We start from the raw sequence: 56,506 nt of genomic DNA, 5'->3' as shown, positions 1-56,506 counted from the left end.
CCCTGGCATTAGGGTCGGTGTTTGTATCCTGCGACTGCGCTTTACCCAGTAAATAGCTACCCATGAAGGGGTCGCCGCCAAAGGAGGGATTTATTGGTGTATAAATCAGTTCTCCTGCGTTTGCGTTTAGGGGTAGCGTAGTTGCCAAGATGATGGTTGCCAGAGCACTGCCAGCTGTTATTTTGAGTATATTTTTCATTAACGTAGCTCCTCTTTTCCCAGGTCTTTGTCAGAGGTAAGCGCAGAGGCTAGCTGTTGGCGTAGCAGCGCTTCTTCGACGGTTTGCACGGCTTCCCCAGCGGCACGATCTGCTTCATTGATCTTTGGGGAGAGCTGTGTACGGAAATACATACGATTGCCTTCCATCACCCATATTTGGCTACCCCAGCGTGCGTCAGGACGCTCATTAATAGTGATAGTGGCGTTACCGATAATCAGGTTATCCATCGCCCGCTGGCTAAAGGCGCGATAGAAGGTTTTACCGGCCATGGTGATTGTTCTATCTACCATGACGCCGGTTAGCTCACTTCCGCCGTTAGCGTTGCCCCGCACTTCAGGCCCATCAGGGCTAGAGAGCTGATTAATAGCGTCAACGGCTTCTTGTTCGTTGGCGGGTAATGCCTCGGCAGGATCAGCCGGTTCGTTGGCCAATGCTGAAGATGACATAACCCATACAACCACGATTAAAAAGCCAATACTTAAACGGTTTATTGATGACATAGCAGTTACCTTTACCCTTAAGGGTTACCGGTGTCGCTGAAGGCTGCGTGCGGTTTCTATATTGGGCAAAATTGGTCCCAAGTTCTGATGAATCCAGTTGAGCGCTTGAATGCGGTTATGAACGTTAATTTTGCGAAAAATGTTGTAAAGGTGAGACTTAACGGTGTGCTCACTAACAAACAGCTTTTCGGCAATTTGTTGATTGGATGAGCCTGCGCTAAGCAGCGAAATAATCTCCATTTCCCGGTTAGTGAGTCCGCAGGCTGGGCGGAAGGCATTACTTTGGTATTTGCGATAGAACAGGATCAAACGCGCCATTAAGTCGCGCGACATCCAGAGCTCTCCTTCCAGCAGCGCGTGAATGCCTTTGCAGATGACCTCAAGACTTTCATTACGATAAAACACGCCTTTTAGCTGAGCGCACGAGAGCGCTTCCAGGGCGTGATCCATATCATGAATGTTGAAGGCGGCTAGAGGTGTTTTAGTGAGAGCATCGGGTAACTTATCTTGCCATTCTGGTAACGCATCAATCCCTATATGATCACTGTCGATAAGAATCAACAGGTTACTCGTGGCGGAAATAGGTAACGCCGAGTGGGGAGAGTGAATACTTATTTGACATCCGGTGTGCTTGTTCAAGTACTCAGCGAACAGCTGTACTTGGGGACTTTTTTCGGTAACCACATACACCGTTCCGGTAGACGTTTCCTGCGACATTGGGGAGCCCTCGTGGAAAGAAAGAGTGAGCAGGTAGCCTCTGAAGTGTTGACCATAAGATACATTTCGTAAAGTTTTGTTATTAAAAATGTGGTAAAAATAATCGATCGTGAGCGTCTTTGTTTTCATACAGGTGTTTTTATTTCTTTGAAAACAAGGATTAATTGTTTTATTAGTAAAATATGGAGTGAGATTTTTCAGATACGTTAAGTAACATTCTGGTGGCTTTTGATACGGTGAATGAGCGCGTAAACTGACTCTCTACTGTTAGGAGTACACATATGGCCGCCGTCAATACCCTTGTTCTTGCCAGTGGCAATTCAGGAAAGTTAAGAGAATTCAATCAATTACTTTCACCTTTGGGCTTCGATGTTCGCCCCCAGGCAGACTTTGGTGTTACCGAGGTGGAAGAAACGGGTCTAACCTTCGTCGAAAATGCTCTGTTAAAAGCGCGCGAAGCGAGCCTCGTTAGTGGGTTACCGGCATTAGCAGACGATTCTGGGCTGGAAGTTGACGCACTGAACGGCGCACCCGGTATTTATTCCGCCAGGTATGGCGGTGAGCCCAGGAGTGATGAGAAAAATAATCAAACGTTGTTAACCGCGTTAAGTGATTATGCGGAAGGGCAGAGGAGCGGCCGTTACTGGTGCGTTCTCGTTTATTTGCGTCACCCGAAAGATCCAGTGCCGATCATTGTGCAGCGCAGTTGGAAAGGTGAGATTCTTGCTCATCCCCGAGGTAAGGATGGGTTCGGCTATGACCCGCTTTTTTGGTTACCTGATCAGGGTATGAGTGTTGCCGAGCTGCCCAGCGACACTAAGAATCGCCTTAGTCATCGTGGTCGTGCGCTGCAAGGCTTGGTGGAGTTATTGAAGGTGGCGCATGGCTGATAAGCTGCCGCCACTCTCGCTGTATATCCACACACCCTGGTGTGTCCGTAAATGCCCGTACTGTGATTTCAACTCTCATGAGCCGGGGACGCATGGTTTTACACCTCGGGATTTACCTGAAGCCGCGTATCTTGATGCATTGCTACAAGACCTGGATAACGATCTAGTCCTCGCGGCTGGCCGGGAAATTCAGACTATCTTTATCGGCGGTGGGACTCCCAGCCTGCTGTCGCCCGCCTTTTATGAACAATTATTAAAAGCGATTAACGCGCGTTTACCTTTCGCCAATGATATAGAGATTACCTTAGAGGCAAATCCAGGTACCACTGAGCAAGAGCGTTTCATTGGTTACCGGAAAGCAGGTATTAATCGCCTCTCGCTGGGTATTCAAAGTTTTCAGCCCGATCAATTGCATGCTCTGGGGCGTATTCATAGCGGTGATGAAGCGATCACTGCGGTTGCACAGGCGCGCCAGGCGGGCTTTACCAACATTAATATCGACCTGATGCACGGTTTACCCGACCAAACGCCCCAATTGGCGATGGATGATATTGTGCAAGCGCTGGCATTGGCACCTGAGCATCTCTCTTGGTATCAATTGACCCTTGAGCCAAATACGGCCTTTCACTCTCAGCCGCCGGTGCTTCCCGAGGAAGAGGCGCTTTGGGATATTCAGGACAAGGGCCATCAGCTTCTGGAACAGGCGGGTTTCAAACGTTACGAGATTTCGGCATACGCTAGCGCCAATCATCAAAGCCGTCATAACCTCAACTATTGGCAGTTTGGTGACTACCTGGGGATTGGCGCGGGTGCCCATGGCAAGCTTAGTCATATTGACGAAAATGGGCAGTGGCGCATAGAGCGGCGCTGGAAAACCCGCCAGCCGGACGCATATTTAAAGCGTACAGATGATCTGCGTGGCTTTATAGCGGGTAAGCAGCTTATCAACGCGGATGAGCTGCCGTTGGAGTTTGCCATGAATGCGCTACGGCTTACTGACGGGGTTGCATTGGATACATGGAGAGCCAACACTGGGCAGGCTCCTGCAATGTTACTTACGCGTTTACAATCTGCCGAGAAAAAAGGACTTTTGATGCAAATGCCTGAAAAACTGCGTGCATCTCCTCAAGGTCTATTATTCTTGAATGAGTTGCTAACCATGATCAGTGATGATTGATTAGCGATGATTAAAAAAGGTGTTTCGAACATAAACAAGGAGTGAGCAATGCGTATTTCTCGACTACTGACACCGCTGGCAGCCGCGATTCTACTGGCTGGTTGTGCCACATCGGATCCTTATGGTGGCCAAACGCAGCGCTCTAGTACCGCGATGGGCACCGGGATTGGTGCCGCCGTAGGTGCAGCTGCTGGCGCCCTTTCTGGCGATGGTAGTACTAGCCGACGCGACCGTGCATTGATCGGCGCCGCCGTAGGTGCTGCAGCTGGTGCTGGCATTGGTGTCTATATGGATCGCCAAGAGCAACAGCTGCGTGAAAACCTGGAAGGTTCGCGCATTGAGATCGATCGCCGTGGTGACGATATCGTGCTTAATATGCCTAGCGGCGTAACCTTTGGCTTTGATTCTGCCGACCTTACCAGTGAAGCACGCAGTTCTCTTAATGAAGTCGCTAATGTTCTCACTCAATATCAGGACACCCGCGTCAATATTGCAGGTCATACCGATAGCACCGGTGATGCGAGCTATAACCAGCGGTTGTCTGAGCGTCGCGCTCAATCCGTGGGTAACTACTTAACCCAAAACGGCGTTTCATCTACGCGTCTTAACACTACTGGGTATGGCGCCACCCAGCCAGTTGCCAGCAATGACAATGAGCAGGGCCGCGCTCAGAATCGCCGGGTAGAAATTACCCTAACACCCACCGGTGATGGCCAGCGCTAATACTCTTAACCTGGCTATTACCCTCCCAAGCCCGCTATGCTCACATAGCGGGCTTTTTTTCATTCACTTGCCGATGAGTCTCCATGCTCTCTTATCAACATGCCTACCATGCCGGTAATTTTGCGGATGTACATAAACATCTAACGCTTTATGCGGTAATTGATTATTTATTACGTAAAAGATCTGCCATTACATATGTCGATACTCACGCGGGTCGAGGACTCTATCCTCTCAATGCCCAAGAGACGCAACGTTTGCAGGAGTACCGTGAGGGCATATGGCCGGTGTGGCAAGCCCATGCTGGGTGCCGTGATGAGCTACTTAACGCGTGGCGAGCAGCGCTAGCAAGCGCTCAACCCATGCCAGAGGCACTGACTCACTATCCAGGCTCTCCTTGGTGGCTGGGTCATTCTCTACGCGAGCAGGATCAGTTGCGGCTGTTTGAGCTGCATCCCGGCGAGCATGAGCAGCTAAGCGCCCAGGGGTTAACGCCACACGCACAACGTGTGTTTGGTGACGGTTTGGCGGGTCTAACAGCGATGCTGCCTGTCACATCACCACGCTTGTGTGTGCTTATTGATCCTAGCTACGAGCGTAAAGTGGAGTATCAGGAAGTTGCCGAAACAGTGGCTTATACGCTGGATAAAGCGCGTCATGGGGTGGTATTGATTTGGTATCCGCTGCTACCAGCAGGGCATCATCACACGCTTTTAAGCAGCCTCAAAGAGAGCGGCATACGCAAGATATGGCGCAGCGAGCTGCTGCTGCGCGAACCTGGCGAGCAGGCTCACGGCATGTTCGGTAGCGGTATGCTGGTGATTAATCCGCCCTGGGGGCTAGATGAACGCCTGGCAGCGGCGATGGCGGAAATTACCCCGCTGCTCGGTGCGAATAGCCGCTATCAGGCGGATTGGTGGGTGGGGGAGTAGTTGTTGTAACGAGACCCTATTTGCCGATACAAAAACTGCCGAAAATCTCCCCTAATAGATCATCGGCGCTGAACTCGCCGGTGATCTCGCCCAAGGCTTGTTGGGCGTCACGCAAATCTTCCGCCAGTAGTTCTCCCGCGCCATAGCCATTCAGTTGAGCCTGCCCGGTCGTAAGGGCTGTCATTGCCCGGTCGAGGGCATCCAGATGTCGCCGTCGTGCTGAGAAGCGACCTTCCGTCGTCGCGGTATAGCCCATCACATCTTTTAAATGCGCTTTTAAGTTATCCACACCCTCGCCGGTTTTAGCCGATAAGCGCACGGTAGGTGGCGTTGTGGATATATCTAATCCAGCTGGTTCTGCACTGGTATCAATCTTATTGCGCACTAGCGTCAAGCGCTGCTGATCAGGGAGGCGAGCGACGAACTCGGGCCAGATGGCCATAGGGTCGGTGGAAGCTGTGGTGCTGGCATCAACGAGTAGTAGTACCCGGTCAGCTTTCTCTATCTCGGCCCAGGCACGAGCGACACCAATTTTCTCAACCGCATCGGGCGTATCGCGCAGCCCAGCGGTGTCGATGATATGTAGCGGCATACCGTCGATATGAATATGCTCACGGAGTACATCCCGGGTAGTACCTGCGATATCCGTTACAATGGCGGTATCTTGCTCAGTTAGCGCATTAAGCAGGCTCGACTTACCCGCATTGGGTCTTCCTGCGATGACCACGCTCATTCCTTCACGGAGCAGTGCGCCTTGGCCTGCTGCCTGACGTACGTCGCTCAGTGCTTGCTGGACACTGCTTAAATGCTGGGCAACATGGCCGTCAGCTAGAAAGTCGATCTCCTCTTCGGGGAAGTCAATCGCCGCTTCAACGTAGACGCGCAGCTCTATCAATCGCTCCACCAGTGTGGAGACGCGCTTTGAGAACTCGCCTTGTAGTGAGCGTACGGCGTTTTCTGCCGCTGAACGTGAAGTGGCATCAATGAGGTCTGCGATGGCTTCTGCCTGGGCCAGGTCAAGCTTATCGTTTAAAAACGCCCGTTCTGAAAACTCTCCCGGCCGGGCCAGGCGAGCTCCCAATGCCACACAGCGCTCCAGCAACATATCCATAATAATCGGGCCGCCGTGCCCCTGGAGCTCCAGTACGTCTTCGCCGGTAAACGAGAGGGGGCCATTAAAGAACAGGGCGATGCCCTCATCAATACTGCCTTCCGCGCCCTGAAAGGGGCCGTAGTGAGCGTATCGCGGGGCAGGGCAATGCCCAACCATGGCCTGAGCGATTTTGCGGCAGGCAGGCCCAGAGACGCGGATAATGCCCACGCCACCGCGACCAGGGGGGGTTGCCAGCGCCGCAATGGTGTCAGGTGTATAGAGGCGTTCGGCCATGGTGAATCTCTTTTTAAATTGGCAGGTAACGAAATTGATCGGCCTAGTGTGAATTTTTCAGTCTTAAAACGCCAGACCCCCGCTCGAGGCGGGGGTCTGAAGGTGCTAATTAAACGGCGGGCTATTTGGTTTTCATGCCCTTGCCGATACTCGGGTCATTTTCGATTTTACGCGTAATGTAGTACTGCTGCGCCACCGAAATGATGTTGTTAACCACCCAGTAGATGACCAGACCGGCCGGGAACCACAGGAAGAAGAAGGTAAAGATGATGGGGAGCATCTTCATTATCTTCGCCTGCATTGGATCTGGCGGTGTGGGGTTCAGCATCTGCTGCACGAACATCGAAATGCCCATCAGAATCGGCAGAATGAAGTACGGATCCTTCACCGATAGATCCTGAATCCAGAAGATAAACGGCGCATGGCGCAATTCAACCGACTCCAGCAGCATCCAGTAGAGTGCGATGAAGACAGGCATCTGGATCACAATAGGTAGACAGCCCCCCAGCGGATTGATCTTCTCCTTCTGGTAGAACTTCATCATCTCTTGCGACATTTTCTGCCGGTCGTCGCCATACATCTCTTTCAGACGCTGCATTTCCGGGCCGAGTTTACGCATCCTGCCCATGGATTTGTAAGCTTTGGCAGAGAGCGGGAACAGTACCGTTTTAACCAGTACGGTTAACAGAACAATCGACCAACCCCAGTTACCGACAATGTCGTGGATGTGATCCAATAGCCAAAACAGCGGGTTAGCAATAAACCACAGCCAGCCATAATCCACGGTTAGTTGCAGGTTGGGAGCGACTTGCTCCAGGTAATCCTGCACCTTAGGGCCCATGTAAAGTGTGGCACCCAGCGTCGCTTCACTATCGGCGGCAATAGAGCTAGTGGGGCCGGCAAAGGCCACAACGTTACGGTTGCTGGAGTCAGTGGTGACGTAATAAAGGTTCTGCTGATCCTGCTGAGGTGCCCATGCGGATACAAAGTAGTGCTGGATAATGGCTATCCAACCGCCCTGTGCTTCGCGGTTCTCAAATTTATGGCTTTGAATATCGTCGAAGTCGATCTTCTCGTAGCGCGCATCCGGCGTTGAGTAGGCCGCTCCCAAATAGGAGTTCATACCCATTGAGACACCGCTTGACGGGTCTGGGCTATTGTCGCGTGCCAGCTGGCCAATGAAGCGCGCACTCACCGGTGCGTCGGTGTTATTGGCCAGGTAGTAATTGACGTTGACCGCATAGCTACCGCGCTCAAAGGTGAGGCGTTTCATTACTTCAACGCCGTTAACGTCGGCGGTTAGGTCAACGCTGAGTTCGTCCTCGTTATCGCCTAAACGATACTCTGAGTTTTCAGGTGTGAATGCGATACGGCTAGCTTGGCCATCGAGCTGAAGGCCTGAGCGAGCCACGTAGCTACGGCTGCTGTTATCCGATAACAGCACGTAGTTACGGTCTGAATCGAGGGAGAGCTTGTGCTGCGGTAACGCGGCATAAACTATGTCGCCACCGTGTGGATCGATACGCACATCGAGGACGTCAGTCGTCACGGCAATGAAGTCGCGGCTGGATGTTTCGCTTTCGGTATCAGGAATACCTTCACCTACCGCACTCTGCTGTGAAGACGTACTCGGCACCGCTAAGCCGCCCTCTCCATCTTCAGTATTGCTAGGCGATGTGGAATTGCTGCGTTGCGTCGTTTCAGGCACTGAATCGTAATTCGGCTGCCCGTAATCCTGATTCCACTGGACGACTAGCAAGTAGGCGAGTACGGCTAGTGGAATCAGTAATAAAAGTCGTTTTACGTCCATGAGGGTTCTGCCCGCTGGGTGGTGAACATGCTAATGGCGCAGTGTCATTTACTCGACTCTTGACACACGAAAGCCTGCCAGTTGGCAGGCCGAGGTCGAGCGGCGAGGGGTGCACCAAAGGTCACGTGTCACGCTTAGGCGTTGGTACTGCTGACACCGCCTGTGCGTCACGCTGAAGTCGCTTCCACATGCCATGTAACTGGCGATGCAAGGTGTCGTTATCGATATCCTGAACGCCGCGTCGTGCTAGCACCACTATATCCACAGAGGGTAGCTGATCTTGACGAAGACGAACGGATTCTCTAACCAGACGCTTGAAACGGTTGCGATCTACGGCGCGTTTAACATTTTTTTTGCTGACCACTAGTCCAAGGCGGGGATGTCCCCGAGTACTCAAGCGGACTAACGCCATCATACCTTTGCCATGCACTTTCAGGTCGGCTTGCTCAAACACGTGACTAAAATCCCCAGCATTTAGTAACCGTAATTGCCGGGGAAAGCCTTGCTGCGGCACACGCAATCCGAGATCAGGCGCTCAGACGCTTGCGGCCCTTGGCACGACGACGTGCGAGGATGGCGCGACCGTTTTTGGTTGCCATACGAGCACGGAAGCCATGCGCGCGCTTGCGCTTGAGAACGCTAGGTTGAAAAGTGCGTTTCATAACTCGTTATTCCCACGTGGTTTAGGACGGAAAGTGAATTCCAAAAAGCCCGGTCCAGTGAGGAACTAGCCGGGGAGATTCAATTCAAGACCGGAAATTGTAGAGACTTCCTCTGCTGGGTGCAATTTTTCCTTGCATAAAAGTGTTATCACACCTCAGCCAGCGTGATTGATGCAGTGAGAGTAGCAATTAATGAGGACACTACTATTACTAATAGGTAGTTCTAAACCTGTTGTTATTAATAGTGGGGATACTATTTGTGGATAAGCATTTTTTATTATTATTTTTCAATAGCCTATGATAATAAAAAATCTGTGTGTAAGTCCCGTATAAGCCGTCCACAAGGTGTTGGATAGATGTGGTTAACCATTGCATAAGGCGCATTTTTAACGATTGTCCCCCACCGATCCACAAGGTTTTCCCATAGGCTCATTGCAAGTTGTCCACAGGTCAATATTGAAGGCTAAACCCGTGTGGATAACCGAGGCTTTGGGCGCTACAATGGTCGGCCGTTTTCAACCGATGGTGAGATGAGTGTCACTGACGCTTTGGCAACAGTGCCTGGACAACCTGCAGGATGAGCTGAATTCACAGCAGTTCAATACCTGGATACGCCCGCTGCAGGCAGAAGAAGGAGAGTCCAACGAGCTGCGCTTATTGGCGCCGAATCGCTTCGTGCGCGATTGGGTGAGCGATAAGTATGCCAAGCGGATTAGTGAGCTGATGCGGGAGCTCGCACCGGCCAAACCGCCTAAGGTGAGCCTGACGGTAGGCAGTCGCCGCTTGGCAACCCAAGCCCCTCAGCATCGTGATTTAGGTAATCCTGTATCGGCTTCATCTTCGCGTCCGGCATCGCCAGCGGTACACACGCCGCCACGAGGCGATATTGCCGATGAGCGCGAAATCGATAGGCTGCGTGATGAAGCGCCGAGTCGGCGTAATAATGAACGTCAGGTACAGGTAGAGGGGAGCCTGAAGCATGGCAGTGGGCTCAATCCAAATTTTACTTTCGATACGTTTGTAGAAGGTAAGTCGAACCAATTAGCACGCGCGGCCTCTCGGCAGGTGTCTGAAAATCCTGGCGGCGCTTATAACCCCTTGTTTTTATACGGCGGTGTTGGCCTGGGTAAAACCCACTTGATGCATGCGGTGGGGAACGCTTTGGCAACTCGGCGTGAAAACGCCCGGGTGGTGTACCTGCACTCAGAGCGGTTTGTCGCCGATATGGTCAAGGCGCTACAGCTTAATGCGATTAACGATTTCAAGCGCTTTTACCGTAGTGTCGACGCGTTACTTATTGATGATATTCAATTTTTTGCGGGAAAAGAGCGTTCGCAAGAAGAGTTCTTTCATACCTTCAACGCACTTTTGGAGGGGGGGCAGCAGATGATCCTCACCTCAGACCGTTATCCGAAAGAGATCAGTGGGGTAGAGGAGCGCCTTAAGTCACGCTTTGGTTGGGGTCTTACCGTTGCCATTGAACCGCCGGAGCTTGAAACCCGCGTGGCCATCTTGATGAAAAAGGCCGACCAAGCTAAGGTCGATTTGCCTCACGATGCGGCTTTCTTTATTGCCCAGAAAATTCGTTCCAACGTGCGCGAATTGGAAGGTGCGTTGAAAAAAGTCATTGCTGATTCGCACTTCATGGGTAAAACGATTACCCAGGACTTTATTCGAGAATCTCTGAAAGACCTGTTAGCCCTTCAGGATAAGCAGGTTGGGGTTGATAATATTCAGCGTACGGTTGCCGAATATTACAAGATTAAGGTGGCGGATCTACTTTCCAAGCGTCGTTCACGCTCAGTTGCTCGCCCTCGTCAGGTGGCGATGGCGCTTGCAAAGGAGCTAACCAATCACAGCTTGCCTGAGATTGGCGATGCCTTTGGTGGGCGTGACCATACAACGGTGTTGCACGCTTGCCGAAAAGTGAAATCATTGCAGGAAGAGAGCGCGGATATTCGTGAGGATTACAAGAATTTACTGCGCCTGTTGACCAGTTAATCATTCCATGGGACGGGCCTGTTACGCGCAGGTCTTTCAGGATATAGAACCGGAGTATTGATGAAATTTTCGATTTCCCGAGAGGCGCTGCTACGTCCGCTGACTCTGGTCGCTGGTGTTGTTGAGCGTCGACAAACGCTGCCAGTACTGTCTAATGTGCTGATTCAAGTTGAGGGTGACCAGGTATCGCTCACCGGCACTGATTTAGAAGTCGAGCTCGTTGGTCGCACGGTGGCAAGCCAGGTCGATCAGACAGGTTCTGCGACAGTGCCCGCGCGTAAGCTGATGGATATTTGTAAATCACTACCCGATCAGTCTGACATTCAGCTGGGTGTTGAAGAGGGGCGTGCGGTACTTCGCAGTGGGCGTTCGCGTTTTACTCTTTCGACTCTCCCTGTGGCTGAATTTCCCAATATTGAAGATGCGGACGGTAGCCAGGAGATTAGCGTACCCCGTGGTACTTTAAAGCACCTGATTGAAGCCACCTCGTTTGCCATGGCGCAGCAGGATGTGCGTTATTACCTCAACGGTATGCTACTGGAAATTCAAAGCAATTTACTGCGCACGGTAGCCACTGACGGGCACCGTCTGGCGATGTGCTCGCGCCCAATTGAAGTCTCTGTTAGTCAGTCTCAAAAGCTGATTGTGCCGCGCAAGGGGATTTTAGAGTTATCACGTCTGTTAGATGATAGCGATGAGCCTGTCAGTTTAACGCTTGGCTCCAGCCATGTGCGTGCCCATACGGGAGACTTTACCTTCACCTCCAAATTAATCGACGGTAAATTTCCTGACTACGAGCGCGTAGTTCCTCGCAATGGCGATAAGGTATTGATTGCAGAGCGTGCCGAGCTGCGTCAGGTGCTTTCACGTACTGCCATTCTCTCTAATGAGAAGTACCGCGGTGTGCGTCTTTACCTTGAGGAGAATAACCTTAAAGTGATGGCCAACAACCCGGAGCAGGAAGAGGCCGAGGAGAATATCGCCGTTGAGTACAACGGTGGGGCGATGGAAGTTGGTTTTAACGTTGGCTATTTGGTTGATGTGTTGACCGTGCTTAATGAAGATCGCGTACAAATTACCCTGGCTGATCCCAATAGCAGTGCTTTGTTGGAAGAACCCGGCGGTGGCGATGCGCTTTATGTCGTTATGCCTATGCGCCTGTAAACGGCTTTGTTTTGAGGCATGACAATAAATAAACAGGCAGGTCACGTTAGCGGCGCTTCTGGTAGCAGAAGCGCCGCTAACGCGTTGGAATACTCGCTTTCGAGGACTTTTAAGTGGTGATAATAGGATGAGCCTGACACTGCTTAATTTTCACGCTGTGCGCAACCTGCAGCCTGTTGAGATGAAGCCCTCTTCGCGTATCAATGTTATTAGTGGTGCCAATGGCAGTGGAAAAACCAGCCTATTGGAAGGTATTCATATTCTAGGAATGGGGCGCTCTTTTCGCACGCGCCAGTTAAGACACGTGATCCAAATGGATCAGCCGTATATGACGCTGTACGGGCGTTTAAGTGGTGAGCCTGAGGTTACCCTTGGCGTACGCCGGTTACGTGCGCAGAGGGAGCTGGAACTGCGTTTGAAAGGCGATAAAAACGCTCGATTAGCAGAGCTGGTAGAGGCGATGCCGCTGCAGTTAATTAACCCGGATGCGTTTCGATTACTTGAAGGTTCACCCGCCGGTCGTCGTGAGTTTCTCGACTGGGGTGTGTTTCACGTGAAACACGATTTTCTAGCAATTTGGAAGCACACACGTCGTGCGTTGAAACATCGGAATGCACTGCTCAGGCGTGGTAGAATACATCCTCAGGAAATGGCGGTGTGGGAGCATGAGCTGGCCATTTGGGGCGAGCAGATGGATACGCTACGTCGAGATTGGTTCAGTAACTTTTTGCCAGTCTTTGAAGAGACCCTAAAAGTGCTGCTTCCCTTGCCGGGGTTGTCGCTCCATTACGCCAGAGGTTGGGACAAAGAGAGATCTCTAGCGGCGGTGTTGCAGGATAGTCGACCAACCGATCAGCAGATGGGGTTTACTCAGCAAGGCCCACAGCGCGCCGACTTACGCATCAGGATAAATAAACAGCCTGCTGTTGAAGTGCTTTCCAGAGGCCAGCAAAAGTTAGTGGTGAGTGCGTTAAAGCTCGCCCAGGGGCGGTTTCTGGAAAGAACAGCACAGCGGCACTGTATTTATCTTATCGATGATTTGCCAGCAGAGCTTGACGAGCAGAATCGGCAACAGTTTTGTGGGCTACTCGAAGATATGCAGTGCCAAGCATTTATTACCAGTGTCGAACCTTCTGCATTAAAAAATGCCTGGCGCGCTGGAACCCCCGTAGAAATGTTTCACGTGAAACATGGCAAAGAGGGTCTCAGTGATTTATTAAGCGATAGCTAGTGCAGACCAGTAAAAAGTGTGGTCAAGCAAGCTACCGGGGTAATGCTAGCGCAGGAAGGGTAGGCGATACGGGATGAGGCAGACTTCACGACGGAGTGGTCAATGAGCGAGCAGGCTTACGATTCATCAAGCATTAAGGTGCTCAAGGGACTGGACGCGGTGCGTAAGCGGCCAGGTATGTATATTGGTGACACCGACGACGGTACCGGGCTGCACCACATGGTCTTCGAATTGGTGGATAACTCCATCGACGAGGCGCTGGCTGGGCATTGCAGCGAAATTCGCGTTGTCATTCACCCGGATGAGTCGGTCACCGTTAGTGATAACGGCCGTGGCGTACCTACCGAACTGCATGAAGGGGAGGGGGTTTCCGCTGCTGAAGTTATCATGACGGTACTGCACGCAGGCGGTAAGTTCGACGATAATTCCTATAAGGTTTCCGGTGGGCTACACGGTGTAGGTGTTTCCGTTGTCAATGCGCTTTCCGCTGAGTTGCGTTTGACGATTTGGCGCCAAGGTGAAGTGTTTGAACAAATGTACCATCATGGTGTACCTCAAGCACCATTAGCTGTTGTGGGAAAAACCGAAAAAAGCGGTACGCGTGTTCATTTCCGCCCATCTCCAGAAACCTTTGGCAATATCGAGTTTCATTTTGATATTTTAGCTAAACGGCTTCGTGAACTCTCCTTCTTGAATTCTGGCGTTGCCATTCGGTTGATGGATGAGCGCAGCGGAAAAGAGGAACTGTTCCACTATGAAGGCGGTTTGCGCGCCTTTGTTGACCACCTGAATACGAACAAGAGTGTGATTAACCCGGTATTTCACTTTAACGCTGTTCGTGATGATGGCGTTGAGGTTGAGGTGGCCATGCAGTGGAGCGAAGCCTTCACTGAAAATATTTTCTGCTACACCAATAATATTCCACAGCGAGACGGTGGCGCGCACTTGGCGGGTTTCCGGGCTGGCCTTACCCGTACGCTCAATAACTATATTGAAGCGGAAAACCTGCTCAAAAAAGCCAAGGTCAATACCACCGGAGACGACGCGCGCGAGGGCTTGACCGCGATTATTTCGGTCAAAGTACCGGATCCTAAGTTCTCGTCTCAAACGAAAGACAAGCTGGTTTCCAGTGAAGTGAAAACAGCGGTTGAACAGGAAATGAGCCGGCTATTTTCCGAGTATCTTGTTGAAAAGCCAAACGAAGCCAAGGCAATCGTTAATAAGATGCTGGACGCGGCACGTGCCCGTGAAGCGGCCCGCAAAGCGCGCGATATGACCCGCCGCAAAGGCGCGCTGGATATTGCCGGGTTACCTGGCAAGTTGGCGGATTGTCAGGAAAAAGATCCTAGCCAGTCGGAGCTATACCTGGTGGAGGGTGATTCGGCAGGTGGTAGTGCCAAACAGGGTCGCGACCGTCGTACACAGGCTATTTTGCCGCTCAAAGGTAAAATTCTGAACGTGGAGAAAGCGCGTTTCGACAAAATGCTCTCCTCTGCAGAAGTGGGTACGCTAATCACGGCGCTGGGTTGTGGTATTGGGCGTGAAGAATTTAATCCTGACAAGTTACGCTACCATTCGGTTATTATCATGACCGATGCTGACGTAGACGGCTCCCACATCCGTACTCTTCTTTTGACGTTCTTCTTCCGCCAGATGCCGGAATTGATTGAGCGTGGTCATATCTTCATCGCTCAACCACCGCTGTATAAAATTAAGCGCGGTAAGCAAGAGCTCTATTTGAAAGATGAGCAGGCGATGGTGGATTACTTAACTACGACGGCGCTAGACGGCGCGGGCCTGCATGTTAACCCCAATGCGCCAGGCATTTCGGGGTCTCATCTCGAAGCACTGGTGAACCAATACCGCAACGTGATGAAGCGTATTGATCGGCTGTCACGGGTTTATCCCAATGAAGTGCTTAAGCAAATTATCCATGTTTCGGCACTGAAAGGTGAAGAGAGCCTGAAAGATCGCGTGACCATGCAAAACTGGATTGATGAACTCCAGAAAGTTATGGACGATATGGTGGCCTATGAAGGCGGCCCCCGCTATCACTTCCATCTTCAAGAGGATTCTGAGCGTGGGCTCTTCTTACCTACTGTGTCGCTGGTTGCTCACGGTGTGACCACAGAGTATATGTGGGGGCTCGACTTCTTTGAAAGTGCCGACTACCGGGGCATCGCCGAACTTGGTGAAACCCTGGATGGTTTCCTGGAAGAGGGTGCTTTTATTGCCCGTGGCGAGCGTCAGAAGCCTGTATCGCACTTCTCGGAAGTACTTGCCTGGCTTATGCAAGAGGGCCAGCGCGGGCTATCCGTCCAGCGCTACAAAGGGCTGGGTGAAATGAACCCGGATCAGCTCTGGGATACCACCATGGATCCCGATAGTCGTCGCATGCTGCGTGTGACGATCGAAGATGCCGTGGGTGCTGATATGATGTTCAATACCTTGATGGGTGACGACGTTGAACCGCGCCGTGACTTTATTGAGACCAATGCTCTGGTGGCGAATCTGGACGTGTAAGTTAGGCTTATTACGTTAAGATGTTTCACGTGAAACACTACTTTAACGAGCTTTAGCCTCAACAGGTGCATGTCACCATAAAAAGCGCCGCGATGGGATCCCGTCGCGGCGCTTTTTTTAATCTAGCACTAGTATGCTCAAACGAAACGGTTAGGTAAGGAAAAAGCCCTAGGCTATGTACGAAAACTGCCTGCGCTCGGCCATGCTGCGTTAAAAAACGGCTCGCGCGCGAGTCCGATCAAAATGCTCATTTACACCCTGTAAACTCCGCTTTTTCGCCGTTTTTTGCCTTGCCTGACCTTCGCTCGTCGACTTTTCGTACAATGCTAGTCTCTTCGCTTGGTGCTACTTAGTTATTCAATAAGCCACTTAACAAAATGGGCCAAGTCATCAAAGATCTTGGTCTTATCAAGGCCAGCACCTTTTTGCACCGTTTTAATTCCCTTTCCCGTTCTCACCAGCGCTGTTTTGCAACCGACCGCTTCGCCCGCCTGGATATCCCTCAGACTATCACCAACCATCCAACTCCCAGTTAAGCTTTTTAGCCCCAGGTGCTTCTGAATTTGTAGCAGTAACCCTGGTAGCGGTTTACGGCACTGACATTTATCATCTGGTTCATGGGGGCAGTAAGCGATATGAGCAATACGCCCGCCTTCTGCTTCTACTAACGCTGTTAACTGGTCGTGCATCGCACGCAGGGTGACCTCGCTATAATAGCCACGGGCAATGCCCGATTGATTCGTAGCAACGGCAACGGAGTACCCCGCGCGGGTGAGGCGGGCAATGGCAGTGATTGAAGAAGGGTAGGGGATCCACTCGTCGATAGATTTGATGTAGTTATCGGAGTCATGGTTGATGACACCGTCTCGATCGAGGATGACAAGTTTCTCGGCATTTAGCATAGAGATCCTATTGTGACGGTATTAGCCGATGGTACGACTCGCTTGCTTGCTGACTATTTTAGCTCGATCTCGTAAAAGTGTTTCACGTGGAACACTTAGGTTCCAGGTGAAAAAAACCCAGCCGTACAAGAGGCTGGGCTTGGGCTAAGACTCATTAGCCGATGATTACTGAGGTAGCAGCGAGATATCGGCGACTTCTAAAAACAGGGCCTGAAGGCTAGCAAGAAGCGCTAACCGATTGCGCTGAATAGCCTGGTCGTCCGCCATCACCATTACCTGGTCGAAGAAGGCATCCACTGGATCGCGTAATGTGGCAAGTTCGTCGAGAGCTTGCTGATAGTCACCCGCAGCAAATAGCGGTGCAACCTGCACTTGGCTACCCGTCACAGCATCGTATAGCGCTCGCTCAGCGTCTTCCTGTAATAAGCTTTGATCGACTGGTGTGCTGCCGTCATGGGCCTGTTTGCTTAGAATATTCGAAACCCGCTTGTTAGCAGCGGCCAGTGCTGCAGCTTCGTCACGCTGGGCAAAGGCCTTCACTGCGCGCAGGCGGCGAGCGAAGTCGAGCGGGTTGGTAACCGGTCGGGCACGCACGGCCAGGTACATTTCAGCGCTGATGCCTTCTTCCTGGCCCCAGGCACGGAAGCGATCCAACATATAAGTCAGCACATCTTCAACTAAACCGTCCGCCTTAGGTAGATCCTGGTGCTGCTCTGCGGCAGCGGTGAGCAGCTCACGCAGATCGAGGTTGAGCTCACCTTTGACCAGAATGTTAAGCACACCAATAGACGCACGACGTAGAGCGAAAGGATCTTTTGCACCGGTAGGGCGCTGACCAATCCCGAAGATACCTACCAGGGTATCCAAGCGATCAGCCAGGGCCAACACTTTGCCGGTGGTACTCTGGGGGATAGTATCGGTAGCAAAACGCGGCAGGTACTGCTCCTCAAGCGCTTGGGCAACCTCCGCGGGTTCGCCATCCTGCTCAGCGTAGTAGCGCCCCATAATGCCCTGAAGCTCGGGGAATTCGAGCACCATCTCGGTGACCAGGTCACACTTGGCAAGCGCTACAGCGCGCTGGGCGTAAGCGACATCGCCATTGATACGCTGGGCGATAAAGGTCGCGATAACCGTACTGCGGCGGGCTTTATCCGCCAGTGTGCCCAGCTGCTGCTGGAAGACCACGCTCTCCAACTGGGGAATGCGCGAAGCTAGGGTACGCTTTCTATCGGTGTCGTAGAAAAACGCCGCATCGGCTAAGCGCGGGCGAATAACTTTCTCGTTACCGGCAATCACCTGATCGGGGTCTGTGCTGTCGATATTGGCAATGGTGATAAATAACGGCTTCAGCTTGCCAGCGTCGTCCAATAGGTGGAAATATTTTTGGTTAGCCTTCATTGAGGAGATCAAGCACTCGGCGGGCACTTCCAGAAAGCGCTCATCGAAGCTACCCGTGAGGGCGACCGGCCACTCTACCAAGCCGCTTACTTCTACTAGCAGATCTTCGTCGATAACCGCATTGGCTTCTTGAACCTCCGCTTCTGCCAATACCTGCTCGCGGATACGCTCGCGGCGCTGTTCCCGATCCACCAGTACATAGGCGTTTTCCAGCGCAGCGACGTACTCGTCGGCGTGGGCCAGCTGGATAGCATCAGGGGCGTGGAAGCGGTGGCCGTAGGTGGTGCAGCTCGCCTCTAGGCCGAGCGCCTCAGCGGCCACTACATCGCTACCATAAAGAGCTACCAGCCAGTGAGCGGGACGGGAAAACTCAACCCGTGAAGCACCCCAGCGCATGTTTTTAGGCACCGGGAGAGCACTGATGGACTTGCGGATAATTTCGGGCAGCAGCGCTTGAATAGTTTCCCCTTGCTGCTGCTCGCGGAAACCTAGCCAGGTGCCTTTGTCGGTTTCCAGGTGAATCAGTTCGTCGACGCTGACGCCACAGGAGCGGGCGAAGCCTTCCGCAGCTTTGGTAGCAACGCCATCCTTAAAGGCAGCCGCCAGCGCTGGTCCGCGGCGCTCAACGTCGCGGTCAGGCTGCTTATCAGCCAGCTCGCGCACTTGTACCGCTAAACGTCGTGGCGTTGCAAAAGCGGTAACAGTGGCGAAGGGAACATCGGCTTCTTGCAGGCCTTTCTCTATTCCTGCGGCAAACGCATCAGAGAGCGCGTTCAGGGCCGTGGGAGGAAGCTCTTCTGCACCGAGTTCTAGTAAAAGGGTATTTACAGCCATTAGTCGTCTCCCTGATCGGCGAGTAGCTCTTGTAACAGTTCTCGGCGAAGATTTTCTGGCGCCATGGGGAAACCTTCGGCCTTACGCGACTCAAAGTAAGCAGTGGCGACATCCCGGGCCATAGTGCGTACGCGGAGGATAAAGCGCTGACGCTCGGTGACCGAGATAGCGTGACGGGCGTCCAACAGGTTGAAGGTGTGGGATGCCTTCAGAACTTGCTCGTAGGCCGGCAGCGGCAGGCTGGCAGTGAGCAACTTGCCACACTCTTTTTCCTGGTGATCAAAGTTGGCAAACAGCTGATCAACGTCAGCGTGCTCAAAATTGTAGGCGGACTGTTCGCGCTCGTTTTGCAGGTAAACATCGCCGTAAGTCACTTTGCTACCGTCGGGGGCAATGGCCCAAACGAGGTCATAAACGCTGTCGACGTCCTGCAGGTACATGGCAATACGCTCAAGCCCATAGGTCAGTTCGCCGGTGACTGGGTAGCATTCGATGCCACCTGCCTGCTGGAAGTAGGTAAACTGGGTGACTTCCATGCCGTTTAACCAGATTTCCCAGCCCAGGCCCCAAGCGCCTAGGGTAGGGGATTCCCAGTTATCTTCGACAAAGCGGACATCGTGAACCAGCGGATCAAGACCAAGACGCTTGAGCGAGCCCAGATAGAGATCCTGTAGGTTGCTCGGCGACGGCTTCATAACTACCTGGAACTGGTAGTAGTGCTGAAGGCGGTTAGGGTTTTCGCCATAGCGGCCATCCGTAGGACGGCGGGAAGGCTGTACGTAGGCAGCGTTCCAGGTTTCGGGACCAATCGCCCGTAGAAAGGTAGCAGGGTGAAAGGTGCCCGCGCCGACTTCCATATCGAGCGGCTGAAGGATGACACAACCCTGTTCTGCCCAGTACTGCTGCAGAGCAAGGATCAAGCCTTGAAAGGTCGACACATCGGGTGTCGATTGGTTTGTCGAGACACTCATCGCGGAAAGCACCGTTGGCCATGAATTCATAAGGCGTCAAGTATACAATCCTAGACAGATGGGTTATAGGCACATAGGCCAACAAGCCGCTTTAGGTAAGGAGAACAGTATGATTGTGGTAACAGGCGGTGCCGGTTTTATCGGGGCCAACATAGTCAAAGCATTGAATGCCCGCGGTCGAAACGATGTGATGGTCGTTGACGATTTGCGCGATGGCACCAAATTCGTCAATTTGGCCGACTGCACGCTGGCGGATTATCTCGATAAGGACGATTTCATTGCCAGGGTAAAAGCTGCCCTGCGCGGTGATAGCGTCGATCTACCTAAGATCGAAGCTATTTTTCATGAAGGCGCCTGCTCGGATACCACCGAGTGGGATGGTCACTACATGATGGAGAATAACTTCGAGTACTCCAAAGTGCTGCTTAATTACTGTGAGCAGCAGAGTATCCCCTTCTTGTTTGCCTCGTCAGCCGCTACCTATGGCGGCAGCGAGATATTTAAAGAGGTGCCCGAGTGCGAAAAGCCGCTTAACGTATACGGTTATTCAAAGCTGTTGTTCGATCAGCACGTGCGTTCGCGCTGGAGTGAGTTAACCACCCAGGTGGTGGGTTTCCGCTACTTCAATGTCTACGGCCCGCGGGAGCAGCATAAGGGCAAAATGGCCAGCGTGGCCTATCACAATCATCTGCAAATTCGTAATGGTGAAACGCTCAAGCTGTTTGGCGCCTACGACGGCTACGACGCTGGTATGCAAAGTCGCGACTTCGTTTATGTCGGCGATGTGGTCGATGTAAATCTATGGTTTTTGGATCATCCCGAACAGTCCGGCATTTTTAATCTGGGGACTGGCCGTGCGGAACCCTTTAAAGCGATTGGCGAGGCGGTCATCGACTTTTACGGCAAGGGGGAGATTGATTACATTGCCTTTCCCGAAGAACTTAAAGGACGCTATCAGAGCTATACCCGAGCTGATATTAGCCGGCTACGTGAGAGTGGCTGCGATGTTGAGTTTAAAACCGTTGCTCAAGGGGTGAAAGCCTACCTGGAGTGGTTAAATGGCTAACTCAGCTCAGCGTCTGCTGGTGATTGGCCCCTCATGGGTGGGTGACATGGTCATGGCACAGAGCCTGTTCATGACCTTAAAAGCCCGTCAACCAGAGGCAACAATCGCAGTGGTGGCACCAGCGTGGTCTCAGCCTATTTTAGAGCGGATGCCCGAAGTTGACGAAGTGCTGCCGCTGGTAGTGGGGCACGGTGAATTTGGCCTGTCCAGCCGCCGCGAACTCGCTAACCGGCTGCGCGGACGTTTTGACCGCGCCATCGTTCTGCCTCGTTCTTGGAAAGCTGCCCTGGTGCCCTTTATGGCACGTATTCCTGAGCGTATAGGCTTTCTAGGTGAGCACCGCTATGGGCTTCTCAAGGAGCGCCGCAAGCTCGACAAGCAGGTGCTGGATCAAACGGTAAAGCGCTTTGTATCGCTGGGCCTCCCCCTGGAAGAAGCGGCCAGCGGTGATTTTGAGCTGCCCAAGCCACGCCTGCAGATAGACCGTGATAATTTGGTCAATTTACGCCTTACACACTCCCTTTCTTCGCGCAAGGCGATTGGCATGATGCCGGGCGCTGAGTATGGACCCGCCAAGCAGTGGCCGGTGAGTTATTTCCATACATTGGCCAAACGGCTGGTTGAAGAGGGTTTTGAAATACGCGTACTTGGTGGAGCAAAGGATCACTCTGCGGGAGAGGAGATAACGCAGGGGCTTTCCCATGCTCATAACCTGTGTGGCAAAACGCAGCTGGCCGATGCGGTTGATCTGCTGGCGGACTGCCGTCAGGTAGTTACCAATGACTCGGGTTTAATGCATGTGGCTGCAGCGGTCGGCGTTCGTATCCATGCATTGTACGGTTCTTCATCGCCTGCCTACACGCCGCCATTGACCGATAACGCCGTTATCCATTACCTGGCGCTCTCTTGCTCTCCCTGCTTTCAACGCACCTGCCCATTGGGGCACACCAACTGCCTTAATCAGCTCAGCGTTGAGCAAGTCTATCAACAGATTCATGCGACTCATCAGTGGGAGAGCGTGATCGTTAATGGATGAGCTCGACTTCGTCTACCACAGCATCAGCAGGCGTCTCCAGGGTTTGCTCTTGAGAGGAATCTTGAGAAGATCCATCGGGCTCGCGCCGCTGAGGGGAGATACCTTCCCAAAGGCGGTGCTGCAGCGCAGTCTCCTCTCGCAAGCGTTCATTAAGCACTTCGATACCATGCGCCTCTACCAGCGTTTGGTTATTGCTGAAAAGTGAAGTGCCCAGTCCAGCTCGATCACGCACCAATTTAAAGCCCAGCGCATCGAGTATCGTAGGGAAAACATCCAACATGGTAGCGTCTCGACGAATACGCTGTGGCTTTATATCGTTACTCAGCATGATCAGCGTATTGTCGCGGTCTAACGCCGTCAGTTGATCCCACACAGAAACGCGCATGGTCAAATGGTCGCTAAGTATGACCACTAAGGTGTTATTGAGAAGTCCCTCGGACTCCAAGCGTTCAACCAGATCTCGTGCAAGCCAAGCAGAGCATTTCACCGAATAAAGAATATCTTGCCCATCGAACTCCCCCTGCTCCTCCACACAGGACTGTGAGGGGTAGCCATTAGGTGCATGGCCTGCCAAATTAAGACTAACCACGCCCCAGGGGCCGTTGTCTTCATTGTCTAATCGTCTGATCTCATCGGCAGTGATGTCATACAGCGTATCGTCATACAGCCCCCAGCTATTAACGTATTCAGGATCCTCTAGAAGGGGCTCTAAATCTTCACGGCCTTTGACCGTATTGAATTGATGGCCGCGGTAGAACAGTCCTTTACCGGCGAACTGTGTGCTAGCACCGCCTAGATAGCTTAGTTGATAGCCTTGTTCAGCAAGGATGTCGCCGAGGCAATCGACGCCAGGGACAACCTTAGATAGAGGCTCAAACTGGCTATCGTGGAGGAGCCCTGCGGGCATCAGTGGCACACCGCACTGGCTGGCAATCATGCCTGCCATCGTCCAGCCCGTGTTATCCATTTGGCGCACGCCCTCAAAAACAGCACCTTGTTCACCCAGGGCGTTAAGGTCGGCGTAGGCATCCCCAAATAGCTCATTGGAGTAGGTGCGCTCAATGCTTTCCAGATACAGGATGAGTAAGTTAGGCGCATCTCTGAGCTCTTCGGTGGGGGGTGGCTTATAGCGCCGATCCAGCCAGGCACCGTCATCGGTGACAATCGACGCGCTGCGTTGGCCTAGGCTATAAAGCAGCGGGTTGCTAGCCAACAACAAAATAGCGAAGAAGCGCTCGGCTAACCGCCAGCGCTGATCGTGGCGTGATAGCCACGTCACGGCTGCCAGTACGCCGATCATGATCAGCGTATAGAGTACCGCGATAAGCATTTTACCTGCGCCACCATGCTCGGCCATGCCTGCCTGGAGGTGAAAAAACACCGCACCCAAATCGACAATGCCAAAGCTGTCCGCCAGGTAAACGTAAACACCCCAGAGACTTAGCGGTAACAGCGACCAGGGCCACATTTTGCGGTAACGAGCGTTCGCAGGATGGCCCCAGCGTAACTTTAAACCCACACCAATCCACGCGGCCGCTACAAAAAATAGCGTCCACCAGGGCAGGCGGGTCATTACCGTGGTGGTGTAACCCAGGCAGAAGCCGATTAGGGTAAGCGCGGATCGGGCGTAGAGGTGCCTGTATATAAGTTTGGACATAGGATCCTATGGGGGGTAGGGGATACAAGTCGTAAAGTTCGATTTTGATGCTCAATACTTATATAGCGCAAGCGTATAGCGTCTTTTTGAATGCTGATCGATGAGTGAGATAGCTACGATCAAACTGAGAAGTCTATTGTCAGCATCACTACTGCGGTAGCATCGTATAAATTTTTTGACGGCCAACGTGAAGTACTTTATGACACTGGGGGATCCTCCTTTTCTGGGCGTATGACCAAAGTGTGGCGCTGTTCTCTGTTCCATTTGCCTTGGGGTTTGTCGATGTACTGAAAGTGCTCGTTAGTGAAGCTGCCCTGGTGAACTGCATGACGATAGGAGACTGTTGGAACTTTATTTGGATCCAGAAGTTCGATGAAAACCCCTGGTCCGGTAATATAGAAAACGTTGTGAAGCGTGCCCTCTTTAATGTTAAAGACTACCCGCTCAATTAAGCGCTGTAGATTGGGGTTATCGGGTTTGCTGGCAATGAAATAGTTGCTTAACTCCCCACGGCGGGTGGTTACATAGAGTTCCTTGCGCTTGCGGCCAAGCACACGTTCCAGCGGCCAAATCTGGTGCGCATCTATATCGAGATAGACACCGCCAAACTTGTGAAGTATCAAAAGTCGCCACAGATCGGCCTGAGCTGCTCCAATTTGCAGACGTTCATAGTGAGGAAGAATTTCCGGGTAGTGTTCGGCAATGAAGTCGCAGCGTGCCTCCGTAATCATGAATTGATACTCGAAGCTAGGTGCCATTAAACGGTTGAATAGGTAGTTCAGATAGACCGGCAAGGTGACCCGGTTAGTGAAGTTGGTCTGCCAGATAATACGTGGGATGCAGCTCGGGGTAGCGCGATTGATCAGTGGTGCCGCTTGCTCAGGTAGAGTAAAACGTTTATTAACAAAAGCCCAGTGGAATGGATAACTGAGCATTTTAGTAATATTGGCAATAAGTTTTATTAAACGGCTCGTGGCGACAATAAGAGTCTTGTTCATTAGGTTTACTCAATTCTATTATTTAAGAATTAATTATGCTGCATATATATAAGCAACACGATATAAAATGTGATAAATACTGGATGTTAATGGTCTAAGCGAAGGCTGCATAGGCCGCGTAATGGAAACGTATTTATCTATATTTAATATTATTATCTTTGTAAATTTCGTTGAGTTTTGCATATTTCATGTAAGCGTGAAAAGCAGTGGTGACAGCAACTAAAATTCCATCACTGCCCTGAAAAACACCACCTTTAAAAATTAGTTTTCGTATCAATGCATTAATGCTATGAACTATTGGGCTGATAGAAGATGCTTTTTTACCTCTTTCCTTCATTGCCCAAGCATCACGGGTTGAAAGTACATTAATACGATGAATCCAGTCAGACAGATCCTTATAGGTAAAGTGATTTATATGTGTTTTTGTGTGGTAAGTAGCAGGTGACTTGACGGATGAGTGGGCTTTTTTGTTAAGGTAGCCAGAAGTTGTTCTGTTATATAATCGCACGACGGCATCGGGATAAAAACCAGCAGCTTTTATCCAATGATTTCCCACGTGATTTTTACGGTAAAAGCTGTAAGCTATCTGCACATCATTGAGGCGTAACGATTGAATAGCGTTAATAGCATCATCGTTTAGTCGCTCGTCGGCATCTAAAGAAAGAATCCAGTCATTTTTAGCATAAACTACACCAAAAGCTTTTTGAGGGCCGTCTCCTAAATACGCTTGGTTATAAATGGTAGCTCCATGTCTCTTAGCGATATCAATTGTCTCATCAGTACTGCCTGAGTCGACGACAATGACTTCATCACACACTCTTTTGAGTGATTTTAAACAATCACTTATATTGTGAGCTTCATTTAAGGTAATAACAATACCTGTAATTGGCTGCATGTGTATTCCTAGTATTTTGATAAGAAGAGTGATATATCTTTTGCAGCTGAGTCAATGTCAACGGCCAGCATGTTTTTTTCGGCGGCGCTGGAGGATGAGCTAAAATATAAACGGTTTTTAGCGGAATTGCAGGTTTGCCACCGCAAAGATGTGGCCGAGCGTTTAGCAGGATAGAAACCAGCGGTTGCAATATTTAGGCAACCCGCAATATGCAGAGGCCCTGTGGAGCCTGCAATTAACATGTCTGCCCCTGCTAGTTGCAGAGCATATGCTTCAACGCTATTTCTGGTAGGGAAGTGGGTAGCCTCAACACTTTTATTAGCGAGCAGGCGTATTAGTTCCTGGGCTTGGGGGTGTTCATTGGGGCCTGCACTTATCAGCCAGTGAATGGGCTGTGTCTTGCTGATGTGGTGTATTTGTACTACCAAATCAGCATATTGATCCAGCGATAGGTTCACCGCCGATCCTCCACTACCTGGGTGAACCACAACGAGAAGACCTCCGTTGGCCTGGACGCTTTCCAGCAGCACCTTACGCTGATATTCACGTTGCTTGGTCTCAAGTGGCCAGTAAGGGGGTGAGGGCATAGCGGGTTGGGTTAGTGACAGTTTGTTTATTAGAGCGCAGGCAAGTTCCACATTGTACTGGTATTCTGGCTTGGCTGATCGAGAGCGGCGTTGTCGTATCCGAACGTTGTAGAAAATTTGCGCCCATTTTGTGGCAGGCGCAACGCGCAAGCGAATGCCTGCTCGCCAGCCTAGCCAGCCTATGCGAGGTGTAGAGAACAGGGTTAGAAGTGCATCGAAACGAGCCGCTTTTATCTGCTCTAATAGCACGCGTTGCGCTAATGGCGCCGCCGCATTACCCGGATCGATAATCACCTCGTCAACCCACGGGCAGGCCTCTGCCAGCGGTGCGGTATAAGCGGGCACTAACACGCTAATGTGAGGCGTAGGCGATGCGTTTTTTAAGTGTGCGAGCGCTGGCCAGGCCAGCATAAAATCGCCAATTTTGTCGTTACGGACAACAAGAAGTTTCTGCACCATGGTTTAGAACTCGTTAATAGCAGCCTGTATACTACAGAGATTGTATGGATTGTTTAACCATGTGCGCCTGGGGGGAGGGAAATGATAGAGAATAAGGTTCTGCAACTGTGTCTCTCAGATGGGAAGGGAGGGATGGAATTATATGTTGACCGCATCATAGAAGATTTGCAGGGAGAAGGATGGAAAGTTTTCGGCATCTGCCTTACGAACACTAAAGTAGAAACGTATATGCGTCGCAACGGTATTCCTTATAAAGCCTTTTCAAATAGAGCTAAGGCGTTGGCGGATATCTTTGTGTTACGCCGCTGGCTGCTTGAAGAAAAAATCACGGTGATTCATTGCCATAAATCGAGTGATTTGCGATTAACCACACTATTAAAGCTGCTGCTACCAAATCTAAAAATACTTTATACTGATCACGTCGGCGGGACGAGTCCGAAGAAAAATCTTTATCACCGTATAGCCTATAGTAAAACTGACCGTATATTATCTATCAGTCAAGCCACTTATGACCGTAATATTAGCAACTTACCTGTTGCGCGAGACCGGATTGCCTGTTTGCCACATGGGGTGGATACCAATAAGTATCGGCCATGTTTTGAGTTAGCTACGATAAATGCCATGAGAGAAGCGCTGGGCATCCCGGTTGATGCAGTGGTAATCGCGCTCCCAGGGCGGGTTACGCCAGGCAAAGGGCATGACGTATGGGTAAATGCGCTGTTAGCACTAAACCCGGTATTAAATTTTTATGCTCTCTCTATCGGTGGTACTGATTATGCCACAGGTGGTGTCGAAAGTTTTTACGAGCAGCTACAAAATGCCATCGCTGGAACTGAGCTGAAAAATAAAGTTACCTTTTTGGGGCACCGTAGTGACCTAGCCGATATTCTTCCTGTCCTTGATATAGTTTGTATTCCCTCTAAAAATGAAGCATTTGGTCTAACCATCATAGAGTCTATGGCATGCGGGTTGCCGATTATTGGCTCCAATAGTGGCTCGCTCCCAGAGCTAGTCGATGCCAATTCAGGTGTTTTGGTGGAGCCATTTAATGTTCCTGCATGGCGTGATGCCATGGAGGCTTTGATACGCAATGAATCTCAACGAAAAGCCATGGGACGTGCTGCACGACAGCGTGTTGAACAGCATTTTAGCAATAAACAGCATGTGAAGCGTTTAATCGAGTATTACAACACACCGGCATAGCTTGCATCTAGGTGTGCCTCAATGGCGACGACCCCGGCGGTAATGGCTCTGATTAAAAAGCTCTCTTGTTTTTAATGGACGCACTTTCAGTTCAGTTACGCACGATGGTGCTAAGCTAGCTGTCGTGCATTAGTGTTTCTGTCAGAATGGCGGCCTTTCTTTTCCCCGTCTTCAACGGAAATACTCATGGACTCATCGTCACTCTCTTCTGCTCCCCCTCAATTTTCGCTGATGCGCGGGTACACCTCTATTGCGGTGTTACTATTGGGCGCCATTGCGCTAATTGTACCTTCAGGCTACTCAGTAGGCGCCGTGCTGTTGCTGCTTGGCACTTTTGCGCTGCCGTTCATTAGCAAAGAAGTACGTTTTGGCCGTCAAGATTGGTGGGTCATGGGTGTATTGGTTTTTTACGCACTGGTGGGGCTATTCGAAGTTTGGATTGATGAGCAGGGGCTCCGAGGCGCCGATAAACCACTACGGTTTCTATTGGCCACTCCTGTATTGGTGTTGATATTAGCCTATCCGCCGCGGCTGAGCTGGTTATGGAGTGGCCTGGCTCTGGGGGGAATGGCTGTTGGAAGCTGGGGTGCTTGGCAAAAGCTCTTTTTAGGTGTTGAGCGGGCAGAGGGATATACCCATGTTATCCAGTTTGGCAACATCAGCATGCTAACGGGCATCTTATGCTTAGCAGGTATGGGGTGGGCAATGGTTCAACCCAATCGCAAACTGTGGCTGCTTTTATTAAGCCTGGGCGCCTTAGGAGGCGTGTTGGGTTCACTTTTTTCCGGCAGCCGTGGCGGATGGATAGGACTGCCTGTTGTGCTGTGGGTACTGTATCGTGCCTATGGTCGTGATTTGACTACTCCTTTCAAGATCGGCGCATTAGCGATAGTGATAGTGGGAGCGCTGTGCGTCTATGCAGTGCCTCAGTTAGGGGTTCAACAACGCGTTCATCAGGCGGTCGATGATATTGAGCGTTATGTGTCTGGCGAGAGCCGAACGTCGTCGGTGGGCGCTCGTTTTGAAATGTGGAAGGGAGCCTCGCATCTCATCATTGAAAAACCACTACTGGGCTGGGGCCACAATGGCTATCAGCAGGGGATGCAGGCGCTGGGGGAGGCGGGCGTGATTGACTCCGGCGTTTTACAGTTTGGGCATGCGCATAATGAATTTGTTGATGCGACTGCTAAGCGAGGTATCTTGGGCCTTGTCGCCCTATTACTGCTGTATTTGGTACCTCTGCGATTGTTTATGCGTGAGCTAAATGCACCAAATCTAAAACTTCGCTCATTAGCTGTGGCAGGAGCGCTGTTGCCGGTTGCTTATATCGATTTCGGACTCTCTCAAGTGTTTTTGATCCATAATAGTGGGGTTATGATTTATGCTTTTTGGCTGGTAGTGTTGTGGGGTTGCTACCGGGCCTGCCAGCGACAGCTTGAAAAGGATGGCACCTAAGTCGGGTCAAACATGAACCCTGTTCGAAAGTTGGCCCTGGTAATCTTCTGTATTAACTGCCATAGCCACGATAAATAATGGGCATGAGCGAGTCATTAGAGAATTTCAAAAGGGAGCGCTCCAGCCTCTTTAGGTTAGCCTCCTGCCATTTTCCCGGCGTACGCAGGCGGCAGCGATCAAGGTCAATTAACCATGGCGCTCCGCTGGGGTCGACGAGAATATTGCGGGCATTCAGGTCAACATGATCAAGCCCCGCTCGATGAAAGCGCCAAAGCATACTGCCCACCCGTTGCAGCAGCGCTTCATCGGCCAGGTCGTTGACCAGTAGCTCAGCCAATGCGTTGGCGCCGGCAATGCGCACGGTAATCAGCGCGGCTTCATAGGTAAGCCCGCAGCGGTTAACGCAACATGCTACAGGGCGGGGTACCGGCAGTCCTTGCTCAAAAAGCGCGGCAGTTAAGCGCAGTTCACGAAATGCCCGGGTTCGCTCAGCGCCAGTCCATAAGTAGCGCTTTTGACTCAATTTGGCCGCCATGCCGCCGCGACGATAGGGCCTTAGTACCCACTGTTCGGTTGGCGTTGCCTGCAAAAACAGGCTTCTGCCCCGGCCTGGCGCTTCACCGACGATTAATCCGCGTTCACGCCAGTAATCGCTAGTGAATAGAGCGGGAGCAACTTGGTGTGTTCCCAGCGCGTCACATAAACTGTCTGCATCATGTAAAATCAGTCTATTTTTCTGCCGGAGTGTCGCTAAGCGCATGAAGCCCTCTCTGCCTGTTCAGCCTAACCACATTGCCATTTTGCGCCTCTCCGCATTGGGAGACGTCTGCAATCTCGTGCCCACGGTGCGGGCGTTACAGCGCCAGTGGCCTGATGCGCGTATTACCTGGATTATCGGTAAGGGGGAGCACAGTCTACTGGCGGGGCTTTCCGGGGTCGAGTTCGTTGTTTACGACAAGTCGACCGGGATTGCTGGTATGTACGCACTATGGCGAGAATTGGCTCATATTCGCTTTGATGTCTTATTGCATATGCAGCAGGCCATTCGCGCCAGCGTGCTTTCGCTGGGGCTGAAGGCTAAGGTGCGCGTGGGCTATGACAAGGCGCGCGCCAAAGATGCTCAGCACTGGTTCACCCAGCACCATCTCGCGCCGCACCCCAAGGCCCATGTACTGGAGTCGTTTATGGACTTCGCCCGGGTGCTTGGCGTGAAGGATGACCGCCTGGAATGGAATTTACCCGTGCTGACAACGGCGCTTAACGAAGCGCGGGTGATCAGCGGTGAGGAGCCTTACCTGGTCATTAATCCTTGCAGCAACGTTCGTCTGCGTAACTTTCGCAACTGGTCGGTAGAGGGTTATGCCAGTGTGATCGAACACGCCTGGGTGCAGCACGGTCTTAAAAGCGTGTTGACGGGCGGCGGCACCGCCCAGGAGCGAGCAATCGGCGATCAAATCGAGGCCCTCTGTCGGCCGGGTAGCGTGATTAATGCTATCGGCGGCACTTCGCTGAAAGGCGTATTAGCGCTTATCGGTAACGCCCGAGCGGTAATAGCACCGGATACCGGGCCTATTCATATGGCCAATGCCATGGGAACGCCTGCCCTGGGGCTTTATGCATCCACTAACCCCCAGCGTGCCGCGCCCTATCTGTGGCGTGACTTTGCGGTCAACGCATACCCCGAAGCGGTACGTACCTATCTGCATAAGTCGGTAGAGGAGGTGAGTTGGGGCCAGCGGGTGCGTCACCCCAGTGCCATGATGCTGATTAAAGCCGACGACGTTATCACTAAACTGGACACACTGCTGGCGCATACTACCTCTCCCGCCAGCGCAGGGAGCACTGATGAAGATTGATTTAACCGCTTTAGAGCATGCCCGCGTTCTGGTGGTCGGGGATGTGATGCTAGACCGCTACTGGCATGGCGGCACCTCGCGCATTTCCCCTGAAGCGCCGGTGCCGGTGGTGCGGGTGGAAGATGTCGAGGATCGCCCTGGCGGGGCGGCCAATGTGGCATTGAACATTACTTCCCTCGGCGGTCACGCGGTGCTGGCGGGCGTGATTGGAGACGATGATAATGCGCAGATTCTGCAAGCCAGTCTTACTGCTTCGGGTGTAAGCACTTACTTTCAACGTAGCGCTGAGGTACCCACGATCACGAAGCTGCGGGTGATGAGTCGTAACCAACAGTTGCTGCGCCTGGATTTCGAGCAGCGTTTGGACAGTGTCGAGACCAGCGAGCTAGTGATACAGGTAGAAAAAGCGCTCCCTGACTGTGACGTAGTCATCCTTTCCGACTACGGTAAAGGCACCCTGAATCAGGTGGAAAACCTGATTGCCAAGGCGCGCGCCCATGGCAAGCGGGTGCTAATCGACCCCAAAGGACAGGATTTCAGCAAATACCGTGGGGCGAGTTTAATCACTCCCAACCTGACTGAGTTTGAAGCGGTGGTCGGCCATTGCACGACCGATGCCGAGTTATCCCGCCGGGGCGAAGCGCTGCGCGCTGAGCTGGAGCTGGAAGCGCTACTGATTACCCGCAGCGAAAAGGGCATGACGTTGATCCGCGAAGGGCACGCTCCGCTGCACTTGCCCACCCGCGCCCAGGAAGTCTTCGATGTAACAGGGGCAGGGGATACCGTTATTGGCCTAATGGGGCTAGCGCTGGCGGCGGGCCACGCCTTTCCCGAAGCGATGATGTTGGCCAACCTGGGAGCCGGACTGGTCGTGGCCAAACCGGGCACGGCAACGCTCTCCATCGCCGAGCTCTACACCGCGCTGCACGGCGATAAGCTGGCCGAGTTTGGTGTGATCGAGCCGAATATCTTGATCGAGGCGGTGCGTGCCGCCCAATTGCGCGGTGAGCGAGTGGTCATGACCAACGGCTGCTTCGATATTCTGCACGCTGGCCACGTGGCTTACCTGGAGCAGGCCAAGCGGCTAGGCGATCGTTTGATTGTCGCAGTTAACGACGACGCCTCCATTGGTCGGCTGAAAGGGCCCAAGCGGCCAATTAACCCGCTTAACCGGCGTTTGCAGGTACTGGCGGGGTTAGGGGCCGTCGATTGGGTGGTGCCGTTCAGCGACGACACCCCCCAGGCGCTGATCGAAGCGGTGCTACCCGATATTTTGGTCAAAGGCGGCGACTATCGGCCAGAAGATATCGCTGGAGGTGCGTCGGTTATTGCCAATGGTGGCGAGGTTAAAGTGCTCGGCTTTGAAGATGGCGTCTCGACCTCGGCAATGATTAGCTCAATTTTAGATCGCGAGCGCTGATGGCTTTATCCGCCTGGCCCCGGCTTGCCTACTCAGCGACGCTGTATGCACTCTCACCGTTGATTGGCTGGCGCATCTGGCGTGAGCAGGTGCCCACTTACTCACGCTTTCAGCGGCTGGGGTTACGCCTTGAGACGCTTCCTCCCGCACCGTGTATTTGGCTGCACTGCGCTTCGGTGGGTGAGGTGCGTGCTGCACGGCCGCTGATTGAGGGGCTATTAGCGCGCTATCCAACCCATGGTCTGCTGCTCACCACCATGACCGCCACCGGAGCCCAGCAGTCCCAAACGCTAATTAGCGAGCAAACCCCAGTCGATCAGGCAAGGCTCTCCCACCGTTTTCTGCCGTTGGACTTTCCTGGCGCCGCTAAGCGTTTCTTGGGCAGCGTTCAGCCCGAACTCGCGATTCTGTTTGAAACTGAGCTATGGCCCAACCTGATCCACGCCTGCCGCCAGCAGGGTATCCCCGTCGCAGTGGTGAACGGTCGCTTATCGCCCCGCGCCTTTAAACGTTACCAGCGTTTGCGCCCGCTAATGGCCAGTACGCTCGCCGAGATTAGCTGGCTAGCTGCAAAATCAGCAGCAGACGCCGAACGCTTTAATGCCCTCGGCTGCAGCACGGCTATCACCTGCATAGCCGGCTCGCTGAAATTTGAAATAGCTTGCCAAGATAAGCCCATTGAGGAAGGTGAGCACTTACTTCAAAAGTGGGGAGGGCGTCCGGTTTGGGTAGCGGGCTCCACCCGAGACGGCGAAGAAACGCTTCTGCTGAAAGCCCATCGCCAACTGGTGACCCGTTTCCCTGATGCGCTGCTGGTACTTGTGCCTCGCCACCCTCAGCGCTTTGACGATGTCGCCAAGCTTTGCCGAACCGAAGGCTGGGCACTAAGCCGCCGTAGCCAGCAGCAGCCCGTGACGGCACAAACCCAGGTCTACCTGGGGGATACGTTGGGTGAACTGGCCATGCTCTATGCAACGGGCCGTGTGGCCTTTGTAGGGGGCAGTTTAGTGCCGCTGGGCGGTCACAATATACTTGAACCGGCAGCGCTAGGCAGGCCGGTGCTTAGCGGCCCCTCAATTGAGAACTTCACCGATGTGGCTGAACCGCTGCAAGCGGCAGGGGCGCTAACCATGGTCGATAGCCCGGATACTCTGGCAGAGGCAGTGGCAGGCTATTTTGCTAATCCTGAGCATGCCCTGCAGGCTGGGCAAGCAGGGCGCGAGGCGATTGAGGCACACAAAGGCGCCCTGGCCCGCACCCTGACCGGGCTGGAGGCCCTATTGCCCCGGTAACGCAGCAGTGTTATTTGAGCGCTCTTATTTAAGCGTAATCCGCTCCACGCCATCTTCTTTGCCCAGCAGCAGAACATCCGCGCCGCGGGCAGCAAACAGTCCATTGGTCACTACGCCGACAATAGCGTTGATACGTGCTTCCATGGCTACCGGATCTGCGATCATAAATTCATAGCAGTCGATAATTTGGTTACCGTTGTCGGTGACTACCCCCTGGCGATAAACCGGCTCGGCGCCAAGTGCGACAAGCTCGCGGGCGACATAGGAGCGTGCCATGGGGATGACTTCTACCGGTAGCGGAAAATTACCTAACTGGGGCACGTACTTTGAGCCATCTGCAATGCAGATAAAACGTTCCGCGCAGGCCGCCACAATTTTTTCCCGGGTAAGCGCAGCGCCACCGCCTTTAATCATATGTAAGTGAGCATTAACTTCGTCTGCACCATCAATATAAAAGGGTACTGTGCCAACGCTATTAAGCTCAAACACCTCAATGCCCAGATTCTCAAGACGCTCGGCGCTCGCTTCTGAGCTGGCTACTGCGCCTTTGAAGTGATGGCGCAGGGGGCCTAGGCGATCGATAAACAGATTCGCCGTGGAGCCGGTGCCAATACCTAAGATGGTATCCTTTTCCAACTGAGATTTAATTTCTTCAATCGCTGCATCCGCTACGGCAGCCTTCAGTTCATCCTGGTTCATAGTCATTCCAAAATATGATTAGTTGCAAGAGAGTTAGTCAGAAAAGAGCGAGTGGCGCTAGTATAGCGATCTAAACGCTGCCTGCCGATGGCAACGCGGCTAGACGCCGCTAGGCGTAATCTGCTACCAATAAATACTTTGTCCGTTCACGTTCTTCCCTTGGGATACCCGCATGCTAGAAGCAACCGTCAAAAAGATCCTCCAAGCCCGCGTTTATGAAGCCGCTTGTGAGACCCCGATTTCCCCTGCACCCTTTTTGTCGCGTCGCTTTAATAACCAGATTTTGATTAAGCGCGAAGACCTACAACCGGTGTTTTCGTTCAAAATCCGTGGCGCCTATAACAAAATGGCGCAGCTATCGCAGGAGCAAAAAGATAAAGGCGTGATTGCTGCTTCCGCCGGTAACCATGCCCAAGGGCTGGCCATGGCCGCGAAGCTGATGGGCGTCAAAGCCGTCATTGTGATGCCGCGCATCACCCCAGATATCAAAGTCCAGGCGGTTCGCGCCCGAGGCGCCAAGGTCATCCTCAAAGGGGATGCCTTCGCCGCTGCCGCCGAGCATGCCCAGGAACTGATTAAAGAGCACGGCTACACCTATATTCCGCCATTTGACGATATCGATGTGGTGGCCGGTCAAGGCACTATCGGGGTGGAAATTCTGCGCCAACACGCAGGGCGCTTAGATGCCATTTTTGTGCCGGTTGGCGGTGGCGGGCTGATTGCTGGCGTGGCGGCGTACGTCAAATATCTGCGTCCGGATATCAAAGTGATCGGTGTCGAAGCCGAAGACAGTGCTTGTCTTAAAGCAGCCTTAGATGCGGGTGAACGCGTGGTGCTTGATCAAGTAGGCGTGTTTGCCGAAGGAGTCGCGGTCGCGCAAATCGGCGAAGTGCCGTTTTCGTTGGTCAAAGATCTGATCGACGGTGTTATCACCGTCAATACCGATGAAATGTGTGCGGCGGTAAAAGATATTTTTGAGGATACTCGCGCGGTGGCGGAAACCTCCGGCGCGCTCTCGCTGGCGGGGCTGAAGAAATACGTGCAGCAGACCGGTGCTGAAGGCGAGACGCTGCTGTGCATTAACTCAGGCGCCAATACCAACTTTGATCGTTTACAGCACATCGCCGAACGCACGGAGCTAGGCGAACAGCGCGAAGCAATTCTGGCGGTGACCATTGCCGAGAAACCCGGCAGCTTTAAAAAGTTTTGCCGCACGCTAGGCAAGCGTATGGTCACTGAATTCAGCTATCGATATGCCGATAGCAATGAAGCGCATATTTATGTGGGCGTCCAGGTGAAGCCCGGTGGCGAAGACCGCCAGGCAGTCATCGACAAGCTGCGTGAAGGCGGCTACCAAGTGGAAGACCTGACCGATAACGAGTTGGCGAAGCTGCATATTCGCCACTTGAGCGGCGGTCGCCCCAGCGAACGCTTTGAAGAAGAAGTGTACCGCTTTGAGTTCCCCGAGCGCCCAGGCGCGTTGATGAACTTTTTGACCCAACTGCCACACGACTGGAATATCTCGCTGTTTCATTATCGCAACCATGGTGCGGCCTATGGTCGGGTATTGGTGGGTATGCAAGTGCCTAACGGTGACCGCACCCATGTGGCTGAGTATTTAGACGCCATTGGCTACCGCTATTGGCGCGAAAGCGATAATCCGGCCTATCGACTGTTTATGGCTTAATCATTCACTACTGAATGTAAGTGCTTGCTTACCTTAAACGTCAGAGCTGCTAACACCGTAACGTAACTTAATCTTTAGAAATGAGGCTAAAAAATGCCGCTAAACCAGTTGTCAACGGGGGGCTAATAGCCCTATAGTCGTGAGCGAAATTAAGCAAATCTGCCACCCTTTAAAAGCAGTAAAAGCATGGTGGATTTAGCACATTCGGTAACGGCAAAGGTGTTGGAGAAGCGGCATGCGGCGGAAGAAGCCTGATATGGTAATGGCGTTGATGGTGGTGTTTGCATTAGGGGTGCTGGCTACCGGTTATGCGCAGGCGTTATCGGGAAGCTAAACCCTGCAAGTTTGCCACTATACGTTAGCACCGATAAGGTGACAGATATCAGACGAAAGGGGCTGATCCTTTATTGGGTCGGCCCTTTTTTGTGGCCAGTTTTAAGAACAGCTATCGACGCCGAAAGCAGCCTTGGTCACTGACGACTACCTGTAAGGGCACGTCCCATGGCTCCACAGGCAGCGAAGCCACTTGCTGGCAGGCATGGGCGACGCCAATCAAGGTAGGTGACGGGCCGGGCCGATGCATAAACGCCAAGCTGCGATCATAAAACCCTCCCCCCATCCCCATGCGGTTAGCGTTAGCATCAAATCCCACTAACGGCACAATTAGCGTATCCAGTGCCCAGGTCGGTAGCCGATTACGCCGCTGTGCGCTGAATCGCACGTCAGGCTCCCAAATACCAAAACGGTTTTTCACCATTGGGGTGTCAGGTCGGTAGGCTACAAACCACAGGCGGTTAGCGCTAAACGGGCGTAAAACCGGCAGGTAAATATCGACATTACGTTGGCGCAGCCAGGGAAGTAGCGGGGTAGGATCAATTTCGCCGTTGACGGGCAGGTAAAGACTTAAGCGCTGTGCGCGACGAATTTCAGGCAGGGATTTCAATTGTTTGCACAAGCGTTGCGCCGCAAGACGCTGCTCATGCTGAGAAAGGGCTCGGCGTTGATGACGTAAAAAACGGCGCAGTGCGCGTTTATCGACGTCCCGATGGAGGCTTTCCATGCAGATGGTCTCTCATACCCTATAGGTTGGGTGTTCTCCAGAGTGCCGCTGTCATTCTGGCCCTGAACCTACTGGTTCAGGTGGGTGGCCGCAGCCAGACCGTCAGGCTTTCCGACGCACGGACATGCACACGGGCCTGGCTAGCATTTGGCCCCCTGGGTATTACGCATAGGCTCGAGGGACTATAACGACTGGCGTACACCCCAGAGAACCCCGCCATCCTAACAGAGCGGCGGCTAATGCCAAAGGGCTGGGTTAAACGTTCGCTGGGCTTTTAGGTCGTATACAGCGCTTTAAAACACGGCCTAGGAGTGGCGTGTTTTGGCCAGTGCCCGCTCAAGTCGCTCATTTAGCCGGTTCAGATTCTCTTCACCGGCACGCTGTTCATCCATGGCTTCAAGCAGCTCGTGGGTGATATTGAGGGCTGCCATGATCGCTACGCGCTCACTCCCCAGCACGCTGCTTTGGGCATTGATGCCCTGCATGGCGCGGTCTAAGTAGCGCGCGGCACGGTCAAGTTTGGCTTCTTCGCCCGTGTCGCAGGCAATGATATAGCCGCGCCCTAACAGGGTTATTTCTTTGGTTGGCCGCTTGGCGTTGCTCATCAAAGACTCCAGCACGGGCCAGCAAGGGGCCCAATGCGTTAACATCACAGCATAGGAAGATAGGTCTCGCTCACTATAAGAGAGGCGCTTATGCGCGGTCAACGCGCAGAGATCTCGGTTACATATATTATCCAAGGAGCACGAGGGCAGGTTGAAGCTAGGGGCTTTCGCCCAGGGTTGGCGAAAGTAGCGCCCAGGGATGGGGTCACAGCGCCCCCACGGAAACCTGCCCTCGTGCCGAACTCCAGATGTGCCATACACCCAGTGAATACGAGGTTATTAACGACTATGTCATTGATTGATGAGCGTCAGGACTTCTCTGACGTGGCGGATGTTTTTCTTCTGCATGGCAGCATGCAGTCACCGGCTTTTCTGGATGGCCGCCTATGCGCACTGTTGGCGCTTCGCGATGTTAGTGCAGAGGCTTGGTTGGACGAAGTCTGCCAGAGCCTGGGCGTTGAGCAGCCTCGCGATCAGGCAAGTGCCGAGCGGCTGTTAGGCTGGCGGCGGCAAACCTTAGAGGCGCTTAGCGCCAGTGACCTGGACTTTGCGCCACTGCTGCCTGACGAGCTGTTCTCGCTAGGCGAGCAGGCTCAGGGCCTTAAAGAATGGACGCTGGGTTTTAGCGAAGTGATCGATGAAGTGGTCGACAACGAGCTGCGTGAGCGCTGGTCACAAGCACTGCGTGAAGCGATTGAAGACTTGGAAGCGCTGGGCCGGATAGATACTGATATCGACGACAGCCCCGAAAACGAGAACGACCTGTTTGCGCTAACCGAGCATGCCCGCATGGCCGCAATGTTGCTGTATACGGAGCAGCACCCAGGGATGCCGCAAGTCGAGCAAACCGACGCGCCCGTACATTAATTGCCTCTATCTGAACCTTTATGCTAGGAGCCTCTATGCGGCCCGAAATGTTACCTCGCCCCCCTGCGATCAGCGTGGCTGAGTATCGCCAGCGCCGTGACGCCTTAATGGCCCAACTGCCGGATAACGCTGCGGTGGTGCTCCCCGGCGCCGGGCTGGTGACCCGCTCACGGGATAGTGAATTTGCCTTTCGTCAAAACAGCGATTTTTACTACCTGACCGGCATACGCGAACCGGATGCGCTACTGGTGCTGCTTCCAGGGCGCGCTGAGGGTGAAAGCGTGGTGTTCTGTCAGGATCGTGACCCCACCATGGAAGCATGGACAGGACGACGTTTGGGCGCCGCGGGTGTCATGGCAGAGCACGGCATTGAACAGGCATTCGAAAACGCCGACCGCGACGAGCAGCTACTCACGCTGTTGGCGGGGCGCGAACTACTCTACTTGCCGCTGGATAACCCCGAAGCGGTGAGCGTCGCTGAAGACGCCTTAAGTGATGCCCAGGCTGGGCTTAGACGCGGTCGGCCGCCGCTTAAAGGTTGGTTGGATATTAGCCCGTTGATTCACGCCATGCGACTCATCAAAAGCGACGCTGAAATTGCTCTGCTTAGGCATGCGGCGTTGATCTCTGCTCATGCTCACCGGCGTGCCATGCAGGTAGCTCGCCCTGGGCTGTATGAATTTCAGCTCCAGGCCGAGTTAGAGCATGAATTTGTCTGGCAAGGCGCCAGCGGCCCCGCCTACAGTACGATTGTGGGCAGCGGTGCCAACGCCTGCGTACTGCACTATATTGAAAACAGCGCGCCGCTGAGTGAAAACGGCTTGGTGCTAATCGATGCGGGAGCCGAGTTTGAGCTGTATGCCGGCGATATCACTCGCACATTTCCAGTCTCCGGGCGGTTCAGTGATGCTCAGCGGGCGCTCTACCAAGTAGTGCTCAATGCCCAGCAGCGCGCTGTTAGCGCCGTCCAGCCGGGGGCCACTCTTGCTGATATCCATCAGGGTGTGGTGAACGACTTAACCGCCGGGCTAATTGAGCTAGGCCTGCTGGAAGGCGAGGTTCAGGCGCGCATCGATGACGAGAGCTATCGGCGCTTCTACCTGCATTCAACGTCACACTGGTTGGGGCTGGACGTACATGATGTCGGCACTTACCGGCTGGATGAGCAAACGCCCCGGCCACTGGTCGCAGGCATGGTGCTTACCGTAGAGCCAGGTCTGTATATTCCTAGCGATGACGATATTCCTGACGCCTATCAGGGCATCGGTATTCGTATTGAAGACAATGTCGTTGTTACTCATGAAGGTCATGAAGTACTCACCGCCGATGTGCCTAAACAGATCGTTGAAATCGAAGCATTAATGGCTAAAAAGTAACCAGTCATAAGGTCTCACAATGATCTTTATGTAAATTACGTTACGAAATTATTATTACTTTTACGCGAAGTGGGATCGTGGGCGGGAGAAGCCAATGCAACAATCTAAGCCAGCGGCGAGGGAAGCGTTGACGCACGACATTGTGATTGTGGGCGGTGGCTTGGTCGGCGCCAGCCTAGGCTGTGCCCTGGCACCGCTGATTGAGCGCTATGGCTGGCGTGTGGCAATCATTGAACCGGCACCTATGGCTGTTCAGCCGCAGGAAACTACCTGGCAGCCCAGTTTTGATGCCCGAGCCAGTGCAATTGCAGAAGGCTCGGCTCAGCGCTTCCAGCAGTTGGGTGTGTGGGAAGCAATGCGCGACGAAGCCACACCTATCAAGCGCATTCATATCAGTGAGCGTGGCCGTTTAGGCGCGACACGGCTGAGTGCTGACGAGTTGGGCGTCGCAGCGCTGGGCCATGTTATTCCCAACGCGTGGATGGGGCGGGTACTGCACCAACGGCTTGCCCAACTGCCACTGGAATGGCACTGCCCGGCAAAAGTCGAACAGCTTACTCCTGTGGCCGGTGGGCATCATCTTCAGCTCTCAGATGGTAGCCAGATAACCGCAGGGCTAACGGTATTGGCCGATGGAGGGCGCTCAGGACTCAAGGAGCAGCTAGGCATTGGCAGTCGCCATGAATCATACGAGCAAACAGCGCTTATCGCTCACGTCGGCGTGAGCCAGCCCCATGGTGGGATGGCTTACGAGCGCTTTACCGCACAAGGGCCAATGGCGCTATTGCCACTGCCGGGCCAGGCCATGGAGCTGATCTGGACGCACCCCAGCGGCGGCGAGAAAGCACGCATGGCGCTACCCGAGCGCGAATTTCTGCTGCAACTTCAGCGCGCGTTCGGAGATCGGGTGGGGCGGTTTACCCGGGTAGGCATCCGACACACCTACCCGCTTTCACTAGTCACCGCTGAAGAACCGGTGCGGCCAGGGCTGGCAGTATTAGGTAACGCGGCCCACGCTTTGCATCCGGTCGCGGGGCAGGGGTTTAACCTGGCACTGCGCGGAGTGATGGATCTTGTCGAAGCGCTGGAGCAGGGCGTGCAGGCCAAGCGGCCGCTAGGTGATATAACCACCCTGCAAGCCTTTGAGAAGCAGCGCTCCCGAGATCGCGCCAACGTGATTCGCTTTAGCGACGGCCTGGTGCGGCTGTTTGGGTTCTCTTTCCCACTGCTGCCCCATGCCCGCGCAGCGGGGTTAATCGGCCTGAACCTGGTTGGGCCGCTGCGGCGAGGACTGGCCCGGCGCGCCATGGGTTTGGAACGCTAACACTATTGGCCACTACAACAGGAACGCTATAGATATGAGCTCATCATCAGCGACACCGTCGGTGGAAAGTTATGAGGCGATCATTGTCGGCGGCGGTATGGTTGGCACCGCGCTATGCGCGCTGCTAGCTCAAGCGGGTATGCAGGTGGCACTTGTTGAGGCTCAGCCAGCGCCGCTCAGCCTCGAAAATACCATTAATAAGCTGCCCAACCCACGGGTAAGCGCGCTGACGCCCGTCTCCCAGCGTCTGCTGATGCATCTCGGCGCCTGGCCTGCCATGCAAAAAACCCGGGTCACTCCCTATAGAGGTATGCACGTATGGGATGCCGAAGGGAGTGGTGAGATCGCTTTCTCTGCGGACGAGGCGGGAGTGGCAGTGCTCGGCCATATTGTTGAGAATACGGTCACGCTGGCCGCACTGAATAACCACGTGATAGGCCATCCCAACGTCACAACCTATTTTGGCGCTCGCCTGCAGGCCCTGCAGGGTAGTAGTGGCAACTGGTTGGTACTTGATGATGGCCGCCAACTCCATTCGCCATTGATAGTGGCTGCTGATGGCGCCCACTCGGTGCTGCGGGAAATGGCGGGTATTGCGGTGGTCAGTGACGATATGCAGCAAGACGCTGTGGTAACGACAGTACAGTGTGTGAAACCCCATGGCGGAACAGCTCGGCAAGCATTTATCGATGGCCGACCATTGGCGTTCCTGCCTTTAACCGTGGAGGGTAATGATCATTACTGCTCCATCGTATGGTCGACCACCCCTGAGCATGCCGCTGAGCTTAGTGAATTGCCCCGTGAAGCCCTTGGGGAGGCACTGGGTAAAGCATTTGGCCACCGCCTAGGTGAGGTCACGGTCTGCGATAAGGCCCATCGGTTCCCTTTAGTGCAGCGCCATGCCCGCCACTATGTGCAGCCACATTTCGCATTGGTGGGGGATGCCGCCCACAGTATTCATCCGCTGGCGGGCCAGGGCGTTAATCTAGGACTGATGGATGCGGCGGTTTTGGCAGAAGAGGTGGTGCATGCCTGGCAGCGCGGCGCTCCTTGGGGAGAGCTAAGCACCTTGCGGCGCTATGAGCGTCGTCGGCGCTTTGATAACAGCGCCATGCTGGGACTAATGAAGGGCTTTAAAGTGCTGTTTGGTAGCCATGACCCCGCGCTTACCCTGGCACGCAACCTGGGCATGAGCGGAATGAATCAGTTGGTGCCATTGAAGCGGGTATTGATGCGACAGGCGACCGGAGAGCGCGGCCGCCTGCCGCTCAGTTGTTACTAAAAAGTTGTCGTTAGCGCCGCTGGCGATCAACTACGTTGAGCGCTTTAAGCAGATTCAGTGCCTCGCTGAGCTGATAATCATTGAGTAGCCGCTCGGCCATTTCCTGACGATCCCGGGGCGCCTGCTGCGAGCTAAGGTGACCCTCGAGGTCGGCTTCGCGGATTTCACGCCGGCTCTCGGCCACTTCCAAACGGCCGCGCACTACGTCCACATCGGGCTCAATGCCTTGGGCCTGAATAGAGCGCCCGTTGGGGGTGTAATAGAGCGCGGTGGTGAGCTTGAGCCCTTCGCCATTGCCTAATGGCATAATCTGCTGCACTGATCCCTTACCAAAACTGTCGGTGCCCATAATCACGCCGCGGCGCTGATCCTGGAGCGCACCGGCGACAATTTCCGCTGCTGAAGCACTGCCGCCATTGATCAGCACCACCAGCGGAACATCGGCAGCGGGCGTGTTGGGTGAGGCTGAGAACGACATCTCAGTATCCGAGAGGCGCCCCTCGGTATACACAATCAAACCCTCATCCAGGAACAGGTCGGCGATGCCTACCGCGGCCTGCAAAACACCGCCTGGGTTATTCCGTAAATCGAGTATCAACCCTTCTAGCGGTTGTTCGCGACCCATGCGCTCTAGCGCCTCCCGGGCCTGCTCTGGTGTGCGCGATTGGAATTGGCTGACACGCAGGTAGCCGTAACCGGGCTCGAGCAACTCGTGCTTAACGCTCTCGCTGCGAATAATTTCCCGGGTCAGGGTGAATTCCCGCGGCGAATCTTCGCCTGAACGCAGTATGCTAATACGCAGGTCGGTGCCCGGCTCGCCGCGCATTAGGGTCACCGCTTCTTGTAGCGACATGCTGTCGGTGGGGGTGCCGTCAATGGCGACGATAATATCGCGAGAAAGCAGCCCAGCGCGGGAGGCTGGGGTGTCATCAATAGGTGTAATCACCATGAGCTGACCATTCTCGGTGCCTACCTCGATACCGATACCGCCAAATTCGCCCTGAGTCGACTCGCGCAGGCTCTGGTACTCTTCCTCATCCAAATAGGCGGAGTGAGGGTCGAGCTCACTGAGCATGCCGCGCATAGCGTTACGTAGCAGCGTGCTGTCATCGACCTCCTCAACATAGGCACGCTTAATACGCTCAAACACTTCGGCGAAGGTTTGAATATCTTCCAGAGGGAGCTGGTCGTAGGGTGGCTCTCCCGCCCCCCCGCTACCGGCTGGTTGGGCGAGCAGCGGTAGCGGGGCCGACAGTAAGGCAATCGGCAGCAGGGTAGCCAAGAAGCGCTTGGCGGGGGCTGATACCCCGGTAACAGATAGCGTCATGCAGACTCCGCAGGGCGATAGGTGGCGTCAGTGTGCGTCACCCGTTAGTTGGAACATAAGTGTGTAATAACAATAAAAGCTAAGACATTAATCATGCATAGTAGTGCACATGCATAGTAGTGCAGCTTATCCCGTCAACGGCGCGCAATCCAACGCTGAGGATTAATTGGTTCCCCGCCGCGGCGAACTTCAAAGTAGAGTGCGGCGCGGGTTTGACCACCGCTATCGCCGACACGACCAATTTCATCGCCGCGGCTGACCTGCTGTCCTGGCCTGACGCTGAACTGCTGCAGGTGGGCATGCAGCGTCATGATTTGGTCGCCGTGGTCAATAATCAGCAAGTTACCAAACCCGCGCATCCAGTCGGCGAATACCACACGACCGGTGTGTACCGCGGTGACCGGCGTGCCTGCGCTGGCCTGAATCACTATACCGTTGTAATGCACGCCGTCGCGATGATGGAAATTACTACTGATTGATCCCTGTACCGGCCAAGGCAAGTCGCCTTGAGTACTGACAATATGCGTAGTGGGCGTGGGTTCGGCAAGTCTTGCCATTTCCGCTTGGATATTGCGCAGCATGCGTTCGGCCTCTTCGCGGCTCTGGTTGAGGTCGGCCAACCGCTCCTCTTCACTGCCGTAGCGGTCATCCAGGTTGGCAACAACGCCGCGTCGTTCGGTAGTGCGCTGAGCTAGCAGCGCGCTCTGCTCTTCTAACTCATCGGCCAACGTATCCAGGCGGGCCTTTCGCTCGTTTAGCTCTTTCTGGGTATCGGCGAGCGCTGTATCGAGGCGGGCGATTGTATTTAAGCGCCGATTGCGTGCTTCGGTCAGCCGATTCATATACGCCTGCATGCGATCAAGCTCGGCCGGGTCGCCCTGGTTAAGTAGCAGTTTGAGCTGCGGCGTTGGGCCAAGGCGGTAAAGTGCTGATAGCTGCTCGCCTAGCGCTGCGTACTGATCGGCACGCTCGCTCTCCAGCCGGTCACGATGCTGGCGGAGCTGGTTAGTTTCATCATTCAGCTGGCGGCGCTCAGCTTGTAGTGCGTCTAATCGCTGATGGGTTTCGGCAAGTTTGGTTTCAACTTCCTTAAGCTCGCGTTCGGCGCTGTCCCGGGCCTCGCCAGTTGCACGAAGGCGCTGGGCAGCGGACTCGATCTCTTGGCCAATCGCATCCAACTGCTGGCGCGCCGCCCCTTCATCCGGCTGAGCGAAACCTGCTGGCGCATAACTTAATGCCAGCAAGAGTATCAGGGCTAAATACGGCCGCATGGGCACTATTTATAATGAATCAGTGGTTGACCGGTCATTGCCTCGGGCTGTTCTTGATCCATCATGCTCAGCAGCGTGGGCGCCAGGTCGCATAGCTTGCCCTCCTCAAGCGAGGCCGGGCGTTCACCAACGTAAATCAGCGGCACCACAAAAGTGGTATGAGCGGTTTGCGGTGCACCCGTTTCGGGGTGAACCATCTGTTCAGCGTTGCCGTGGTCGGCGGTGATTAAACAGGCGCCGCCTGCACGCTCGATGGCTTCAACAACACGGCCTACGCAGGTGTCGACGGTCTCGATGGCTTTTACTGCGGCGTCGAAATCACCGGTGTGGCCGACCATGTCTCCGTTGGCGTAGTTACAAACGATCAGGTCGAAACTGCCTCCGTCAATGGCGTCGACAAGCTTATCGGTAATCTCGAAAGCGCTCATTTCCGGTTTTTCGTCGTAGGTGCGCACATCACGGGGTGAGGGCACCAGGATACGCTCTTCGCCCTCGTACTCGGCTTCATTGCCGCCTGAAAAGAAGAACGTCACGTGGGGGTACTTCTCGGTTTCGGCAATGCGTAGCTGCTTCAAGCCGCGCTTGGCGACGACTTCCCCCAGGGTGTCATTAAGATCCGACGGGGGGAAAGCGGCAGGCGCAGGAATATCAGCGGCGTACTGGGTCATCATTACCAGCCCTTTGCCCGCGAGCTTAGGGCATGCCCGACGCTCGAAGCCTTTGAAATCAGCTTCGACAAAGGCGCGGGTCAACTCACGGGCGCGATCAGAGCGGAAGTTTAGGAAAATAGCCGCATCGCCATCTTCTAAGGTAATAGGGTTGTCATTGAGGGGGATGCTACTAGCCGCAACGAATTCATCGGTTTCGCCGCGCTGGTAGGCATCGCGTAGCGCGGTTTCAGCGCTGGTGGCGTAGTACTCCGCTTGGCCATCGGTGAGCAGGCGGTAGGCTTGCTCGACGCGCTCCCAGCGGTTGTCACGATCCATGGCGTAGAAGCGACCAATAATCGAGGCAACAAAGCCATTATCAGCACCTACCAGTTCAGCCAGGCGAGCATTGGCGCGCTCTATGGAGGCCAATGCACTTTGTGGCGGCATATCGCGACCATCGAGAAAGGCATGAATAAAAATACGCTGGGCGCCACGGCGGGCGGCCAGTTCAGCCATGGCAATAAAGTGGTCTTCATGGCTGTGGACGCCGCCGGGGGAGAGCAGGCCAATTAAGTGTACCGGTCGACCGTTGGCGACAGCGTCGTCAATCGGCTGGGTGAGGTTGTCATTAACATCCAGGTCGCCGTCTTCAATCGCCTTGCTGATACGGGTGAAGTCCTGATAAACGATACGGCCGGCACCAATATTCATATGGCCGACTTCAGAGTTGCCCATCTGGCCTTCGGGGAGCCCCACGTTAAGGCCGTCGGTGTGAACGAAGGCGTGAGGACGGCTTTCCCAAAGCTTATCCATCGTCGGCGTGTGGGCAGCGGCCACTGCATTATGGTCGCTCTCGGGGTTGTGGCCGTAGCCGTCGAGAATAATCAGTGCCACGGGGCGCGGGGTGCGAGAAGTATCCATAAAAAAACCTCGTTAAGATTGGCAAGCCGAACGACTCGAAAATTCGGGGTCGCGACAGGCGCACGCTTGGGGCATCATAACGCAGGCAACTGCCAGGCGTCATGATTTAGGAGCCTGTCCGGCTTAACACTGATCTACTGCGAATCCCGGTATTTTGGCCAACTTTAGTCGATCAATTTCGTTAAATAGCGCGCTATTCGCCTCAATCGATCGATAAATTTGGCTCAAAATCCGTGCTTCTCGCGACGATCGGCCAAGCCGGACAGCCTCCTGACCTGCGCGGGAAGCTATCTGACGTGTATACTTATCGCGTTTTGGCAGCGGTTAGGCCGCTTTTTTCTGCATAGACCAAGAGATTGTGTTCGCGATGATCGATCAGGTGTTCGAATTCGTACAGAACCACCCCCTGCTGGTTGGGGCATTTTTGCTGGTGCTGATAGCGTGGATCATTTATGAAACGCGCAGTGCCTCGACCAATGCACTGACCGCCTCGCAGGCCACTCAGCTTATTAACCGCGAAGACGCGGTGGTGCTGGATATCCGCGAAAACAAAGACTTCAAAGCCGGGCATATCGCGGGGGCGCGGAACATTCCGCAAAGCAACCTCGATAGCCGCATGAGCGAACTGGATAAAGTGAAAGCCCAGCCGATCATCGTGGTGTGCAAGCACGGCCAGAGCTCTGGTGCCGCACAGGCCAAGCTCGCTAAAGCAGGCTTTGAACGTGCTTATAAGTTGAGAGGCGGTATGGCGCAGTGGCAAGGCGACGGCCTTCCGGTGGTTAAAAAGTAAGCAACGCTACCTTTATTTAATGGACAATCAGGAGTTTTCTCATGGCGGAAGATAACAACACCCCGCAGGCGGGCGCCGCGGCAGACGAAAAGCCGCAGCTCAAATTCTCGCTGCAGCGTATTTACGTAAAAGATATTTCTTTTGAGGCGCCTAATTCGCCTTCGGTATTTAAGCAGGCGTTCAAGCCCAAGGTGAACCTAGATCTCAATACCACCAGCACTAAAATTGCTGATGATCAGTATGAAGTGGTGGTCAAGGTGACTGCCCAGGTGAACGATAACGAAACCGGTACTACCTCGTTCCTGGCCGAAGTCGAGCAGGCGGGTCTGTTCCGTATCGCCGGTATTGAAGGGGCGCAGTTGGATCAAACCTTAGGAGCTTTCTGCCCTAACCTGCTGTTCCCCTACGCCCGGGAATGCGTGGATAACCTGGTCAACCGTGGTGGTTTCCCGCCGCTGATGCTGGCGCCGGTTAACTTCGAAGCGATGTACGCCCAACGTAAGCAGCGCGAAGCCCAGCAAGCCGCCGAAAACACCCACTAAGCGATGTCAGAAGCCATGCCAGAAACGCAAGCCGCTGATTGGTACGCCCTGCATGGCAAAATGCCACGTGTCTACGTGCCTGCAGCTTTCGTAGCGGGCAGTGACGTCGCCCTGCCCGACGGCCCAGCGCGCCACATTACCCGTGTATTGCGCATGGGTGAAGGCGCGCCGCTGGTGCTATTTGACGGCCAAGGTCTTGAGGCGGGGGTGCGCTTAGCGGACGTTAGCCGCAAGCAGACGCTAGCGCGAGTTGAGGCGGTATGGTCGGGCAGTGGTGAATCGCCACTCTCCGTCCACCTGGGGCAAGCTATCTCTAAAGGCGACCGAATGGATTATGCTATCCAGAAGGCCGTCGAGCTGGGCGTTGCGGCGATTACCCCGCTGTATACCGAGCGGGGTGACGTGCGTTTGAAAGGTGACCGGGAAGACAAGAAGCTAGCGCATTGGCAGGCCGTGGCGGCCAGTGCCTGCGAGCAGAGTGGCCGCGCGGTGGTGCCCCCAGTGCATCCGCCGATGCCGTTATCAGCATGGCTGGGCGAGCGCCAGGAGCCGCTGCGCTTGATGCTGCATCTGGCGACCGGCAGTGCCTTTGACCGCCAAGACCGTCCGGCGTCGGTGGCGCTGCTGATTGGCCCGGAAGGTGGCTTGAGCGAGAGCGATATCGCCGCTGCCCAAACCGCTGCCTTTATGCCGCTGACACTTGGCCCTCGGGTGCTGCGTACGGAGACGGCGCCAGTGGTAGCACTATCCCTTCTACAGCACTACTTTGGTGATTTGTAAGTACTCACTATCGCCAAAACAGAATCAAACCGCCTTTCTCCTTCGCTCACTTGATGTTGAAACCTGTTCATTCCAATAGGCTTGCTGAAGCCCCTCTAGCACGATGGGTTTAAGCATCGGTAGCGGCTCCCCGGATAGCCCGCTGATCACCGTCAAGCGATGGTGTCGGCCACGGTGATAACCCAGCCAGCAGGGCAACCATATTGACGTTGGTGCGCTATCCAGCACTTGGATTCGCCAATGGCGTGGTGTCGCCATACGCTCCCAAAGCCACAGTCGGTTCAGTACTTCTGGCGATGGCGGCAGACCGCTCTCAATTCTAAGCTCAGTATTGATTGTAGTGGGCTGAGCGGGTAGTTCAGTCCCCACCAATAGCAGCGCCCGGCGCATTTCCTGTGCGTAGAGTAGCCAAGCACCTGGGGTGCCATTTGGCAGCCCTAATGCTGCCGCCCAGAGGCTGACCCAAGCAGGCTCGCAGGCCTTTGCGCCCAGGCGTTGTAGCCGCTTTTTGGCGGCATCTTCGTCAATCTGCCTGAAAAGTGTTAGACGCTCAGCCATTCGCCCATCCCTGCAGCAGCGCTAGCATGCCCAGCATGAGGCAAAACCAAGCGAATAGGCCGATACAGCGACGACGGGTTAACCGCGCTTCCTTGCCAATCACCTCGGCGTTATCGGCTCTGGCGGCCAGCACTGCCTGCATATCCGGCGCAGCTTCGGCCATGATCACATCGCTTAGCTGGTCTTGGCTGGGTGCGGGTGCCGTTAGGCTAACGAGATAGCCAACACTCATCGAAATGGCTACGCCTACCGTGTTGTTGTACAGCCAGGAGATATCGAGTAGCGAAGAGACGGCCCATACGGAGAGCATACCGGCAACTAGCCCAGCCATCGCCCCCCGTGCATTGGAGCGGTGGCTGAGAATTGCCAATAAGAAAGTGCCGAGCAAAGCCCCATAAAACCATGAGCCGATCTGATTAACCGCCTCGATCACAGGGCCAAGATTACCTGCGAAAAAAGCAAATAGGGTGGCGTAAAGCCCCCAGAAAACCGTGGCCATTCGTGACGCTTTTAAGTAATGCGCATCGCTGGCATTGGGTTTGATATAACGGCTATAGAAATCTCGTACAGTCACCGCCGAAAGTGAGTTGAGCGCCGAGTCGAGGCTCGACATCGCCGCAGCAAATACCCCAGCAATCACCAGCCCGGCCATGCCTGAGGGAAAGGCGCTGACAACATAGCGGGGCAGTAACTCGTTGAGGTTTTCAGGTGGCGTCAGCCCATGTTGCTGATAGTAGGTGGCCAGGATGACACCAATAAACAGGAACAGCAGCATCTGTGGAATCAGTAGGTAGCCACCGATCAGCAGTGAGCGCTGAGCATCGAGCACTGAGGGGCTGGAGAGCACACGCTGGATTTGGCTCTGGTCGGTGCCGAAGTAGGCCACATGGAGGAAAAAGCCGCCGAGTAAGCCTGCCCATAGCGAGTAGGTCACGCTGGGATCGAGGGACAGGTCGATGGCATTGAACATCCCGCTGGCGGCACCAAAGCTGAAAACGTCACTCCAACCCCCTGGCAGGCTGGTTACCAAAAAGAGGATGCTTAACAGTGCGCCTAGCCAGAGCACGAACATTTGCACCACGTCAGTCCAGATCACCGCGCTGATACCGCCCATCACGGTGTAGCTAATAGCCAGCACCGCCATAATGATAATGGTGAGGTTAACGCTCCAGCCAGTAACGACTGCCAGCACTAGCGCTGGCGCATAGAGCACCACACCAGTAGCTAGACCGCGAGCAATCAGAAACAGCAGGGCAGTTAGGGTACGTGTTGCCGAACCGAAGCGCCGCTCCAGCAGTTCGTAGATACTATAGATGCCCGCACGGTGGAAAATTGGCACCAACACCAGGATCAATACAAGCATGGCCAGGGGCACATTGATAAAGGTCACCAGGCGTTCAAGACCACCCTCGAAACCCCAGCCCGGCGCTCCAATAAAGGTGATGGCGCTGGCTTGGGTCGCCATGACCGAAAGACCAATGGCCCAGCCAGGGATTTTGCGACCGCCTAGAAAATAGTCTTCGGGATTGTGCTGATCTTTACCGAATCGCGATCCGATCCAGGCGATTAAACTGATATAACCAATCAAAACGACCGTATCAAAAAGCGTGAACCCTTCCATGTTCGCTCCCCTATACTTAATTTTGTCTAGTGTTTTGAGAGTAGCAGGTTGTGACGTGTTTGCTTTTACAGCGGGTAGACATGGGTTCAACGACTAAAAAGCGCCATCTTGCTTTGCCCTGTGCTTCCTAGGCGCCATAATGTTGTTCTATTTTCTTGAAGGACGTTACCCATGGTGCGTGAGTCACACTCATCCCCTCGATCCGCCAGCGATGCAGCCGCCCAGTTGGGTGAAGTGGCGTACCTAACGGTTACAGCCGTCAATAACATCGGCGCGTTTTTGCAGTGGGGCCAGCCGAAGGATGTGTTGCTACCCTTTAGTGAGCAGCACTTTCGCCCTGATCCCGGCAAACGCGTGTTGGTCATGCTTTATAGCGATGACCAGGGACGTCCCGTGGCGTCGATGAAGCTGGATCGCTTTCTAACCGATGACGCCTGGGCGTTAGAAAAAGGCGACGAAGTTGCCGTGATGGTGGCGGATCGCACGGATCTAGGTATGAAGGTAGTGGTCAATCACCGTTACTGGGGGCTTATTTACCAGGACGACGTTACTCAGCCGCTGCGCCGTGGCCAATCCGTGAAGGGCTATGTAAAGCAGCGCCGTGAAGATGGGCGGCTGAATATCTCGCTACTACCGCCCGGTGCCGCTCGCTTGGATGTGGTAGGCGATAAGATAATGCAGGCGCTGCGTGAGAGCGGAGGCTATCTGGCGCTGGGTGATAAAAGCCCTGCTCACGAAGTTAAAGCCCGTTTAGGGGTGAGCAAAAGCGCCTATAAACAGGCCATTGGGCGGCTTTACAAGCAGCAGTTGATCACCTTAGAACCTGATGCTATCCGCTTGGTGCCCGGCGCGCTTAGCGAGTAGTTAGTTAGGGCAGTTGGAGCCTAGCGGGCAGTGCGGCATACTGAGCCTCTATTGTTCATGTTTGGATAGTGCCCCCGATGAGCCAATCAAATCTGCATCTCGGCGTTGTGATGGATTCCATCAGCGACATCGCTTACAAGAAAGACACCACTATGGCCATGCTCTGGGCCGCCCAGGAGCGAGGCTATACCCTGCACTATATGGAGCAGGAAGATCTTTTCTTAAATGCGGGGCAAGCCTACGCACGTATGCGACCCTTAGCGGTGCATCGTGATCCGAATCACTGGTACGATTTAGGCGAGCCCTCTGCGCGCCCGCTAGTCGAGCTGGATGTGGTGTTGATGCGCAAAGACCCGCCTGTGGACGCCGACTTTACCAACGCTGTGCATCTGCTGGGCTTTGCTGAGCGCGAAGGTGTGCTGGTGGTCAACCCCACGGCGGCGCTGTTGCAGTGTAATGAAAAGCTGTTTGCCCAGCAGTTCCCCCAGTGCTGTGCACCTACGCTGGTAGCCAGCCGCGATGATGTGCTGCGCGCCTTCCATGCGGAACACGGTGATGTGATCTTTAAGCCGCTGGATGGCATGGGCGGCACCGGTATTTTTCACATTGGCCCTGAAGGCCGCAATATCGGCGCGGTGATTGAGCAACTGACCTTGCGTGGCCAGCGGCAAATTATGGCGCAGCGCTACCTGCCAGAAATTAAGGATGGCGACACGCGTATTCTGTTGGTGGATGGTGAACCCGTTCCCTTTGGTCTGGCGCGGATACCCTCAGCGGGGGAGACCCGCGGTAATTTAGCCGCTGGTGGGCGGGGCGTGAGTCGTGAGCTTACTGATCGTGACCGCTGGTTAATTCAGCAAGTACAGCCAATGATTCGTGAAAAAGGCTTAATGTTTGTCGGCCTCGACGTGATCGGTGACTATATTACTGAAATCAACGTCACCAGCCCCACTTGCGTACGGGAAATTGACGATCAGCGCGGCACCAATATCGCCGGTTTACTGCTTGATGCCATTGAACGCCGCTTAGCCTAAGCACGGCTTCACTCTTATAATGACACTTATTACGCTACGCCTGCTGGGACACCAGCAGCCAGTGGGAGACGCATGCAAAGTTTGAAACATCACTTTCTGATGGCCATGCCACACTTAGAAGATCCTAATTTTGCCGGTAGTCTGATCTATCTTTGCGATCATGATAACAATGGCTGCATGGGGGTGATTACTAACCGACCGTTAGAGATCACCCTTGAAGCGCTGTTTGATCAGTTGGAGCTGGGCGGCGAAGCAAGCCCGCATCGCAATGCGCCGGTTTATTACGGCGGGCCGATGCATAAAGACCGTGGCTTCATTCTGCATGTGGGCGATAGCCAGCAGTGGGACTCCAGTATTCAGGTGGAGGATGGCATCGCGCTGACGACTTCGCTGGATATTCTACAAGCCTTCGCTGCTGGCGAGGGGCCAGAGCACTTTTTAGTCTGCTTGGGCTGCGCGGGCTGGGAAGTGGGGCAACTGGAAGAGGAGTTGAAAGAGAACAGTTGGCTAACGGTAGAAGCCCAGAGCAGCGTGCTCTTCAATACCCCGCCCATTGAGCGTTTAACCGCAGCGGCTGGTTTACTCGGCGTCGATCTTAACCTAATGACCCGAGACGCGGGGCACGCCTGATGGCCGTGGCGGGACAGCGCTTAATTCTGGCCTTTGACTATGGCACCCGGCGTATCGGTGTGGCGGTGGGCAACGAGCTACTGCGCAGTGCTCGGGAGTTGACTCCCTTGACGGCTCGGGACGGTATTCCCGACTGGAATGTCGTGTCACGGCTTCTCAGCGAGTGGCAACCGGATCTGTTAGTGGTGGGGCTGCCGCTGAATATGGACGGTAGCGAGTCAGATATGAGTATTCGCGCGCGCAAGTTTGGCAATCGTCTGCATGGCCGTTACGGCAAACCGTGTGAGATGGTCGACGAGCGCGGCACCACGCGGGAGGCGAAAATGATCGCTCGCGAGGCGGGTCATAAAGGCAATTACCGTCAGGATAGTGTCGATGGCATTGCAGCTATTCTTATCCTTGAGGGCTGGTTTGCCCACCAGGAAGGTCTACCTGGCGGGCGTCTGTCCCTATAACCCTATCTTTACGTTCTCTTCTCAACTCTTTGGGCTTTAACGATCCAGCGTGCCCGTTTGAGTTGGTACGTACCAGCGCACAGGGCGTAGATCTTGCTCGATCAGTTTATCGACGTTTAGCAGCGTTGCGAAAATCGCCATCCGCATGGGAATCCCGTTATCGGTTTGGCGGAAAATCGCCAAGCGCGGGTCGCCGTTAAGGTCTAGGTTTAAATCATTCGCACCGGGCCGGCTATCCCTGGGCAGTGGGTGCATCACGATCGTGCTTTGACTGCAGCGGTGGTCGAGAAAATCACGATTAACCATAAAGTCATCGGACAACCCCTGAAAGCTCTCATTCATCTCATCGGTAAAGCGCTCTTTTTGGATGCGCGTGGTGTACACCACATCTAGATCGGCAAAGTCGCTGGCCAGTGATTCGCGCTGCTCAATGCGGTGACCGCGAGACGCTACCAAATCAATCAGCTTGGAAGGCATTTCAAGTCCCGGCGGAGATACCAGGGTAATACGTAGCGGGCCATAGAGTGATAAGAGCTTAATCAGTGAATGCACGGTACGGCCATACTTCAAATCGCCGGTGAGCAGAATATGTGCACCGCTAAGCGATTTGCCTAGGCGCTGAAACTCTTTATCAATGGTATAAAGATCAAGCAGTGCCTGGCTGGGATGCTCGCCAGGGCCATCGCCGCCATTTATCACCGGTACATTGGTTGCCGCGGCAAACTCAGCCACCGAGCCTTGGTCGGGGTGGCGCATGACAATGGCATCGCAGTAACCGCTCATTACACGGCTGGTATCGTATAGCGACTCCCCCTTCGCCATGGAGGAGAAGGTAAAGCCGGTGGTGTCGCATACGCTGCCACCCAAACGGCAAAAGGCAGCATTAAAACTCACCCGTGTCCGCGTACTGGCCTCAAAAAACAAATTGCCGAGTACTGCCCCCTCTAAGACGCGAGTAACCTGGCGTCGCTGAGCAATCGGCTCCATACGCGCAGCCACACGCAGTAAGTGGTCTACGCTTTCGCGGTTTAATGAGTCGACAGTTAATAAGTGGTGGCTCATAGCGATCCTCGGCACAGTGGTGGAAAGAGCGGTAGATAACGCTAGTGTAACCGTCAATCAGGCTGGTACCGAAGGGGTTTCATTCCGCCAAGGCAGGGGATGTGTAATTTTTCTACAAAACCACTTGCCAACCCGGCAGCGAATCCGTAAAGTACGCATCCGCTGCCGGGGACGCCAAGCGTTACCAGCGGTGCATAAGGTGTAAAAGCCTTGGTTTGTCAGGAGGTTAGAGCAGTCTGTATCGCTCGCTTCACTCGCTAAATAAAACAGCGATTGACAAACACCAGGAAATGCGTAGAATACCCCTTCCTCGCTGAGGCAAGCCAGTTCAACGGTTTGCAGGATGGTTTTAATAGCCGCCGCAGCGAAACAGCTCTTTAACAATTTGATCAGGTAATTCATGTGGGCGCTTGCTGACGTTGGTGACAAATCACCAAATATCAAGGCAAGCGGTCATGAGAACGAAAGTTTGAATGAATTCGTTTGAACCTTGAGCCAAGTTTGATTCGCTTTTGCTGTTTTCGGCTAGTCCGTCGATAGCGAGTAAGGATCACAATGATTGTAAACTGAAGAGTTTGATCATGGCTCAGATTGAACGCTGGCGGCAGGCCTAACACATGCAAGTCGAGCGGTAACAGGGGTAGCTTGCTACCCGCTGACGAGCGGCGGACGGGTGAGTAATGCATAGGAATCTGCCCGGTAGTGGGGGATAACCTGGGGAAACCCAGGCTAATACCGCATACGTCCTACGGGAGAAAGGGGGCTCCGGCTCCCGCTATTGGATGAGCCTATGTCGGATTAGCTAGTTGGTAAGGTAATGGCTTACCAAGGCAACGATCCGTAGCTGGTCTGAGAGGATGATCAGCCACATCGGGACTGAGACACGGCCCGAACTCCTACGGGAGGCAGCAGTGGGGAATATTGGACAATGGGGGCAACCCTGATCCAGCCATGCCGCGTGTGTGAAGAAGGCCCTCGGGTTGTAAAGCACTTTCAGCGAGGAAGAACGCCTGGTGGTTAATACCCATCAGGAAAGACATCACTCGCAGAAGAAGCACCGGCTAACTCCGTGCCAGCAGCCGCGGTAATACGGAGGGTGCAAGCGTTAATCGGAATTACTGGGCGTAAAGCGCGCGTA

The 56,506-nt window shown here is 53.9% G+C and carries 51 protein-coding genes, 1 rRNA gene and 1 other RNA gene (1 of these 53 cut by a window edge); 28 read left to right on the top strand and 25 right to left on the bottom strand.

The features are described 5' to 3' along the window. The 3 genes in view from QT231_RS17525 to QT231_RS17515 are tightly spaced (at most 24 nt apart) and all read right to left on the bottom strand, a layout consistent with a single transcriptional unit that may run on beyond the window. A protein-coding gene (locus QT231_RS17525) for a curli assembly protein CsgF (RefSeq protein WP_308338123.1) crosses the window boundary here: on the bottom strand, positions 1 to 199 show its start. The gene continues 230 nt to the left of window position 1, outside the view; only the first 199 of its 429 coding nucleotides appear in the window; the start codon lies at positions 197 to 199; its stop codon lies off the left edge, out of view. Beyond that, positions 199 to 720, bottom strand: coding sequence for a CsgE family curli-type amyloid fiber assembly protein (locus QT231_RS17520; protein ID WP_308338122.1), 522 nt, complete (start codon positions 718 to 720; stop codon positions 199 to 201). The genes QT231_RS17525 and QT231_RS17520 overlap by 1 nt, the downstream gene beginning before the upstream one ends. Positions 721 to 744: 24 nt before the next feature. Further along, positions 745 to 1,437: a response regulator transcription factor gene (locus QT231_RS17515; protein ID WP_308338136.1), complete on the bottom strand. Its 693-nt coding sequence runs from the start codon at positions 1,435 to 1,437 to the stop codon at positions 745 to 747. 281 nt (positions 1,438 to 1,718) lie between these two features. Between QT231_RS17515 and rdgB the strand changes: the two genes are divergently transcribed. The 4 genes from rdgB (at position 1,719) to QT231_RS17495 (ending at position 5,156) form a co-directional block, all read left to right on the top strand. Continuing rightward, complete coding sequence (gene rdgB / locus QT231_RS17510; RefSeq protein ID WP_308338121.1) at positions 1,719 to 2,327, top strand: RdgB/HAM1 family non-canonical purine NTP pyrophosphatase; 609 nt, start codon at positions 1,719 to 1,721, stop codon at positions 2,325 to 2,327. After that, positions 2,320 to 3,504: a radical SAM family heme chaperone HemW gene (gene hemW / locus QT231_RS17505; protein ID WP_308338120.1), complete on the top strand. Its 1,185-nt coding sequence runs from the start codon at positions 2,320 to 2,322 to the stop codon at positions 3,502 to 3,504. Before rdgB ends, hemW begins: the two co-directional genes overlap by 8 nt. Before the next feature lie 48 nt (positions 3,505 to 3,552). Next, positions 3,553 to 4,227: an OmpA family protein gene (locus tag QT231_RS17500; RefSeq protein WP_308338119.1), complete on the top strand. Its 675-nt coding sequence runs from the start codon at positions 3,553 to 3,555 to the stop codon at positions 4,225 to 4,227. An 83-nt stretch (positions 4,228 to 4,310) separates the two neighbouring features. Then, entirely contained in the window at positions 4,311 to 5,156 is an 846-nt protein-coding gene (locus QT231_RS17495) for a 23S rRNA (adenine(2030)-N(6))-methyltransferase RlmJ (protein WP_308338118.1), read from the top strand. A 16-nt stretch (positions 5,157 to 5,172) separates the two neighbouring features. Here QT231_RS17495 and mnmE read toward each other — a convergent pair whose 3' ends face one another. From mnmE to rpmH, 4 genes are all read right to left on the bottom strand, one after another. Beyond that, positions 5,173 to 6,543, bottom strand: coding sequence for a tRNA uridine-5-carboxymethylaminomethyl(34) synthesis GTPase MnmE (gene mnmE, locus QT231_RS17490; RefSeq protein ID WP_308338117.1), 1,371 nt, complete (start codon positions 6,541 to 6,543; stop codon positions 5,173 to 5,175). 121 nt (positions 6,544 to 6,664) lie between these two features. Next, positions 6,665 to 8,353 carry a membrane protein insertase YidC gene (gene yidC / locus QT231_RS17485; protein WP_308338116.1) on the bottom strand — a complete coding sequence of 563 codons (1,689 nt, stop codon included), beginning with the start codon at positions 8,351 to 8,353 and terminating at the stop codon, positions 6,665 to 6,667. A 121-nt stretch (positions 8,354 to 8,474) separates the two neighbouring features. Next, the gene (gene rnpA / locus QT231_RS17480) at positions 8,475 to 8,867 is read right to left on the bottom strand and encodes a ribonuclease P protein component (protein ID WP_308338115.1); all 393 of its coding nucleotides are present in this window, start codon (positions 8,865 to 8,867) and stop codon (positions 8,475 to 8,477) included. Between the two features lie 13 nt (positions 8,868 to 8,880). Beyond that, a complete protein-coding gene (gene rpmH / locus QT231_RS17475) occupies positions 8,881 to 9,015 on the bottom strand; it encodes a 50S ribosomal protein L34 (protein ID WP_088698236.1) in 135 nt (44 codons plus the stop codon). Between the two features lie 534 nt (positions 9,016 to 9,549). Between rpmH and dnaA the strand changes: the two genes are divergently transcribed. The 4 genes from dnaA (at position 9,550) to gyrB (ending at position 15,934) form a co-directional block, all read left to right on the top strand. Next, positions 9,550 to 11,016, top strand: coding sequence for a chromosomal replication initiator protein DnaA (dnaA, locus tag QT231_RS17470; RefSeq protein ID WP_308338114.1), 1,467 nt, complete (start codon positions 9,550 to 9,552; stop codon positions 11,014 to 11,016). Between the two features lie 60 nt (positions 11,017 to 11,076). Next, positions 11,077 to 12,180 carry a DNA polymerase III subunit beta gene (gene dnaN, locus QT231_RS17465; protein ID WP_308338113.1) on the top strand — a complete coding sequence of 368 codons (1,104 nt, stop codon included), beginning with the start codon at positions 11,077 to 11,079 and terminating at the stop codon, positions 12,178 to 12,180. A gap of 127 nt (positions 12,181 to 12,307) precedes the next feature. Further along, positions 12,308 to 13,411 (top strand): DNA replication/repair protein RecF, encoded by a 1,104-nt coding sequence (gene recF, locus QT231_RS17460; RefSeq protein ID WP_308338112.1) that lies wholly within the window; start codon positions 12,308 to 12,310, stop codon positions 13,409 to 13,411. Positions 13,412 to 13,513: 102 nt separating this feature from the next. Further along, positions 13,514 to 15,934, top strand: coding sequence for a DNA topoisomerase (ATP-hydrolyzing) subunit B (gene gyrB / locus QT231_RS17455; protein ID WP_308338111.1), 2,421 nt, complete (start codon positions 13,514 to 13,516; stop codon positions 15,932 to 15,934). 353 nt (positions 15,935 to 16,287) lie between these two features. Here the strand turns inward: gyrB and gmhB are convergent, their stop codons facing one another. The 3 genes from gmhB to glyQ all read right to left on the bottom strand — a co-directional run bounded on the left by gmhB (position 16,288) and on the right by glyQ (position 20,039). Continuing rightward, entirely contained in the window at positions 16,288 to 16,836 is a 549-nt protein-coding gene (gmhB, locus tag QT231_RS17450; protein ID WP_308338110.1) for a D-glycero-beta-D-manno-heptose 1,7-bisphosphate 7-phosphatase, read from the bottom strand. A gap of 165 nt (positions 16,837 to 17,001) precedes the next feature. Next, positions 17,002 to 19,068, bottom strand: coding sequence for a glycine--tRNA ligase subunit beta (glyS, locus tag QT231_RS17445; protein WP_308338109.1), 2,067 nt, complete (start codon positions 19,066 to 19,068; stop codon positions 17,002 to 17,004). Then, a complete protein-coding gene (gene glyQ, locus QT231_RS17440; RefSeq protein ID WP_308338108.1) occupies positions 19,068 to 20,039 on the bottom strand; it encodes a glycine--tRNA ligase subunit alpha in 972 nt (323 codons plus the stop codon). Before glyQ ends, glyS begins: the two co-directional genes overlap by 1 nt. A 109-nt stretch (positions 20,040 to 20,148) precedes the next feature. Here glyQ and rfaD point away from each other — a divergent pair, with 109 nt between their 5' ends. Further along, positions 20,149 to 21,105 (top strand): ADP-glyceromanno-heptose 6-epimerase, encoded by a 957-nt coding sequence (gene rfaD / locus QT231_RS17435; RefSeq protein ID WP_308338107.1) that lies wholly within the window; start codon positions 20,149 to 20,151, stop codon positions 21,103 to 21,105. Beyond that, positions 21,098 to 22,141, top strand: a complete 1,044-nt coding sequence (waaF, locus tag QT231_RS17430; protein WP_308338106.1) for a lipopolysaccharide heptosyltransferase II — start codon at positions 21,098 to 21,100, stop codon at positions 22,139 to 22,141. The genes rfaD and waaF overlap by 8 nt, the downstream gene beginning before the upstream one ends. On the opposite strand, the gene QT231_RS17425 is transcribed toward waaF, so the two are convergent. From QT231_RS17425 to QT231_RS17410, 4 genes are all read right to left on the bottom strand, one after another. Continuing rightward, entirely contained in the window at positions 22,131 to 23,798 is a 1,668-nt protein-coding gene (locus QT231_RS17425; RefSeq protein WP_374694409.1) for a sulfatase-like hydrolase/transferase, read from the bottom strand. The two genes, waaF and QT231_RS17425, sit on opposite strands and share 11 nt — an antisense overlap. A gap of 197 nt (positions 23,799 to 23,995) precedes the next feature. After that, positions 23,996 to 24,796: a glycosyltransferase gene (locus QT231_RS17420; RefSeq protein ID WP_308338105.1), complete on the bottom strand. Its 801-nt coding sequence runs from the start codon at positions 24,794 to 24,796 to the stop codon at positions 23,996 to 23,998. A 133-nt stretch (positions 24,797 to 24,929) separates the two neighbouring features. Further along, on the bottom strand, positions 24,930 to 25,691 hold the full coding sequence (locus QT231_RS17415) for a glycosyltransferase family 2 protein (RefSeq protein WP_308338104.1): 762 nt from the start codon (positions 25,689 to 25,691) through the stop codon (positions 24,930 to 24,932). Between the two features lie 8 nt (positions 25,692 to 25,699). Next, positions 25,700 to 26,737 (bottom strand): glycosyltransferase family 9 protein, encoded by a 1,038-nt coding sequence (locus QT231_RS17410; RefSeq protein WP_308338103.1) that lies wholly within the window; start codon positions 26,735 to 26,737, stop codon positions 25,700 to 25,702. A 132-nt stretch (positions 26,738 to 26,869) separates the two neighbouring features. Here QT231_RS17410 and QT231_RS17405 point away from each other — a divergent pair, with 132 nt between their 5' ends. Together QT231_RS17405 and QT231_RS17400 are read left to right on the top strand one after the other, a co-directional pair. Further along, positions 26,870 to 27,940 (top strand): glycosyltransferase family 4 protein, encoded by a 1,071-nt coding sequence (locus tag QT231_RS17405; RefSeq protein ID WP_308338102.1) that lies wholly within the window; start codon positions 26,870 to 26,872, stop codon positions 27,938 to 27,940. 186 nt (positions 27,941 to 28,126) lie between these two features. Further along, positions 28,127 to 29,395, top strand: coding sequence for an O-antigen ligase family protein (locus QT231_RS17400; protein ID WP_308338101.1), 1,269 nt, complete (start codon positions 28,127 to 28,129; stop codon positions 29,393 to 29,395). Positions 29,396 to 29,447: 52 nt separating this feature from the next. Here the strand turns inward: QT231_RS17400 and QT231_RS17395 are convergent, their stop codons facing one another. Then, the gene (locus QT231_RS17395) at positions 29,448 to 30,155 is read right to left on the bottom strand and encodes a 3-deoxy-D-manno-octulosonic acid kinase (protein WP_308338100.1); all 708 of its coding nucleotides are present in this window, start codon (positions 30,153 to 30,155) and stop codon (positions 29,448 to 29,450) included. Between QT231_RS17395 and QT231_RS17390 the strand changes: the two genes are divergently transcribed. Genes QT231_RS17390 through waaA form a run of 3 tightly spaced genes read left to right on the top strand, consistent with a single transcriptional unit; the run spans position 30,154 to position 33,963 of the window. Continuing rightward, positions 30,154 to 31,251 (top strand): glycosyltransferase family 9 protein, encoded by a 1,098-nt coding sequence (locus QT231_RS17390; RefSeq protein WP_308338099.1) that lies wholly within the window; start codon positions 30,154 to 30,156, stop codon positions 31,249 to 31,251. The two genes, QT231_RS17395 and QT231_RS17390, sit on opposite strands and share 2 nt — an antisense overlap. Then, a complete protein-coding gene (hldE, locus tag QT231_RS17385; protein WP_308338098.1) occupies positions 31,241 to 32,671 on the top strand; it encodes a bifunctional D-glycero-beta-D-manno-heptose-7-phosphate kinase/D-glycero-beta-D-manno-heptose 1-phosphate adenylyltransferase HldE in 1,431 nt (476 codons plus the stop codon). The genes QT231_RS17390 and hldE overlap by 11 nt, the downstream gene beginning before the upstream one ends. After that, positions 32,671 to 33,963 (top strand): lipid IV(A) 3-deoxy-D-manno-octulosonic acid transferase, encoded by a 1,293-nt coding sequence (gene waaA, locus QT231_RS17380; protein ID WP_308338097.1) that lies wholly within the window; start codon positions 32,671 to 32,673, stop codon positions 33,961 to 33,963. Before hldE ends, waaA begins: the two co-directional genes overlap by 1 nt. A 24-nt stretch (positions 33,964 to 33,987) precedes the next feature. Here the strand turns inward: waaA and rpiA are convergent, their stop codons facing one another. Next, positions 33,988 to 34,662, bottom strand: coding sequence for a ribose-5-phosphate isomerase RpiA (gene rpiA / locus QT231_RS17375; protein ID WP_308338096.1), 675 nt, complete (start codon positions 34,660 to 34,662; stop codon positions 33,988 to 33,990). A 172-nt stretch (positions 34,663 to 34,834) separates the two neighbouring features. Between rpiA and ilvA the strand changes: the two genes are divergently transcribed. Then, positions 34,835 to 36,349 (top strand): threonine ammonia-lyase, biosynthetic, encoded by a 1,515-nt coding sequence (gene ilvA, locus QT231_RS17370; RefSeq protein ID WP_308338095.1) that lies wholly within the window; start codon positions 34,835 to 34,837, stop codon positions 36,347 to 36,349. 445 nt (positions 36,350 to 36,794) lie between these two features. On the opposite strand, the gene QT231_RS17365 is transcribed toward ilvA, so the two are convergent. The 3 genes from QT231_RS17365 to QT231_RS17355 form a co-directional block, all read right to left on the bottom strand. Further along, complete coding sequence (locus QT231_RS17365) at positions 36,795 to 37,409, bottom strand: 5-formyltetrahydrofolate cyclo-ligase (protein ID WP_308338094.1); 615 nt, start codon at positions 37,407 to 37,409, stop codon at positions 36,795 to 36,797. 30 nt (positions 37,410 to 37,439) lie between these two features. Next, positions 37,440 to 37,622, bottom strand: a non-coding RNA gene (ssrS, locus tag QT231_RS17360) — 6S RNA. A 92-nt stretch (positions 37,623 to 37,714) separates the two neighbouring features. Then, positions 37,715 to 38,014 (bottom strand): cell division protein ZapA, encoded by a 300-nt coding sequence (locus QT231_RS17355; RefSeq protein ID WP_308338093.1) that lies wholly within the window; start codon positions 38,012 to 38,014, stop codon positions 37,715 to 37,717. Positions 38,015 to 38,302: 288 nt separating this feature from the next. On the opposite strand from QT231_RS17355, the gene QT231_RS17350 reads away from it, so the two are divergent. The 4 genes from QT231_RS17350 (at position 38,303) to QT231_RS17335 (ending at position 42,863) form a co-directional block, all read left to right on the top strand. Beyond that, entirely contained in the window at positions 38,303 to 38,881 is a 579-nt protein-coding gene (locus tag QT231_RS17350) for a YecA family protein (protein ID WP_308338092.1), read from the top strand. 35 nt (positions 38,882 to 38,916) lie between these two features. Then, positions 38,917 to 40,257, top strand: coding sequence for a Xaa-Pro aminopeptidase (pepP, locus tag QT231_RS17345; RefSeq protein WP_308338091.1), 1,341 nt, complete (start codon positions 38,917 to 38,919; stop codon positions 40,255 to 40,257). A 94-nt stretch (positions 40,258 to 40,351) separates the two neighbouring features. After that, a complete protein-coding gene (gene ubiH / locus QT231_RS17340) occupies positions 40,352 to 41,581 on the top strand; it encodes a 2-octaprenyl-6-methoxyphenyl hydroxylase (protein ID WP_308338090.1) in 1,230 nt (409 codons plus the stop codon). A gap of 34 nt (positions 41,582 to 41,615) precedes the next feature. Then, positions 41,616 to 42,863, top strand: coding sequence for a UbiH/UbiF/VisC/COQ6 family ubiquinone biosynthesis hydroxylase (locus tag QT231_RS17335; protein ID WP_308338089.1), 1,248 nt, complete (start codon positions 41,616 to 41,618; stop codon positions 42,861 to 42,863). 10 nt (positions 42,864 to 42,873) lie between these two features. Here the strand turns inward: QT231_RS17335 and QT231_RS17330 are convergent, their stop codons facing one another. The 3 genes from QT231_RS17330 to gpmI all read right to left on the bottom strand — a co-directional run bounded on the left by QT231_RS17330 (position 42,874) and on the right by gpmI (position 47,032). Then, positions 42,874 to 44,190: a S41 family peptidase gene (locus QT231_RS17330; protein ID WP_308338088.1), complete on the bottom strand. Its 1,317-nt coding sequence runs from the start codon at positions 44,188 to 44,190 to the stop codon at positions 42,874 to 42,876. Between the two features lie 134 nt (positions 44,191 to 44,324). Continuing rightward, positions 44,325 to 45,461, bottom strand: a complete 1,137-nt coding sequence (locus QT231_RS17325) for a peptidoglycan DD-metalloendopeptidase family protein (RefSeq protein ID WP_308338087.1) — start codon at positions 45,459 to 45,461, stop codon at positions 44,325 to 44,327. 5 nt (positions 45,462 to 45,466) lie between these two features. Next, a complete protein-coding gene (gpmI, locus tag QT231_RS17320) occupies positions 45,467 to 47,032 on the bottom strand; it encodes a 2,3-bisphosphoglycerate-independent phosphoglycerate mutase (protein WP_308338086.1) in 1,566 nt (521 codons plus the stop codon). A gap of 367 nt (positions 47,033 to 47,399) precedes the next feature. On the opposite strand from gpmI, the gene QT231_RS17315 reads away from it, so the two are divergent. From QT231_RS17315 to QT231_RS17305, 3 genes are read left to right on the top strand one after another with little or no spacing between them, the layout of a single operon-like run. Next, a complete protein-coding gene (locus tag QT231_RS17315; RefSeq protein WP_308338085.1) occupies positions 47,400 to 47,822 on the top strand; it encodes a rhodanese-like domain-containing protein in 423 nt (140 codons plus the stop codon). Between the two features lie 41 nt (positions 47,823 to 47,863). Next, positions 47,864 to 48,364 (top strand): protein-export chaperone SecB, encoded by a 501-nt coding sequence (gene secB / locus QT231_RS17310; RefSeq protein ID WP_308338084.1) that lies wholly within the window; start codon positions 47,864 to 47,866, stop codon positions 48,362 to 48,364. A 15-nt stretch (positions 48,365 to 48,379) separates the two neighbouring features. After that, on the top strand, positions 48,380 to 49,144 hold the full coding sequence (locus QT231_RS17305; protein ID WP_374694408.1) for a 16S rRNA (uracil(1498)-N(3))-methyltransferase: 765 nt from the start codon (positions 48,380 to 48,382) through the stop codon (positions 49,142 to 49,144). Between the two features lie 24 nt (positions 49,145 to 49,168). On the opposite strand, the gene QT231_RS17300 is transcribed toward QT231_RS17305, so the two are convergent. Both QT231_RS17300 and QT231_RS17295 read right to left on the bottom strand, forming a co-directional pair. Next, positions 49,169 to 49,702: a hypothetical protein gene (locus tag QT231_RS17300; RefSeq protein WP_308338082.1), complete on the bottom strand. Its 534-nt coding sequence runs from the start codon at positions 49,700 to 49,702 to the stop codon at positions 49,169 to 49,171. Then, positions 49,695 to 51,323, bottom strand: a complete 1,629-nt coding sequence (locus tag QT231_RS17295; protein ID WP_308338081.1) for a sodium:solute symporter — start codon at positions 51,321 to 51,323, stop codon at positions 49,695 to 49,697. Before QT231_RS17295 ends, QT231_RS17300 begins: the two co-directional genes overlap by 8 nt. Before the next feature lie 171 nt (positions 51,324 to 51,494). On the opposite strand from QT231_RS17295, the gene QT231_RS17290 reads away from it, so the two are divergent. From QT231_RS17290 to ruvX, 4 genes are all read left to right on the top strand, one after another. Next, the gene (locus tag QT231_RS17290) at positions 51,495 to 52,187 is read left to right on the top strand and encodes a S1-like domain-containing RNA-binding protein (RefSeq protein WP_308338080.1); all 693 of its coding nucleotides are present in this window, start codon (positions 51,495 to 51,497) and stop codon (positions 52,185 to 52,187) included. Between the two features lie 77 nt (positions 52,188 to 52,264). Further along, positions 52,265 to 53,221, top strand: coding sequence for a glutathione synthase (gene gshB, locus QT231_RS17285; protein WP_308338079.1), 957 nt, complete (start codon positions 52,265 to 52,267; stop codon positions 53,219 to 53,221). A 72-nt stretch (positions 53,222 to 53,293) separates the two neighbouring features. Then, entirely contained in the window at positions 53,294 to 53,851 is a 558-nt protein-coding gene (locus tag QT231_RS17280; protein ID WP_308338078.1) for a YqgE/AlgH family protein, read from the top strand. Continuing rightward, positions 53,851 to 54,306, top strand: a complete 456-nt coding sequence (gene ruvX / locus QT231_RS17275; protein WP_308338077.1) for a Holliday junction resolvase RuvX — start codon at positions 53,851 to 53,853, stop codon at positions 54,304 to 54,306. The genes QT231_RS17280 and ruvX overlap by 1 nt, the downstream gene beginning before the upstream one ends. 36 nt (positions 54,307 to 54,342) lie before the next feature. Here ruvX and QT231_RS17270 read toward each other — a convergent pair whose 3' ends face one another. Beyond that, complete coding sequence (locus tag QT231_RS17270; protein WP_308338076.1) at positions 54,343 to 55,368, bottom strand: aspartate carbamoyltransferase; 1,026 nt, start codon at positions 55,366 to 55,368, stop codon at positions 54,343 to 54,345. Between the two features lie 563 nt (positions 55,369 to 55,931). Between QT231_RS17270 and QT231_RS17265 the strand changes: the two genes are divergently transcribed. After that, a 16S ribosomal RNA gene (locus QT231_RS17265) occupies positions 55,932 to 56,506 on the top strand; the annotation flags it as partial.

Origin of the sequence: Halomonas sp. SpR1, from assembly GCF_031010175.1 — a bacterium.
Lineage (GTDB): Bacteria > Pseudomonadota > Gammaproteobacteria > Pseudomonadales > Halomonadaceae > Vreelandella.
This window is presented reverse-complemented; position numbering and strand designations above follow the sequence as displayed.

Bases quoted from the DNA above. Each gene is read 5' to 3' on its own strand.
- QT231_RS17520 (WP_308338122.1), bottom strand. From the start codon at position 720: ATGTCATCAATAAACCGTTTAAGTATTGGCTTTTTAATCGTGGTTGTA.
- QT231_RS17515 (WP_308338136.1), bottom strand. From the start codon at position 1,437: ATGTCGCAGGAAACGTCTACCGGAACGGTGTATGTGGTTACCGAAAAA.
- rdgB (WP_308338121.1), top strand. From the start codon at position 1,719: ATGGCCGCCGTCAATACCCTTGTTCTTGCCAGTGGCAATTCAGGAAAG.
- hemW (WP_308338120.1), top strand. From the start codon at position 2,320: ATGGCTGATAAGCTGCCGCCACTCTCGCTGTATATCCACACACCCTGG.
- QT231_RS17500 (WP_308338119.1), top strand. From the start codon at position 3,553: ATGCGTATTTCTCGACTACTGACACCGCTGGCAGCCGCGATTCTACTG.
- QT231_RS17495 (WP_308338118.1), top strand. From the start codon at position 4,311: ATGCTCTCTTATCAACATGCCTACCATGCCGGTAATTTTGCGGATGTA.
- mnmE (WP_308338117.1), bottom strand. From the start codon at position 6,543: ATGGCCGAACGCCTCTATACACCTGACACCATTGCGGCGCTGGCAACC.
- yidC (WP_308338116.1), bottom strand. From the start codon at position 8,353: ATGGACGTAAAACGACTTTTATTACTGATTCCACTAGCCGTACTCGCC.
- rpmH (WP_088698236.1), bottom strand. From the start codon at position 9,015: ATGAAACGCACTTTTCAACCTAGCGTTCTCAAGCGCAAGCGCGCGCAT.
- dnaN (WP_308338113.1), top strand. From the start codon at position 11,077: ATGAAATTTTCGATTTCCCGAGAGGCGCTGCTACGTCCGCTGACTCTG.
- recF (WP_308338112.1), top strand. From the start codon at position 12,308: ATGAGCCTGACACTGCTTAATTTTCACGCTGTGCGCAACCTGCAGCCT.
- gyrB (WP_308338111.1), top strand. From the start codon at position 13,514: ATGAGCGAGCAGGCTTACGATTCATCAAGCATTAAGGTGCTCAAGGGA.
- gmhB (WP_308338110.1), bottom strand. From the start codon at position 16,836: ATGCTAAATGCCGAGAAACTTGTCATCCTCGATCGAGACGGTGTCATC.
- glyS (WP_308338109.1), bottom strand. From the start codon at position 19,068: ATGGCTGTAAATACCCTTTTACTAGAACTCGGTGCAGAAGAGCTTCCT.
- glyQ (WP_308338108.1), bottom strand. From the start codon at position 20,039: ATGAGTGTCTCGACAAACCAATCGACACCCGATGTGTCGACCTTTCAA.
- rfaD (WP_308338107.1), top strand. From the start codon at position 20,149: ATGATTGTGGTAACAGGCGGTGCCGGTTTTATCGGGGCCAACATAGTC.
- waaF (WP_308338106.1), top strand. From the start codon at position 21,098: ATGGCTAACTCAGCTCAGCGTCTGCTGGTGATTGGCCCCTCATGGGTG.
- QT231_RS17425 (WP_374694409.1), bottom strand. From the start codon at position 23,798: ATGTCCAAACTTATATACAGGCACCTCTACGCCCGATCCGCGCTTACC.
- QT231_RS17420 (WP_308338105.1), bottom strand. From the start codon at position 24,796: ATGAACAAGACTCTTATTGTCGCCACGAGCCGTTTAATAAAACTTATT.
- QT231_RS17415 (WP_308338104.1), bottom strand. From the start codon at position 25,691: ATGCAGCCAATTACAGGTATTGTTATTACCTTAAATGAAGCTCACAAT.
- QT231_RS17410 (WP_308338103.1), bottom strand. From the start codon at position 26,737: ATGGTGCAGAAACTTCTTGTTGTCCGTAACGACAAAATTGGCGATTTT.
- QT231_RS17405 (WP_308338102.1), top strand. From the start codon at position 26,870: ATGGAATTATATGTTGACCGCATCATAGAAGATTTGCAGGGAGAAGGA.
- QT231_RS17400 (WP_308338101.1), top strand. From the start codon at position 28,127: ATGGACTCATCGTCACTCTCTTCTGCTCCCCCTCAATTTTCGCTGATG.
- QT231_RS17390 (WP_308338099.1), top strand. From the start codon at position 30,154: ATGAAGCCCTCTCTGCCTGTTCAGCCTAACCACATTGCCATTTTGCGC.
- QT231_RS17395 (WP_308338100.1), bottom strand. From the start codon at position 30,155: ATGCGCTTAGCGACACTCCGGCAGAAAAATAGACTGATTTTACATGAT.
- hldE (WP_308338098.1), top strand. From the start codon at position 31,241: ATGAAGATTGATTTAACCGCTTTAGAGCATGCCCGCGTTCTGGTGGTC.
- waaA (WP_308338097.1), top strand. From the start codon at position 32,671: ATGGCTTTATCCGCCTGGCCCCGGCTTGCCTACTCAGCGACGCTGTAT.
- rpiA (WP_308338096.1), bottom strand. From the start codon at position 34,662: ATGAACCAGGATGAACTGAAGGCTGCCGTAGCGGATGCAGCGATTGAA.
- ilvA (WP_308338095.1), top strand. From the start codon at position 34,835: ATGCTAGAAGCAACCGTCAAAAAGATCCTCCAAGCCCGCGTTTATGAA.
- QT231_RS17365 (WP_308338094.1), bottom strand. From the start codon at position 37,409: ATGGAAAGCCTCCATCGGGACGTCGATAAACGCGCACTGCGCCGTTTT.
- QT231_RS17355 (WP_308338093.1), bottom strand. From the start codon at position 38,014: ATGAGCAACGCCAAGCGGCCAACCAAAGAAATAACCCTGTTAGGGCGC.
- QT231_RS17350 (WP_308338092.1), top strand. From the start codon at position 38,303: ATGTCATTGATTGATGAGCGTCAGGACTTCTCTGACGTGGCGGATGTT.
- pepP (WP_308338091.1), top strand. From the start codon at position 38,917: ATGCGGCCCGAAATGTTACCTCGCCCCCCTGCGATCAGCGTGGCTGAG.
- ubiH (WP_308338090.1), top strand. From the start codon at position 40,352: ATGCAACAATCTAAGCCAGCGGCGAGGGAAGCGTTGACGCACGACATT.
- QT231_RS17335 (WP_308338089.1), top strand. From the start codon at position 41,616: ATGAGCTCATCATCAGCGACACCGTCGGTGGAAAGTTATGAGGCGATC.
- QT231_RS17330 (WP_308338088.1), bottom strand. From the start codon at position 44,190: ATGACGCTATCTGTTACCGGGGTATCAGCCCCCGCCAAGCGCTTCTTG.
- QT231_RS17325 (WP_308338087.1), bottom strand. From the start codon at position 45,461: ATGCGGCCGTATTTAGCCCTGATACTCTTGCTGGCATTAAGTTATGCG.
- gpmI (WP_308338086.1), bottom strand. From the start codon at position 47,032: ATGGATACTTCTCGCACCCCGCGCCCCGTGGCACTGATTATTCTCGAC.
- QT231_RS17315 (WP_308338085.1), top strand. From the start codon at position 47,400: ATGATCGATCAGGTGTTCGAATTCGTACAGAACCACCCCCTGCTGGTT.
- secB (WP_308338084.1), top strand. From the start codon at position 47,864: ATGGCGGAAGATAACAACACCCCGCAGGCGGGCGCCGCGGCAGACGAA.
- QT231_RS17305 (WP_374694408.1), top strand. From the start codon at position 48,380: ATGCCAGAAACGCAAGCCGCTGATTGGTACGCCCTGCATGGCAAAATG.
- QT231_RS17300 (WP_308338082.1), bottom strand. From the start codon at position 49,702: ATGGCTGAGCGTCTAACACTTTTCAGGCAGATTGACGAAGATGCCGCC.
- QT231_RS17295 (WP_308338081.1), bottom strand. From the start codon at position 51,323: ATGGAAGGGTTCACGCTTTTTGATACGGTCGTTTTGATTGGTTATATC.
- QT231_RS17290 (WP_308338080.1), top strand. From the start codon at position 51,495: ATGGTGCGTGAGTCACACTCATCCCCTCGATCCGCCAGCGATGCAGCC.
- gshB (WP_308338079.1), top strand. From the start codon at position 52,265: ATGAGCCAATCAAATCTGCATCTCGGCGTTGTGATGGATTCCATCAGC.
- QT231_RS17280 (WP_308338078.1), top strand. From the start codon at position 53,294: ATGCAAAGTTTGAAACATCACTTTCTGATGGCCATGCCACACTTAGAA.
- ruvX (WP_308338077.1), top strand. From the start codon at position 53,851: ATGGCCGTGGCGGGACAGCGCTTAATTCTGGCCTTTGACTATGGCACC.
- QT231_RS17270 (WP_308338076.1), bottom strand. From the start codon at position 55,368: ATGAGCCACCACTTATTAACTGTCGACTCATTAAACCGCGAAAGCGTA.